Source organism: Streptomyces sp. NPDC005302, from assembly GCF_040607345.1.
In the GTDB taxonomy this organism is placed as follows: Bacteria; Actinomycetota; Actinomycetes; order Streptomycetales; family Streptomycetaceae; genus Streptomyces.
The window spans coordinates 115344-173014 of the sequence record NZ_JBEXGN010000007.1; the positions used below are offsets into that span (position 1 = coordinate 115344).

51 protein-coding genes (1 of these 51 only partly in view) are annotated in these 57671 nt (G+C 71.1%); 8 read left to right on the top strand and 43 right to left on the bottom strand.

Going from position 1 to position 57671, the window contains the following annotated elements; translation table 11 throughout:
• Window positions 1-313 precede the first annotated feature (313 nt).
• The 5 genes from ABZT74_RS12945 to rpe form a co-directional block, all read right to left on the bottom strand.
• Complete coding sequence (locus ABZT74_RS12945; protein ID WP_355866469.1) at window positions 314-1756, bottom strand: GuaB1 family IMP dehydrogenase-related protein; 1443 nt, start codon at window positions 1754-1756, stop codon at window positions 314-316.
• Window positions 1757-1863: 107 nt separating this feature from the next.
• The gene (locus tag ABZT74_RS12950; protein WP_356434617.1) at window positions 1864-2241 is read right to left on the bottom strand and encodes a barstar family protein; all 378 of its coding nucleotides are present in this window, start codon (window positions 2239-2241) and stop codon (window positions 1864-1866) included.
• The gene (locus ABZT74_RS12955; RefSeq protein WP_356434620.1) at window positions 2238-2684 is read right to left on the bottom strand and encodes a ribonuclease domain-containing protein; all 447 of its coding nucleotides are present in this window, start codon (window positions 2682-2684) and stop codon (window positions 2238-2240) included. The genes ABZT74_RS12950 and ABZT74_RS12955 overlap by 4 nt, the downstream gene beginning before the upstream one ends.
• A 49-nt stretch (window positions 2685-2733) precedes the next feature.
• Window positions 2734-3777, bottom strand: coding sequence for a sugar-binding domain-containing protein (locus tag ABZT74_RS12960; RefSeq protein WP_355866184.1), 1044 nt, complete (start codon window positions 3775-3777; stop codon window positions 2734-2736).
• A gap of 78 nt (window positions 3778-3855) precedes the next feature.
• Window positions 3856-4542: a ribulose-phosphate 3-epimerase gene (gene rpe / locus ABZT74_RS12965; RefSeq protein WP_356434623.1), complete on the bottom strand. Its 687-nt coding sequence runs from the start codon at window positions 4540-4542 to the stop codon at window positions 3856-3858.
• Window positions 4543-4676: 134 nt separating this feature from the next.
• Between rpe and ABZT74_RS12970 the strand changes: the two genes are divergently transcribed.
• Window positions 4677-6857 carry an MMPL family transporter gene (locus tag ABZT74_RS12970; protein WP_356434866.1) on the top strand — a complete coding sequence of 727 codons (2181 nt, stop codon included), beginning with the start codon at window positions 4677-4679 and terminating at the stop codon, window positions 6855-6857.
• 32 nt (window positions 6858-6889) lie between these two features.
• On the opposite strand, the gene ABZT74_RS12975 is transcribed toward ABZT74_RS12970, so the two are convergent.
• Together ABZT74_RS12975 and fmt are read right to left on the bottom strand one after the other, a co-directional pair.
• Window positions 6890-8323, bottom strand: coding sequence for a transcription antitermination factor NusB (locus tag ABZT74_RS12975; RefSeq protein WP_356173116.1), 1434 nt, complete (start codon window positions 8321-8323; stop codon window positions 6890-6892).
• Window positions 8324-8418: 95 nt separating this feature from the next.
• Window positions 8419-9351, bottom strand: coding sequence for a methionyl-tRNA formyltransferase (fmt, locus tag ABZT74_RS12980; protein WP_356434626.1), 933 nt, complete (start codon window positions 9349-9351; stop codon window positions 8419-8421).
• Between the two features lie 349 nt (window positions 9352-9700).
• Between fmt and ABZT74_RS12985 the strand changes: the two genes are divergently transcribed.
• Window positions 9701-10240 (top strand): hypothetical protein, encoded by a 540-nt coding sequence (locus ABZT74_RS12985; protein WP_081224030.1) that lies wholly within the window; start codon window positions 9701-9703, stop codon window positions 10238-10240.
• Window positions 10241-10376: 136 nt separating this feature from the next.
• On the opposite strand, the gene ABZT74_RS12990 is transcribed toward ABZT74_RS12985, so the two are convergent.
• From ABZT74_RS12990 to pyrR, 14 genes are all read right to left on the bottom strand, one after another.
• Complete coding sequence (locus tag ABZT74_RS12990; RefSeq protein WP_356173110.1) at window positions 10377-12569, bottom strand: primosomal protein N'; 2193 nt, start codon at window positions 12567-12569, stop codon at window positions 10377-10379.
• 272 nt (window positions 12570-12841) lie between these two features.
• Complete coding sequence (gene metK, locus ABZT74_RS12995) at window positions 12842-14065, bottom strand: methionine adenosyltransferase (protein ID WP_355866163.1); 1224 nt, start codon at window positions 14063-14065, stop codon at window positions 12842-12844.
• Window positions 14066-14304: 239 nt separating this feature from the next.
• On the bottom strand, window positions 14305-15507 hold the full coding sequence (gene coaBC, locus ABZT74_RS13000) for a bifunctional phosphopantothenoylcysteine decarboxylase/phosphopantothenate--cysteine ligase CoaBC (RefSeq protein WP_355866160.1): 1203 nt from the start codon (window positions 15505-15507) through the stop codon (window positions 14305-14307).
• Window positions 15508-15599: 92 nt separating this feature from the next.
• Complete coding sequence (rpoZ, locus tag ABZT74_RS13005) at window positions 15600-15872, bottom strand: DNA-directed RNA polymerase subunit omega (RefSeq protein WP_003982715.1); 273 nt, start codon at window positions 15870-15872, stop codon at window positions 15600-15602.
• A gap of 37 nt (window positions 15873-15909) precedes the next feature.
• Entirely contained in the window at window positions 15910-16467 is a 558-nt protein-coding gene (gene gmk / locus ABZT74_RS13010; RefSeq protein WP_355866156.1) for a guanylate kinase, read from the bottom strand.
• Between the two features lie 37 nt (window positions 16468-16504).
• Entirely contained in the window at window positions 16505-16828 is a 324-nt protein-coding gene (locus tag ABZT74_RS13015; protein WP_081223334.1) for an integration host factor, read from the bottom strand.
• Window positions 16829-17102: 274 nt separating this feature from the next.
• Window positions 17103-17945, bottom strand: coding sequence for an orotidine-5'-phosphate decarboxylase (gene pyrF / locus ABZT74_RS13020; protein ID WP_356173107.1), 843 nt, complete (start codon window positions 17943-17945; stop codon window positions 17103-17105).
• Window positions 17942-19048 (bottom strand): quinone-dependent dihydroorotate dehydrogenase, encoded by a 1107-nt coding sequence (locus ABZT74_RS13025; protein WP_356173104.1) that lies wholly within the window; start codon window positions 19046-19048, stop codon window positions 17942-17944. The genes pyrF and ABZT74_RS13025 overlap by 4 nt, the downstream gene beginning before the upstream one ends.
• Before the next feature lie 91 nt (window positions 19049-19139).
• Window positions 19140-22448, bottom strand: a complete 3309-nt coding sequence (gene carB, locus ABZT74_RS13030; RefSeq protein WP_356173101.1) for a carbamoyl-phosphate synthase large subunit — start codon at window positions 22446-22448, stop codon at window positions 19140-19142.
• Window positions 22441-23613: a glutamine-hydrolyzing carbamoyl-phosphate synthase small subunit gene (gene carA / locus ABZT74_RS13035; protein WP_356434629.1), complete on the bottom strand. Its 1173-nt coding sequence runs from the start codon at window positions 23611-23613 to the stop codon at window positions 22441-22443. Before carA ends, carB begins: the two co-directional genes overlap by 8 nt.
• Window positions 23610-24176: a hypothetical protein gene (locus ABZT74_RS13040; RefSeq protein ID WP_356173098.1), complete on the bottom strand. Its 567-nt coding sequence runs from the start codon at window positions 24174-24176 to the stop codon at window positions 23610-23612. The genes carA and ABZT74_RS13040 overlap by 4 nt, the downstream gene beginning before the upstream one ends.
• Window positions 24173-25459: a dihydroorotase gene (locus tag ABZT74_RS13045; RefSeq protein WP_356173095.1), complete on the bottom strand. Its 1287-nt coding sequence runs from the start codon at window positions 25457-25459 to the stop codon at window positions 24173-24175. The genes ABZT74_RS13040 and ABZT74_RS13045 overlap by 4 nt, the downstream gene beginning before the upstream one ends.
• 5 nt (window positions 25460-25464) lie before the next feature.
• The gene (locus tag ABZT74_RS13050) at window positions 25465-26442 is read right to left on the bottom strand and encodes an aspartate carbamoyltransferase catalytic subunit (protein WP_081223341.1); all 978 of its coding nucleotides are present in this window, start codon (window positions 26440-26442) and stop codon (window positions 25465-25467) included.
• An 82-nt stretch (window positions 26443-26524) separates the two neighbouring features.
• Entirely contained in the window at window positions 26525-27115 is a 591-nt protein-coding gene (gene pyrR / locus ABZT74_RS13055; protein ID WP_355866138.1) for a bifunctional pyr operon transcriptional regulator/uracil phosphoribosyltransferase PyrR, read from the bottom strand.
• 255 nt (window positions 27116-27370) lie between these two features.
• On the opposite strand from pyrR, the gene bldD reads away from it, so the two are divergent.
• The gene (gene bldD, locus ABZT74_RS13060) at window positions 27371-27871 is read left to right on the top strand and encodes a transcriptional regulator BldD (protein WP_037621142.1); all 501 of its coding nucleotides are present in this window, start codon (window positions 27371-27373) and stop codon (window positions 27869-27871) included.
• Window positions 27872-28117: 246 nt separating this feature from the next.
• Here the strand turns inward: bldD and nusB are convergent, their stop codons facing one another.
• From nusB to ABZT74_RS13125, 13 genes are all read right to left on the bottom strand, one after another.
• Window positions 28118-28552, bottom strand: coding sequence for a transcription antitermination factor NusB (nusB, locus tag ABZT74_RS13065; protein ID WP_355866134.1), 435 nt, complete (start codon window positions 28550-28552; stop codon window positions 28118-28120).
• Window positions 28553-28554: 2 nt separating this feature from the next.
• Window positions 28555-29121, bottom strand: a complete 567-nt coding sequence (gene efp / locus ABZT74_RS13070) for an elongation factor P (protein WP_010988257.1) — start codon at window positions 29119-29121, stop codon at window positions 28555-28557.
• Between the two features lie 60 nt (window positions 29122-29181).
• Window positions 29182-30291 (bottom strand): aminopeptidase P family protein, encoded by a 1110-nt coding sequence (locus tag ABZT74_RS13075; protein ID WP_356173092.1) that lies wholly within the window; start codon window positions 30289-30291, stop codon window positions 29182-29184.
• A 122-nt stretch (window positions 30292-30413) separates the two neighbouring features.
• The gene (locus ABZT74_RS13080) at window positions 30414-31316 is read right to left on the bottom strand and encodes a Pro-rich N-terminal domain-containing protein (protein ID WP_356173089.1); all 903 of its coding nucleotides are present in this window, start codon (window positions 31314-31316) and stop codon (window positions 30414-30416) included.
• Window positions 31317-31502: 186 nt separating this feature from the next.
• On the bottom strand, window positions 31503-32594 hold the full coding sequence (aroB, locus tag ABZT74_RS13085) for a 3-dehydroquinate synthase (RefSeq protein ID WP_355866123.1): 1092 nt from the start codon (window positions 32592-32594) through the stop codon (window positions 31503-31505).
• Window positions 32591-33073 carry a shikimate kinase gene (locus ABZT74_RS13090; RefSeq protein ID WP_356173305.1) on the bottom strand — a complete coding sequence of 161 codons (483 nt, stop codon included), beginning with the start codon at window positions 33071-33073 and terminating at the stop codon, window positions 32591-32593. Before ABZT74_RS13090 ends, aroB begins: the two co-directional genes overlap by 4 nt.
• Before the next feature lie 29 nt (window positions 33074-33102).
• Window positions 33103-34287: a chorismate synthase gene (aroC, locus tag ABZT74_RS13095; RefSeq protein WP_355866120.1), complete on the bottom strand. Its 1185-nt coding sequence runs from the start codon at window positions 34285-34287 to the stop codon at window positions 33103-33105.
• A gap of 233 nt (window positions 34288-34520) precedes the next feature.
• Complete coding sequence (locus tag ABZT74_RS13100) at window positions 34521-35360, bottom strand: shikimate dehydrogenase (protein ID WP_356173086.1); 840 nt, start codon at window positions 35358-35360, stop codon at window positions 34521-34523.
• On the bottom strand, window positions 35341-37185 hold the full coding sequence (gene mltG / locus ABZT74_RS13105; RefSeq protein ID WP_356434634.1) for an endolytic transglycosylase MltG: 1845 nt from the start codon (window positions 37183-37185) through the stop codon (window positions 35341-35343). The genes ABZT74_RS13100 and mltG overlap by 20 nt, the downstream gene beginning before the upstream one ends.
• A gap of 123 nt (window positions 37186-37308) precedes the next feature.
• Window positions 37309-37773, bottom strand: a complete 465-nt coding sequence (gene ruvX, locus ABZT74_RS13110; protein ID WP_356434636.1) for a Holliday junction resolvase RuvX — start codon at window positions 37771-37773, stop codon at window positions 37309-37311.
• Window positions 37774-37785: 12 nt separating this feature from the next.
• On the bottom strand, window positions 37786-40458 hold the full coding sequence (alaS, locus tag ABZT74_RS13115; protein WP_355866108.1) for an alanine--tRNA ligase: 2673 nt from the start codon (window positions 40456-40458) through the stop codon (window positions 37786-37788).
• Window positions 40458-40814, bottom strand: a complete 357-nt coding sequence (locus tag ABZT74_RS13120) for a DUF6167 family protein (protein ID WP_355866105.1) — start codon at window positions 40812-40814, stop codon at window positions 40458-40460. The genes alaS and ABZT74_RS13120 overlap by 1 nt, the downstream gene beginning before the upstream one ends.
• Window positions 40815-40821: 7 nt before the next feature.
• Window positions 40822-41256, bottom strand: coding sequence for a DUF948 domain-containing protein (locus ABZT74_RS13125; RefSeq protein WP_355866102.1), 435 nt, complete (start codon window positions 41254-41256; stop codon window positions 40822-40824).
• A gap of 161 nt (window positions 41257-41417) precedes the next feature.
• On the opposite strand from ABZT74_RS13125, the gene ABZT74_RS13130 reads away from it, so the two are divergent.
• Window positions 41418-43586, top strand: coding sequence for a regulator (locus tag ABZT74_RS13130; protein WP_356434639.1), 2169 nt, complete (start codon window positions 41418-41420; stop codon window positions 43584-43586).
• Between the two features lie 39 nt (window positions 43587-43625).
• Here ABZT74_RS13130 and rpsD read toward each other — a convergent pair whose 3' ends face one another.
• The 3 genes from rpsD to ABZT74_RS13145 form a co-directional block, all read right to left on the bottom strand.
• A complete protein-coding gene (gene rpsD / locus ABZT74_RS13135) occupies window positions 43626-44240 on the bottom strand; it encodes a 30S ribosomal protein S4 (RefSeq protein ID WP_164369968.1) in 615 nt (204 codons plus the stop codon).
• A gap of 339 nt (window positions 44241-44579) precedes the next feature.
• Window positions 44580-45935 carry a replication-associated recombination protein A gene (locus tag ABZT74_RS13140; protein WP_356434642.1) on the bottom strand — a complete coding sequence of 452 codons (1356 nt, stop codon included), beginning with the start codon at window positions 45933-45935 and terminating at the stop codon, window positions 44580-44582.
• A gap of 44 nt (window positions 45936-45979) precedes the next feature.
• The gene (locus ABZT74_RS13145) at window positions 45980-46615 is read right to left on the bottom strand and encodes a vitamin K epoxide reductase family protein (protein ID WP_356173078.1); all 636 of its coding nucleotides are present in this window, start codon (window positions 46613-46615) and stop codon (window positions 45980-45982) included.
• Window positions 46616-46755: 140 nt separating this feature from the next.
• Between ABZT74_RS13145 and ABZT74_RS13150 the strand changes: the two genes are divergently transcribed.
• A complete protein-coding gene (locus ABZT74_RS13150; RefSeq protein WP_356434645.1) occupies window positions 46756-47622 on the top strand; it encodes an ABC transporter ATP-binding protein in 867 nt (288 codons plus the stop codon).
• Window positions 47619-48464 (top strand): ABC transporter permease, encoded by an 846-nt coding sequence (locus ABZT74_RS13155; protein WP_356434647.1) that lies wholly within the window; start codon window positions 47619-47621, stop codon window positions 48462-48464. Before ABZT74_RS13150 ends, ABZT74_RS13155 begins: the two co-directional genes overlap by 4 nt.
• Window positions 48465-48557: 93 nt before the next feature.
• Here ABZT74_RS13155 and hisS read toward each other — a convergent pair whose 3' ends face one another.
• Both hisS and ABZT74_RS13165 read right to left on the bottom strand, forming a co-directional pair.
• Window positions 48558-49820: a histidine--tRNA ligase gene (hisS, locus tag ABZT74_RS13160; RefSeq protein ID WP_356434650.1), complete on the bottom strand. Its 1263-nt coding sequence runs from the start codon at window positions 49818-49820 to the stop codon at window positions 48558-48560.
• Window positions 49821-49832: 12 nt separating this feature from the next.
• On the bottom strand, window positions 49833-50555 hold the full coding sequence (locus ABZT74_RS13165; RefSeq protein ID WP_356434653.1) for an MBL fold metallo-hydrolase: 723 nt from the start codon (window positions 50553-50555) through the stop codon (window positions 49833-49835).
• Window positions 50556-50734: 179 nt separating this feature from the next.
• Here ABZT74_RS13165 and ABZT74_RS13170 point away from each other — a divergent pair, with 179 nt between their 5' ends.
• A complete protein-coding gene (locus ABZT74_RS13170; protein ID WP_355866078.1) occupies window positions 50735-51553 on the top strand; it encodes a peptidylprolyl isomerase in 819 nt (272 codons plus the stop codon).
• A 135-nt stretch (window positions 51554-51688) separates the two neighbouring features.
• Window positions 51689-52918 carry a DUF349 domain-containing protein gene (locus ABZT74_RS13175; RefSeq protein WP_355866075.1) on the top strand — a complete coding sequence of 410 codons (1230 nt, stop codon included), beginning with the start codon at window positions 51689-51691 and terminating at the stop codon, window positions 52916-52918.
• Between the two features lie 100 nt (window positions 52919-53018).
• Here the strand turns inward: ABZT74_RS13175 and ABZT74_RS13180 are convergent, their stop codons facing one another.
• From ABZT74_RS13180 to secD, 4 genes are all read right to left on the bottom strand, one after another.
• Window positions 53019-55541: a RelA/SpoT family protein gene (locus ABZT74_RS13180; RefSeq protein ID WP_356173302.1), complete on the bottom strand. Its 2523-nt coding sequence runs from the start codon at window positions 55539-55541 to the stop codon at window positions 53019-53021.
• Between the two features lie 271 nt (window positions 55542-55812).
• On the bottom strand, window positions 55813-56352 hold the full coding sequence (locus ABZT74_RS13185; protein WP_355866072.1) for an adenine phosphoribosyltransferase: 540 nt from the start codon (window positions 56350-56352) through the stop codon (window positions 55813-55815).
• A complete protein-coding gene (gene secF, locus ABZT74_RS13190) occupies window positions 56349-57467 on the bottom strand; it encodes a protein translocase subunit SecF (protein WP_355866069.1) in 1119 nt (372 codons plus the stop codon). The genes ABZT74_RS13185 and secF overlap by 4 nt, the downstream gene beginning before the upstream one ends.
• A 1-nt stretch (window position 57468) precedes the next feature.
• A protein-coding gene (gene secD, locus ABZT74_RS13195) for a protein translocase subunit SecD (protein ID WP_356434656.1) crosses the window boundary here: on the bottom strand, window positions 57469-57671 show its end. It continues 1576 nt past the right edge of the window; only the last 203 of its 1779 coding nucleotides appear in the window; its start codon lies off the right edge, out of view; the stop codon is at window positions 57469-57471.

The window sequence follows — 57671 nt, forward strand, 5'->3', positions numbered from 1 at the left end:
GGCTTCGCGGGCGTAATGCGGCAACCTTGCGCGTCTCCGCAAGATCGTTGCGTTCATCGCGGTGGGGCGGATGTTCGTTGCGCGAGAGCTTTCGATGGTTGCGCACAGCGTCTTTTCGCTGGTGAAAGGGGTTCGCGGGGCGCTGAACCGACGGTGCGTCAATCGCCTGCCCGAAGAGGCCGGTCCACCCGTCGCGAGGGTCCGTGGGTACGCGGACGGCCCCTGTTCCCCCGCGGGGGAACAGGGGCCGTGGAGGCTGCGGGCCGGGCCGCGGCGGTCGGCGTGCCGCGGGCTCCGGCCGTCGGTGCGGAGGTCAGCTCCAGCTGGCGTGCAGCGGCTTGCCCTCGGCGTAGCCCGCGGCGCTCTGGATGCCGACGATCGCGTTCTCGGCGAACTCCTCCAGGGAGTTGGCGCCCGCGTACGTGCAGGAGGACCGGACGCCCGCGATGATCGAGTCGATCAGGTCCTCGACGCCGGGACGGGACGGGTCGAGGAACATGCGCGAGGTGGAGATTCCCTCCTCGAACAGTGCCTTGCGGGCCCGGTCGTACGCCGACTCCTCGCTGGTGCGGTTCTTGACAGCACGCGCCGAGGCCATGCCGAACGACTCCTTGTAGAGGCGCCCGTTGGCGTCCTGCTGGAGGTCGCCGGGGGACTCGTACGTCCCGGCGAACCAGGAGCCGATCATGACGTTGGACGCACCGGCGGCCAGCGCCATCGCGACGTCGCGCGGGTGGCGGACGCCGCCGTCGGCCCACACGTGCTTGCCGTACTTCCTGGCCTCGGCGGCGCACTCCAGGACGGCGGAGAACTGCGGCCGGCCGACGCCGGTCATCATGCGGGTGGTGCACATGGCGCCGGGGCCGACGCCGACCTTGATGATGTCGGCGCCCGCGTCGATGAGGTCCTTGACGCCCTCGGCGGCGACGATGTTGCCCGCGACGATCGGCACCTGCGGGTCGAGCGCGCGCACGGTGCGCACGGCGCTGATCATCGACTCCTGGTGGCCGTGCGCGGTGTCGATGACGAGCGTGTCGACGCCCGCGTCGAGGAGCTGCTTGGCCTTGCCGGCCACGTCGCCGTTGATGCCCACGGCGGCGGCGATGCGCAGCCTGCCGTCGGCGTCGGTGGCCGGCGTGTACAGCGTGGCGCGCAGGGCGCCCTTGCGGGTGAGGATGCCGGCGAGGCGGCCGTCGGCGTCCACGGCGGGGGCGTAACGGCGGTTGGCGCCGTCGAGCCGGTTGAACGCCTCGCGGGGCTCGATGTCCGCGTCGAGGAGCAGCAGGTCCCGGGACATGACCTCGGACAGCTGCGTGAAGCGGTCCACGCCGGTGAGGTCGGCGTCGGTGACCACACCGACCGGGCGGCCGTCCTCGTCCACGACGACGCCCGCGTTGTGGGCGCGCTTGGGCAGCAGCGCCAGCGCGTCGGCGACGGTCTGGTGGGGCGCGAGGACGATCGGGGTGTCGAGCACCAGGTGGCGTCCCTTGACCCAGGTGACGACCTCGGTGATGACCTCGATCGGGATGTCCTGCGGGATGACGACGAGACCGCCGCGGCGGGCGATGGTCTCGGCCATCCGCCGGCCGGCGATCGCCGTCATGTTGGCGACGACGAGCGGGATGGTGGTGCCCGTGCCGTCCGGGGAGCTGAGGTCCACGCCCTGACGCGAGCCGACCGCGGAGCGGCTGGGCACCATGAACACGTCGTCGTACGTCAGGTCGTACGGGGGCTGGATGTCGTTGAGGAAACGCACGTGCTGCACATCCCAGTCGATCAGAGGTGGCCCCCGGACAGGTCAGCCAGGGGGAAGAGCACGTACTTCATTGTCCCACGACGACCGCCGTGCGATGCCCGGACGGATCATCCAGGCAGGTCAGGGGGCAATTGGTCGGATCCTCCAAGGACGAGGACGACCGACAGCGTGGCGCCGAACTGCTGGTAGTGGCCGGAGGCCGCCTCCAGGATCTCCTGCGCGGTCTCCCACTCCTCGGGCCGTGCCCGCGCGTACGGGCGCCAGCCGCTCACCACGAGAAGCCTGCCCGGGGTGGCCGGCCCCCAGTCGGGGTCGCCCAGGACGTCGGCGAGCGCGTCCCAGTTCCGGCCGAACCAGTCGGGCAGGTCAAGGGCGCGGACGCAGCGGGCCATGAAGCCGGCCTTGTCGAGGACGCCGGTGAGGTCGAGGTCGCTGACCTGCCACCCGGCCGAGCGGCACACCTCCGCGAGCGGCCCACGGGTCATCTCAGCACCGCCTTGAACGAGTCGTAGTGATCATCGGTGTAGTAGATCTCCCCGCTCTGCCCGGTCACGATGCGCCGGGCTCCCCGGTCGCCCTCGCCCGGCGTCGGCACCGTGTACTCGTGGTAGTACCCCCGCGGACGCTGCGGCAGCTCCCGCTCGAAGTTCCCGAAGACGGCACCGTCCTTCGCGTACGGGTACGGGCCGCCCCGGTCGATGAGGGCGAGGGTCGTACGGGCCTCGGCGGGCAGCTCGGCCGCGCTGACGGTCGCCAGGTCGCCCGCCCAGGACGGACGGGCCCCGGAGCGGCTCGCGGTGGCCGCCTCCCGGTCGCCGGGGGCGGCGGTGTCCGTCGAAGAGCAGCCCGTGAGCAGCACCGCCAGACAGACCAGCAGGGCGGCGGCCAGACGGCCCGCGAACGCGCGAGGGGACGGCCGTGGCAGCATGACTCGATGCTGCCACGGCCGTCCCCTCGGGGCGCGCGTTGAAGTGCCCTCAGGGGCCGTCCGGGTCCGCCCGGTTCAGCGCCGGACGCGGAGCCGTGCCCGCCGTCATCAGATAGTCCGCGGCCGAGGTGTCCGTCACCAGGCTGGTGACGAGCCCGGAGCGCAGCACCGCGTCGATGGCGGCCGCCTTGCGCTGGCCGCCCGCGATCGCCACGACCTCGGGGATACGGCGCAGCCGGTCGGCCTCGACCGTGATGCAGCGCTCTCCCAGGTCGCGTCCGACCCGCCGGCCCTCGCTGTCGAAGAGGTGGGCGGACATCTCGGCGGCGACACCGAGGGACGCGTAGTGGGCGCGCTCCTCGTCGCTGAGCATGTCGTGCACCGTCGAGATACCGGGCTCCCAGGAACCGATGGAGACGCAGGCGACCGTGACCTTGTCGAAGTACTCGAAGGCGCGGGCGATCCCCGTCTGGTTGCGCAGCGCCGCCGCGGTGGCCTCGTCGGGCAGCAGCATCGGCGCGTAGATGGGGTGGGCGTCGCCGCCCGACACCTGCGCGGCACGCCGTACGGCCTCGACGGAGCCGCGCTCGGCGGTCCCGGCGTCGTAGACACCCGTCAGCTGCACCACGGTGCACGGCGGGAGGCGGTCCAGGGCCGCCGCCATGTGGATCGTGGAGCGGCCCCAGGCGAGGCCGAGCACATCGCCCTCGTTGACCAGCTCGCCGAGCAGGTCCGCGGCCACCTCGCCGAGGTTCTCCGGGTCGGGCGACTCCTCGGCGTCCGCCGGGGATTCGACGACCACTGCGTGCCTCAGGCCGTAGCGGGCGCGCAGCGCGTCCGAGCGCTCCGCGTCCAGCTCGGCGGGGACGCGGATCTCGATCCTCACGAGATCCCGTTCGAGAGCGGTCTCCAGGACCCGGGCCACCTTGAAGCGGCTGACGCCGAACTCCTCGGCGATCTGGATCTTGGATTTGCCCTCGAGGTAGAAGCGGCGGGCCATGGCCGCCGCCTGCACCAGCTCAGCGGGTCCCATCCGCATGGCCGACCGGCCCGCCGACATACCCGACACGGCGATCTCCTCACTGCTGTTCACACTCTGGATTCGCCGTTCATCCTCGCAGATCCGGCGCACTTGATCCGCCCGGAAGGGCGGCGTTCACGTTCCCTTGGTTCAGTGGTCGCACGCCCACGAGGCGCGGGCCGTCGCGTCCTCGGCCTGGGTGCGCAGTGCACGTACCGCCTGGGCGGGGTCCGCGGCCCCGTAGACGGCCGATCCGGCGACGAAGACGTCGGCCCCCGCGTCGGCGCACCGCTCGATGGTCGACGCCGAGACACCGCCGTCGACCTGGAGCCACAGCTCGAGACCGTGCTTTTTGATCAACTCGCGGGTGCGGCGGATCTTCGGGAGCATGATGTCGAGAAAGGCCTGACCTCCGAACCCGGGCTCGACGGTCATGATCAGCAGCATGTCGAGCTCGGCAAGCAGATCCTCGTACGGCTCGATGGGCGTCGCCGGCTTGAGTGCCATCGAGGCACGGGCCCCCTTGGCCCGGATCTCGCGGGCGAGCCTGACCGGCGCCGCGGTCGCCTCCACATGGAAGGTGACCGAGCCGGCACCCGCTTCCACGTACTGGGGCGCCCACCGATCGGCGTCCTCGATCATCAGATGGCAGTCCAGCGGAGTGTCCGTCGCCCGGGCCAGCGACTCTACGACCGGCACACCGAGCGTGAGGTTCGGTACGAAATGGTTGTCCATCACGTCGACATGGAGCCAGTCCGCCCCCCGCACCGCTGTTGCCTCCTCGGCAAGACGGGCGAAGTCGGCGGACAGGATGCTGGGGTTGATCTGCGCGGCCATGCCCCAAGCCTGCCATGTCCCCGGCCGGTTGCTCGCCTCGGTCCGGACCTCGGTCACTCCGCCGATGTCCTGCGAGCGTGCCGCGTGCCATGCTGGGCGGCCCGGCGGCGCTGCATCCGGGCACGGGGGTGGGCATGAAGCGGCTCGACGCCTGGAAGCGGGCGGCCATCGGCGTCGTGTGCGGGCGCCGGTCCAAGTGGCTGGTGCTGGCCCTGTGGCTGCTGGTGCTGCTCTTCGTGGCACCGCTCGGCATGAACCTCAGCGACGCCCAGGACAACGACGCGCAGTCCTGGCTGCCCGGTTCGGCGGAGTCGACCCAAGTCCTCGACATCTCCCACGAGTTCCGCCCCGAGCAGATCCCCGCGGTCGTCGTCTACGCGCGCGGGGGCGGCCTGACGGCGCAGGACCGGCGGCAGATCAGCGAGGACGTGCGGCAGATCGAGAAGCTGCGGGACCACGGCATCCGCGGGGCGGAGACCCGGGGCCCGGTCTTCGACCGCCCGGCCGATCCGCGCGCCGCGCAGATCTACGTGCCGATCACCATGGACGCGGCCGGCTGGCAGCGGATCGCTCCCGCCGTCGACTCGATCCGCGACCAGGTGGGCAAGGGCGGCGACGGGCTCGCCGTGCACATCACCGGGCCCGGCGGCACCTCGGCGGACTCCTCGAAGGCCTTCGAGGGCATCGACTCCACGCTGCTCTACGCCGCGATGACCGTCGTCATCGTGATGCTGCTGATCACCTTCCGCAGCCCGACCCTGCTCTTCGTTCCACTGCTCGGGGTGATCGTCGCCCTGTTCACGGCCCAGGCGCTGATCTATCTGCTGGCGACCCATGCCGGGCTGACGGTCAACGGGCAGAGCGCCGGCATTCTCACGGTGCTCGTGTTCGGCGCGGGCACCGACTACGCCCTGCTGCTCGTCGCCCGCTACCGGGAGGAACTGCGCCGTCACGAGGACCGGCACGAGGCGATGGCGCGCGCCATGAACCGGGCGGGCCCGGCGGTCCTCGCCTCGGGCGCGACGGTCGTGCTGAGCATGCTGGTGCTGCTGGTCGCCGAGATGAACTCGACGCGGGGCCTCGGTCCGGTCGCGGCGATCGGCGTGGCCGTCGCCCTGCTGGCCATGCTCACCCTCTTCCCTGCCCTGCTCCTCGTGTTCGGCCGCTGGATCTTCTGGCCGGCCGTGCCGCACGTCGGCTCGCCCGACCCGACCCGCAGCGGCTTCTGGTCGCGCACCGGGCACCGCATCGCCCGGCGGCCCCGGACGACCTGGATCGGGACGGCGCTGGTGCTCGCGGCCCTCTCCATCGGGCTCGTCGAACTGCGGGCCGCGGGTATCCCCACCGCCGATCAGTTCACGGGCAAACCTGACTCGATCGTGGGACAGGAGATCTCCGAGCACTACTTCCCGGCCGGGGCCGGTGATCCCCTGGTGGTGGTGTCGGACGCCGGGGCGGCCGAGCAGGTCCGCCGGACCGTGGCGGCGGATCCGGGCGTGGTGCCAGCGAGCATCGGGGTGCCACCGGGCACGGCGCCGGAACACGACGGCAGGGTGCTGTTCGAGGCGACGCTGAGCGATCCGTCCGACAGCGACGCGGCGAAGGCCACCGTCGACCGGGTGCGGGACTCCGTGCACGCGTTGCCCGACGCGGACGCGAGGGTGGGCGGCGGTACCGCGGCCCTGCTGGACATGGAGGACGCCCAGACGCACGACAACTACCTGGTCATCCCGCTCGTCCTGATCGTGGTCCTGCTCGTCCTGAGCGTGCTGCTGCGGGCCCTGGTCGCACCGCTGCTGCTGATCGGGACCGTGGTGCTCTCGCTGGCCGCGGCCCTCGGGGTGAGCGCGCTGGTCTTCCGGCACGTCTTCGACTACGCGGGCGAGGACGTGTCCTTCCCGCTGTTCGTCTTCGTGTTCCTGGTGGCGCTGGGGATCGACTACAACATCTTCCTGACCACCCGTATCCGCGAGGAGGCGGCCCACCGGGGCACGCGGCGCGGAGTGGTCACCGGGCTGGCCACCACCGGGGCGGTGATCACCTCCGCGGGCCTCGTCCTCGCGGGCACGTTCGCGGCGCTCGGCACCCTGCCCGTGGTGGGCTTCGCCGAGATCGGCTTCGCGGTCGCCTTCGGCGTACTGCTGGACACCTTCATCGTGCGCTCGGTCCTCGTGACCTCGCTCTTCCTCGACGTGGGTCCGAAGGTGTGGTGGCCGAACCGGCTGGCGCACGAGGACGGCGGGACCCGGCCGCCACCGGATCCCGTGTCGCCGCAGGCGGGTGGGGCGCCGGGACCGGCCGCTCCCCCGGACTGAGACGGCCGCCCCACGGGAGAGCGCGCCGGCGGTCAGCCCGTCCGGCGGATCAGGGCCAGGTACATGGCGTCGGTGCCGTGCAGATGCGGCCACAGCTGTACGTCGGGGCCGTCGCCGAGGGCCGGGACGCCGGGCAGCAGCGGGCGGGCGTCGATGAGTTCGGCGGAGCCGCCGTCGTAGTGCTTGAGGACGTCGTCGACGACCGCGCGGGTCTCCGCGAGGTGCGGCGAACAGGTCGCGTATCCGACGACGCCGCCGACCCGCACCGAGTCGAGGGCGGTACGCAGCAGCCCGCGCTGGAGCGGGGCGAAGCCGACGAGGTCCTCGGGGCGGCGCCGCCAGCGGGCCTCGGGGCGACGGCGCAGAGCGCCCAGACCCGTGCAGGGAACGTCCATGAGCACCCGGTCGAAGGTGCCGGGACGCCACGGCGGACGCGTGCCGTCCGCCGTGATCACCTGGTAGGGGCCGGGGTTCCCGGCGAGCGCCTTGGCGACCAGTCCCGCGCGGTGGGGCTGCTTCTCGGAGGCGAGCAGCGTGGCGCCGCGCCGGGCGGCGAGGCCCGCCAGCATCGCGGCCTTGCCACCGGGTCCGGCACAGCCGTCCAGCCAGACCCGGTCGGGCCCTTCGAGCGGCGCGTTCGCGAGGGCGATGGCGACGAGCTGGCTGCCCTCGTCCTGGACGCCCGCGCGCCCCTCCCGGACGGCGTCGATCGCGCCCGGTTCGCCGCCCTCGGAGAGCCGCACGGCGTACGGCGACCAGCGGCCCGGCAGTGCCGAGTCCTCGTCGAGCGCGCCGAGGATCTCGTCGGCGGTGGAGCGTCCGGGCCGGGCGACGAGCGTCACCTCGGGCCGTTCGTTGTCGGCCTCCAGCAGGTCCTCGATGCCGGCCCGGCCGCCGCCGAGGGAGTCCCACAGCGCGGAGACGACCCAGCGGGGGTGCGAGTGCACGACGGCGAGGTGGTCCTCGGGGTCCTCGTCGTAGGGCGGCGCGACCTGCTCCACCCAGGCGTCCAGGTCCTGCCGCGACACCTTCCGCAGAACGGCGTTGACGAACTTCGCCCGCCCGTCACCGAGCACCACCCGGGCCAGCTCCACGGACGCGGAGACGGCTGCGTGGGTCGGGATGCGCGTGCCGAGCAGCTGGTGGACGCCGAGGCTGAGCACGTCGAGGACGGGCGGGTCGACCTCGCGCAGCGGCCGGTCGACACAGGCGCGGATGACGGCGTCGTACGTCCCCTGCCGGCGCAGCGTGCCGTAGACCAGCTCCGTGGCGAGCGCGGCGTCCCGGCCGTCGAAGTCGCCCTTCTCCCGCGCCTTGCGCAGCAGCGGCGGCAGGACGAGGTTCGCGTACGCGTCCCGCTCGTCCACGGCCCGCAGCGCCTCGAAGGCGAGCATGCGGACCGGGTCCTTCTGGGGGCGACGATAGGGCTTGCCGGGCTTGTTCGGCCGACGGGACTGCTCACTCACGAAAAAGGTGCTCCGGATCCAGGAAAAGGTGCGTTGTTCAGCCTACGCCGCGCGGCGCGGACCGGCCGTGGGGCGGACCGGCCGTGGGGCGGACGTCAGACCCCGAGCCGCTCACCGGAGGGGATCCGTACCCCGCGGGCCCAGTCGGCCGCGCGCATCGGCTTCTTGCCCTGGGCCTGCACCCAGAGCAGCTCGACGGCGTACGAGCCGGTGCCCACGTACACGTTGTTCTTGGCGACGGACAGCTCGCCCGGGGCGAGGTCCGTGCGGTCGGGCAGGGTGGCGACCTGGATGAGCTTGAGCCGCTCGTCCCGGAAGACGGTCCAGGCGCCGGGGGCCGGGGTGCAGCCGCGCACCACGCGGTCGACCCGCAGCGCCGGGGCGGCCCAGTCGACGTGGGCGTTCTCGACGGAGATCTTCGGCGCGGTGCTGACACCGTCGGCGGGCTGCGGTACGGCCTTGAGGGTGCCGTCCTCGATGCCGTCCATCGTGGCGGCGAGCAGTCCCGAACCGGCGAACGCGAGCCGCGTCAGCAGGTCGCCACTGGTGTCGGTGTGCCGGATCTCCTCGGTGACCGTGCCGTAGACGGGGCCCGAGTCGAGGCCCTCCTCGATCAGGAAGGTGGAGGCGCCGGTGATCTCGTCGCCGGCCATGATCGAGTGCTGTACGGGGGCGGCGCCGCGCCAGGCGGGCAGCAGGGAGAAGTGCAGGTTGACCCAGCCGTGCACGGGGATGTCGAGGGCGACGCGGGGCAGCAGCGCGCCGTAGGCGACGACGGGACAGCAGTCGGGGCCGATCTCCCGCAGCCGGGCCAGGAACTCCTCGTCGCGGGGCTTCGCGGGCTTGAGCACCTCGATCCCGGCCTCCTGTGCCCGTACGGCGACCGGGCTCGCGACGAGCCGCCGCCCTCGGCCGGCCGGCGCGTCCGGCCGGGTCACGACGGCGGCCACCTCGTGCCGCCCGGAGGCGATCAGGGCGTCCAGGGCGGGAACGGCGACCTCGGGGGTACCTGCGAAGACGAGCTTCATGGGTGGCGGTTGGCCTCTCGGGCGGGAGTTCTTCCATGCCCGCGCGCGAGCCGGGAGGGGCGCAGCGCGGGGCAGCGCACCAGTCTATGCCGCCTGCGGCGCCGGGGCTCGGGGGTTCGCCCGCCCCTGTCCGGCGGGCCCGGGCGGGTGACGCGTCCGAGATCAGGACCGGGGGGCGCGTCACTCTCACGACAGGGGGCGTACGTCCTGTGGCGCGCCCCGTGCATATGCCCTCACGCCCCCGCAGCGTGACCACTCACCCGTCCACGCGTTGGTCAAGGAAGAGTTGACCACAGCGGGCTGCACGAGCGGCCCGATCCTTTTAAACGCCGGTTCGAGAGGCTTGTTCATGGCCGACCACGCAACCCACGACGCCCAGGCTCGGGCCAGCCTGCATTTGCTGGTGCGGGACATCGAGCGGGTCCGCCGGCAGGTGGACGCACTGCGCACGCTCACCGCTCAGTTGGGCAACGTCTACCGCCCGCGCCGCTCCGGCCCCTCCACGGGCTTCGTCGTCTACGGGCGTGCCCCCGCCCCGACCGTCCGTCTCGCGCAGGAGCTGCGGGACAGTGTCGAGACCCTGGTCACGGCTGCCGTGGACTTCGACCGCTCACTCGGATTCTCGTGGGACGCGGTGGGATCGGCTCTCGGGGTCACCAAGCAGGCGGTGCACCGCCGTTACGGCGCCCGCCGCGCCGCCGCCCAGGCGGCCGCCGAGGCGGAGCGCGCCACGGAGACGGCGAGCACCCGCACGGTCTCCGTCGGCGCCGGACTCCCCGCGGTGCCCACGGTCCCCGCAGCCCGCTCCATGCCCACCCAGCCCACCGCGGGCAGCCCCTTCCGCGACGAGGTCAGGCCCACGGCCTTCCCGGGTCCGCGCAACGGCTGACCCCCCTCCCCCATCGGAGACCGAGAACTGCCTCCCGGCCAGGGCCCCGGGAGGCAGTCGTGCGTCTGCCCCGACCGGAGAACGGCCACCTGTCCCCCTCCCCTTCGGACGGGAGGAAGGCACCTCGCCGGTCGAGTCAGCCAATGTCGAGGGGATCGATCCGGATCCGTACGGGCTCTGTCCCGCCACGGGCCATGCGTGCCGCCTGTGCGTGCTTCAGGGCCGCCGCCAGCGCGGCGCCACTGCCCGGTGGCACCCGGACCAGCACGCGCTCCGCCGGCTCCCCGGTGGGCGGGCCGCTGGGCCGACGTCCGCGTGCCGCCTCGGCGGCCGGCACCGGAACGGGTCCCAACACCTCGGCGTCGCCCGGCAGTTGGGCTCCGGCGAGGAACCCGGCGAGCGCCTCCGGCGTGCCGGACACCGCCGCCATCCGGGAGACCGGCGGGAACCCCAGCTCGGCCCGCTCGGCGAGTTCACGCACCGCGTGGCCGACGGGATCCCACCGCACGAGCGCCTGCACGGGCCGCAGGGTCGGTTCGGCCACCACGACGACCGTGCCGCCCTCGCCCTGCGGACGGACCAGCGCCGCCGCGCCGATCCAGCGGCGCAGCGCGTCCTCCCCGGCCCGCAGGTCGGGCCGGCCGAGCATGGCCCAGCCGTCGAGCAGCAGGGCCGCCGCGTAGCCGCCCTCGGCGACGGGTTCCGCGCCCGGCGTGCTCACCACCAGGGCGGGGGTCCCGGAGACCGTGTCCAGCACCTGCTCCCGGCCGGACGTGCGCACGGGCACGGCCGGGAACGCGCGTCCCAGTTCCTCGGCGGTCCGGCGCGCGCCGACGATCTGGGCCCGCAGCCGGAAGCCTCCGCACTCCTCGCAGTGCCAGGCGATCTCGTCGCGGCCGCACCACGCGCACCGCAGGGCCTGCGCGTCCTGCGCCTCCAGCGGACCCGCGCAGTGCCGGCACCGCGCGGGCGCCCTGCACTGGGCGCACGCCATCCGCGGCACGTAACCCCGACGGGGCACCTGGACCAGCACGGGCCCTTGCCGCAGCCCCTCCCGCACGATCTGCCAGGCGATCGTGGGCAGCCGCGCGGCGCGGGCCGCCTCGTCGCGCGCGAGATCGCCGTCCCCGACGGTCCGCACCAGGGGCGCGGCGGCGCGCACCTGCTCCCGGTCGGCGGCCAGCGGCAGGGCCCAGCCGCTCTCGACCAGCTGCGCGGCCTCCACGGTGCAGGTCCAGCCGCCCAGCAGGAAGCCGCACTTGTCCCGCGACGCGCGCAGCTCCAGCACCTCGCGGACATGCGGGAAGGGGGCGTTGTCGTCACTGTGTCCCGCGTCGCCGTCGTCCCACACGACGACGAGCCCGAGGTTCCGCACCGGCGCGAACATCGCGGCGCGGGTGCCGACGGCCGCCCGCACCGCGCCGCGTCGTACGGCCAGCCACTCGCGGTAGCGCCTTTCCGGTCCCGCGTCGGCGGTCAGCACGGCGTGCTGCCCCTCCCCCAGCAGGGCTCGGAGCGCCGCGTCCACGCGGGAGGTGGGGCGCCCGGCCGGCACGACGACGAGAGCGCCCCGCCCGGAGGCGAGCGTCGCCTGTACGGCCCGGGCGATCTCCTCGGCCCACTCCGGTCCTGGCAGCGCGGTCCACACGGCGCGCGGGGCGCCGCCGGAGGCGAGCGAGGTGAGGAGGTCGGCCCCCCGCCCGTACCGCCGCCAGGTCCCGGGGTCGGGGGCCGCGGGCGGCGGTGGAGGCGGCGGCGATTCGCGGGCCTCGGCCCGGGCGTGCCGTGGCGGAACGGCCAGTTGCAGAACGTCGGCGAGCGATCCCGCGTACCGGTCGGCGACGGCGCGGGCGAGTCCCAGCAGTTCGGGCCCGAGGACGGGCTCGGGCGAGACGACCTGGGCGAGGGCGGCGAGCGGCCCCGCGTAGTCCGACTCGGCGACCCGTTCGACGAGGTAGCCGTCGATCAGACCGCCGCCCTCGCGCCGGCCGTCCCGGACATTGCGTCCGCCGGCACCGAACCGCACCCGCACCCGCACGCCCGGCCGAGCGGCCTCGTCGAGGTCCTCGGGCACGGCGTAGTCGAAGTAGCGGTCGAGGTGCAGGACCCCTTTGTCGACGAGGACGCGCGCGACGGGAAGCTCCTTCGCCACCGCTGCCCCGCGCCAGGTCCGCGGCTTGGCCTTCGGCGCCTTCGGCGTCCTCGACCGGCGGACCGTCTCCCGGATCAGCGCAAGCTGCTCGGGCGGCCCGCCGTCCGCGCCGCCCGTGCCGTCCGCGGCGGCGCCGTCGGGGCCGTCACCCTCGGGTCGACCGTTACTGCTGCTCACAGCAGTATTCCTACCAGACCGCACCGACACCGCCGTGGGCCCGAGATCGGGCCGGCCGCGGAGCGCCGACGCCACGACGACGCCTCTTGCCGTGCGCCGCTCGGTCGTACCGGTCCAGGACCGGCGGCGCGATGCGCACCCGCGAGTGAGCATCACCCCGAAGTACCCGTGGCCATCGCACCGGGCACGGCGGGCGGGGCCGCGTCCGCGCAGCCGTGAGGCCCGGCACCCTGGGGTGCCGGGCCTCACGGATCAGGCGGAGAAGGCGGGGGCTACAGGCCCGCGGCCTTGCGGAGCGCGTCCACCCGGTCCGTCCGCTCCCACGTGAAGTCGGGCAGCTCACGGCCGAAGTGGCCGTAGGCGGCGGTCTGGGAGTAGATCGGGCGGAGCAGGTCGAGGTCACGGATGATGGCCGCCGGGCGGAGGTCGAAGACCTCGGAGATGGCGGTCTCGATCTTCTCGGCGTCGACCTTGGCGGTGCCGAAGGTCTCGACGAACAGACCGACCGGCTCGGCCTTGCCGATGGCGTACGCGACCTGCACCTCGCAGCGGGAGGCGAGACCCGCGGCGACGACGTTCTTCGCGACCCAGCGCATCGCGTACGCGGCGGAGCGGTCGACCTTGGACGGGTCCTTGCCCGAGAAGGCGCCGCCGCCGTGACGGGCCATGCCGCCGTACGTGTCGATGATGATCTTGCGGCCGGTGAGGCCGGCGTCGCCCATCGGGCCACCGATCTCGAAGCGGCCGGTCGGGTTCACCAGCAGGCGGTAACCCTCGGTCTCCAGCTTGATGCCGTCGTCCAGGAGGGCCTTCAGCTCCGGCTCCACCACGAACTCGCGGATGTCGGGGGCGAGGAGGGACTCCAGGTCGATGTCCGACGCGTGCTGCGAGGAGACGACGACGGTGTCCAGGCGGACCGCCTTGTCGCCGTCGTACTCGATGGTGACCTGGGTCTTGCCGTCGGGACGCAGGTACGGGATGGTCCCGTTCTTGCGGACCTCGGACAGCCGGCGAGAGAGCTTGTGCGCGAGGTGGATCGGGAGCGGCATCAGGTTCGGGGTCTCATCCGTCGCGTACCCGAACATCAGGCCCTGGTCGCCGGCACCCTGCTTGTCCAGCTCGTCGCCCTCGTCGCCCTGGGAGGCGCCCCCGACCCGCGACTCGTACGCCGTGTCGACACCCTGCGCGATGTCCGGGGACTGGGAACCGATCGACACCGACACGCCACAGGACGCCCCGTCGAAGCCCTTCTTCGACGAGTCGTAGCCGATCTCGAGGATCTTGTCGCGGACCAGCTGCGCGATCGGCGCGTAGGCCTTGGTCGTGACCTCGCCGGCCACGTGCACCAGGCCGGTCGTGATGAGCGTCTCCACGGCGACCCGGGACGTCGGGTCCTCTCGCAGAAGCGCGTCGAGAATGGTGTCGCTGATCTGGTCAGCGATCTTGTCGGGGTGACCCTCGGTCACGGACTCCGAGGTGAACAGGCGACGGGACACAACGCTCCCTGTGGTTGCAGCGGCTGCTGGCTGATCATGGGTGGACGGGCCGGGGGCTGCGCCCGGCGTCGTCCGAGAACAGTTTATCGGTCGCGCTCATCCGCAGGACCCCTGTCTCGCCTCTCGGGAAGCCTGTGACCTGCGGCACGGGCATTCTGCGCCATCGCCATGGGGGTCCGCCAGGGTCGCCACGCCCGATTTCATGGGCTTCGGGGCATCCGGAGGGGTGGATGAGACATTCACCCCAGTCGGCGTGTCACGAGGTCCCAGACCGTGTCGGCCAGCGCTTCCTTCGGCCCGTGGGCCACCGGCGTCTCGCTTCCGTCGGCCCCGAGCACCACGGCCTCGTTCTCCTCGGAGCCGAACGTCCGGCTCTCGCCGACCTCGTTCACCACCAGCAGATCGCAGCCCTTGCGTGCAAGCTTGGTCCGTCCGTTGGCCAGGACGTCGTCCGTCTCGGCCGCGAAGCCGACGACCACCTGGCCGGGCCGCGCCCGTTCGGCGGAGATCTCCGCGAGGATGTCCGGATTGCGGACGAGCACGATCGGCTCCGGCTCCCGGCCGTCCTTCTTCTTGATCTTTCCGGCCGCGTACGTCTGGGGGCGGAAGTCCGCCACCGCGGCCGCCATCACCACGGCGTCGGCCTCCGGGGCCGCCTTCAGCACGGCTTCCCGCAGCTGTACGGCGGTCCCGACCTGGATCACGTCGACGCCGGCCGGGTCCGGGAGGCCGGTGTTCGCGGCGATCAGGGTGACGCGGGCGCCCCGCGCGGCGGCGGTGCGGGCCAGCGCGTACCCCTGCTTGCCCGAGGAGCGGTTGCCGAGGAACCGGACGGGGTCGAGGGGCTCCCGGGTGCCGCCGGCGCTGACGAGGACGTGCCGTCCGGCGAGATCCGGCTCGGTGACACCCCGGGCGAGGACGCGGCGGCAGACCTCGAAGATCTCCCCCGGGTCGGGCAGCCGCCCCTTGCCGGTGTCGACGCCGGTCAGGCGGCCGACGGCGGGCTCGATGACGACGGCGCCGCGGCGCCGCAGGGTTGCCACGTTCTCCTGGGTGGCCGGGTGCTCCCACATCTCGGTGTGCATGGCGGGCGCGAAGACGACCGGGCAGCGGGCGGTGAGCAGGGTGTTGGTGAGCAGGTCGTCGGCGAGCCCGTGGGCCGCCTTGGCCAGCATGTCCGCCGTCGCGGGGGCCACCACCACCAGGTCGGCGTGCTGCCCGATGCGTACGTGCGGGACCTCGTGGACGTCCGACCAGACCTCCGTGGAGACGGGGTGGCCGGAGAGCGCGGACCAGGTGGCGGCGCCGACGAAGTGCAGGGCGGACGCGGTGGGTACGACCCGTACGTCGTGGCCCGACTCGGTCAGTCGTCGCAGCAGCTCACAGGCCTTGTACGCGGCGATTCCACCGCTGACCCCCAGGACGACCCTCGGCTTGTCCACCGTCTCTCCCCGCACTAGGAAACGTACGACTCCATGACACACCACAGGCCCGGCGGTCGCGCCGCCGGGCCTGGGATGAGGATGTGGAACGACTACTGGGCGGGGCCCTCGACGGCCTCGGACGTCAGCAGTCCCGCGTTGATCTCGCGCAGGGCGATCGACAGCGGCTTCTCGTGGACGTGGGTGTCGACGAGCGGACCGACGTACTCGAGGAGGCCCTCGCCGAGCTGCGAGTAGTACGCGTTGATCTGGCGGGCACGCTTGGCCGCGTAGATCACCAGGCTGTACTTCGAGTCGGTGGCCTCGAGAAGCTCGTCGATCGGAGGGTTGATGATGCCCTCGGGAGCGGTGATGGAAGAGGACACGCTCTGCCTTCCGAAAGGTGGAAAAAGACCTGAAAGATCAAACAACTTCCACCAAGGCTAGCAGCTCACGCGCCACGTCCTCGACGGAGGTGTTGACCAGGGTGCCGTCGAACTCCGGCTCGGCCGCCAGTTCGATCTTCGCGGCCGCGAGGCGCCGCTCGATCACCTCGGGGGATTCGGTGCCGCGGCCGGTGAGCCTGCGGACCAGCTCCTCCCAGGAGGGCGGGGCCAGGAAGACGAGCAGCGCCTCCGGCATCGACCCGCGGACCTGGCGCGCACCCTGGAGGTCGATCTCCAGGAGGACGGGCACGCCCGACTCCAGGTGCTCCAGGACGGCGGCACGGGGGGTTCCGTAGCGGTTGCCCGCGAACTCGGCCCACTCCAGCAGCTCGCCGTTGGCGATCAGCTTGTCCATCTCCTCGTCGGAGACGAAGAAGTAGTGCACCCCGTGCTTCTCGCCGGGGCGGGGCTTGCGGGTCGTCGCCGACACCGAGAGCCAGACCTCGGGGTGTTCCTTGCGCATATGAGCGACGACCGTGCTCTTGCCGACCCCTGAGGGGCCGGAGAGCACGGTCAGCCGCGGACGTTCACTCATGCAGCGATTATTCCAGCAATCCCGGGGTGCCCAGGACTCAGGCGCCGGAACCGCCGAACTCACGCTCCAAAGAGGCGATCTGATTCGAGCCGAGACCGCGTACGCGGCGGCTCTCGGAGATCCCGAGTCGCTCCATGATCTGCTTGGCGCGGACCTTGCCCACGCCCGGCAGGGACTCCAGAAGGGCCGAGACCTTCATCTTGCCGACGACGTCGTTCTCCTGGCCCTGCTTGATGACCTCGTGGAGAGAGGCACCGGAGTGCTTGAGTCGATTCTTGACCTCGGCCCGCTCCCGGCGAGCCGCGGCGGCCTTTTCGAGCGCGGCTGCGCGCTGTTCAGGGGTAAGGGGCGGAAGAGCCACGCCTACGTCACCTCGGATGTCGAACTGTCGGATACGGACCGGTGAGAGACCTGTTCGCCCCACACCTGGGGAGGTACGAGCAACACGCTTGCCCGTTCTCTCGACGGAGACTAGCGGGCAAGTGCGCCAGAGTCAGCGAGAACAGCGGAAAAGTCCTGGTCAGCCTCCCTGGGGCCCGACATTTCCGACATAATGCCCCGGATTTGAGAATGTATTCAGACGCGGGGCGCCGGGAAGACGGTCGCCAGGGGTGTTCCGGAGCGGCGCGAAGGGCTCAGGCGGCGGTCACGGCGGCCCTGATCTCCTCCGCGAAGCGGTCCGCCGAGGAGCGCAGCGCGACCACGTCGGGACCGAACCGCAGGACGCCCCGGCTCACGTTCGGGACGACGTTGCGCACCGCGGGGCCGAAGACGCCCGCCAGATCGGCCGGCGTCGCCCCCTGGGCGCCGATGCCGGGCGCGAGGAGCGGACCGTTGATGTCGAGGTCGTACGAGGACAGATCGCCCAGCGTGGCGCCGACGACCGCGCCGAAGGAGCCGAGCGGTGTCTCGCCGGCGTTCTCGACGGCCAGGTGCGCCAGCATCGTCGCCCCGACGTTCCGGCCGTCCTCGCGCAGGGCGTGCTGGACCTCGCCGCCCTCCGGGTTGGAGGTGAGCGCGAGGACGAAGAGTCCGGCCCCGCTCTCGCGCGCCAGCTCGACCGCGGGCAGCAGCGAGCCGTAGCCGAGGAAGGGCGACACCGTCAGCGCGTCCGAGAAGAGCGGCGCGTCCTTGCGGAGGAAGGTCTCGGCGTACGCGGCCATGGTCGAGCCGATGTCGCCGCGCTTGGCGTCCATCACGACCAGCGCCCCGGCGGCGCGGGCCTCCTCGACCGACTTCTCCAGGACGGCGATCCCACGGGAGCCGAACCGCTCGAAGAAGGCGCTCTGCGGCTTCAGGACGGCGACCCGGTCGGCGAGCGCCTCGACGACCGTGCGGCTGAAGCGTTCCAGCCCGGCGATGTCGTCGGCCAGGCCCCAGTCGGCGAGCAGCGAGGCGTGCGGGTCGATGCCCACGCACAGCGGGCCCCGCTCGTCCATGGCGCGGCGCAGGCGGGCGCCGAAGGGTTCCAGGCTCATGCGGACGTCCTCACGTCGGCGCCGACCGCGTCGGCGAGGGTGGCGTACGGGCTCGTCCGCAGACGGGCGGCGAGCCCCTTGTGGATGGCGCGGCCCCAGAAGGGCCCTTCGTAGACGAAGGCGCTGTAGCCCTGGACCAGCGTGGCGCCGGCCAGGATGCGCTGCCAGGCGTCCTCGGCGTTCTCGATGCCGCCGACGCCCACCAGGGTGACGCGGTCGCCCACGCGCGCGTAGAGGCGGCGCAGCACCTCCAGCGAGCGGGCCTTGAGCGGTGCGCCCGAGAGTCCGCCGGACTCCCCGGCGAGCGCGGGGTCGGAGAGCAGGCCGAGGCTCTCGCGCGCGATGGTGGTGTTCGTCGCGATGATCCCGTCGAGGCCGAGTTCCACGGCGAGGTCGGCGACCGCGTCGACGTCCTCGTCGGCGAGGTCGGGCGCGATCTTGACGAGGAGCGGGACGCGCCGGCCGGTGACCGAGCGGTCGGCGGCCTCGCGGACCGCGCTCAGCAGCGGGCGGAGCACCTCGGTGGCCTGGAGGTTGCGCAGGCCGGGAGTGTTCGGGGAGGAGACGTTCACCACGAGGTAGTCGGCGTGCCGGGCGAGGCGCTCGGTCGATGTCACGTAGTCGCCGACGGCCTCCGCCTCGGGGACCACCTTGGTCTTGCCGATGTTGACGCCGACGACGGTCCTGAAGACGGGCGTGCGGGCCGCCAGGCGCTCGGAGACGGCCGCGGAGCCCTCGTTGTTGAAGCCCATGCGGTTGATCAGCGCGCGGTCCGGTACGAGGCGGAACAGCCGCTTCCTGGGGTTGCCGGGCTGGGGCTCCCCGGTGACCGTGCCGATCTCGATGTGGTCGAAGCCGAGCATCGCCATGCCGTCGATGGCCACGGCGTTCTTGTCGAACCCGGCGGCGAGTCCGAAGGGGCCGTGCATGCGCAGCCCGAACGCCTCGGTGCGCAGTTCCGCGTGGCGGGGCGCGAGCGCGGCGGCGACGAAGGTGCGCAGGACGGGGACGCGGACGGTGAGCCGGATCCAGCGGAAGGCGAGGTGGTGGGCCCGCTCGGGGTCCATCCGCTTGAAGACGAGGTTGAAGAAGAGCTTGTACATGATCGTGTCCTCGGAAGAGCCCGGTGAGGGCCTCGGCGGGATAGGGGCCTCATGAAGAGGGGGACACCGTCCGGTGTCCCCCTCTGGGCTGCTAGTCGCGCGCGGCGGTCAGATGCTCCGCGTGTTCCTGGAGTGAGCGGACGCCCACGTCTCCGTGGTTGAGCGCGTCGATGCCCTGGACGGCGGCGGCGAGCGCCTGCACCGTCGTGAGGCACGGGACCGCCCGGGCCACGGCCGCGGTCCGGATCTCGTAGCCGTCGAGGCGGCCGCCGGTGCCGTACGGCGTGTTGACGATGAGGTCGACCTCGCCGTCGTGGATGAGCTGGACGATGGTCTTCTCGCCGTTCGGACCGGTGCCCTCGCTCTGCTTGCGCACGACGGTGGCGTTGATGCCGTTGCGCTTGAGCACCTCGGCCGTGCCGGAGGTGGCCATCAGCTCGAAGCCGTGGGCGACGAGTTCACGCGCCGGGAAGATCATCGAGCGCTTGTCGCGGTTGGCGACCGAGATGAAGGCGCGGCCCTTGGTCGGCAGCGGGCCGTAGGCGCCCGCCTGCGACTTGGCGTACGCCGTGCCGAACACCGAGTCGATGCCCATGACTTCACCGGTGGAGCGCATCTCCGGACCGAGCACCGTGTCGACGCCGCGGCCGTGGATGTCGCGGAAGCGCGACCACGGCATGACGGCCTCCTTGACGGAGATCGGCGCGTCGAGCGGCAGGGTGCCGCCGTCGCCGTCGGCCGGGAGCAGCCCCTCGGCACGCAGTTCGGCGACGGTCGCGCCGAGCGAGATGCGGGCGGCGGCCTTCGCGAGCGGCACCGCGGTCGCCTTCGAGGTGAAGGGGACGGTGCGCGAGGCGCGCGGGTTGGCCTCCAGGACGTAGAGGATGTCGCCGGCCATGGCGAACTGGATGTTGATCAGGCCGCGGACGCCGACGCCCTTGGCGATGGCCTCCGTCGAGGCGCGCAGCCGCTTGATGTCGAACCCGCCGAGGGTGATCGGCGGGAGCGCGCACGCCGAGTCGCCGGAGTGGATGCCGGCCTCCTCGATGTGCTCCATGACGCCGCCGAGGTAGAGCTCCTCGCCGTCGTACAGCGCGTCGACGTCGATCTCGATCGCGTCGTCGAGGAACCGGTCGACGAGGACCGGCCGGGAGGGGCTGATCTCGGTCGACTCGGCGATGTACGAGGAGAGGCGCGTCTCGTCGTACACGATCTCCATGCCGCGGCCGCCGAGGACGTACGAGGGGCGGACGAGGACGGGGTAGCCGATCTCGTCGGCGATCGCCTTGGCCTGGGTGAAGGTGGTGGCGGTGCCGTGCTTGGGGGCGGGCAGGCCCGCCTCCGCGAGGACCCGGCCGAAGGCGCCGCGGTCCTCGGCGGCGTGGATCGCCTCGGGCGAGGTGCCCACGACCGGCACGCCGTTGTCCTTGAGTGCCTGCGCCAGACCGAGCGGGGTCTGGCCGCCGAGCTGCACGATCACACCGGCGACGGGTCCCGCCAGCGTCTCGGCGTGCACGATCTCCAGCACGTCCTCGAGCGTCAGCGGCTCGAAGTACAGGCGGTCGGAGGTGTCGTAGTCCGTGGAGACGGTCTCGGGGTTGCAGTTGACCATCACGGTCTCGTAGCCCGCGTCGCTGAGCGCGAAGGAGGCGTGGACGCAGGAGTAGTCGAACTCGATGCCCTGGCCGATGCGGTTGGGCCCGGAGCCCAGGATGATCACGGCGGGCTTCTCGCGCGGCGCGACCTCGCTCTCCTCGTCGTAGGAGGAGTAGAAGTACGGCGTCTTCGCGGCGAACTCGGCGGCGCAGGTGTCGACCGTCTTGAAGACCGGGCGCACACCGAGCGCGTGCCGCACCTCGCGTACGACGTCCTCGCGCAGGCCGCGGATCTCGGCGATCTGCGTGTCGGAGAAGCCGTGCCGCTTGGCCTCGGCGAGCAGCTCGGGGTCGAGCTTGTCAGCGGCGGCCAGCTCGTCCGCGATCTCCTTGATCAGGAACAGCTGGTCGACGAACCAGGGGTCGATCTTCGTGGACTCGAAGACCTCCTCGGGTGTGGCGCCCGCGCGGATGGCCTGCATGACGCAGTTGATGCGGCCGTCGGTGGGCCGGACGGCCTCGTCGAGCAGCTCGGCCTTGTCGCCGGGCTCGCCGACGAAGGTGAACTGGCTGCCCTTCTTCTCCAGCGAGCGCAGCGCCTTCTGCAGCGCCTCGGTGAAGTTGCGGCCGATCGCCATGGCCTCGCCGACCGACTTCATGGTGGTCGTGAGGGTGGAGTCGGCGGACGGGAACTTCTCGAAGGCGAAGCGCGGGGCCTTCACGACGACGTAGTCGAGGGTCGGCTCGAAGGACGCCGGGGTCTTCTCGGTGATGTCGTTCGGGATCTCGTCGAGCGTGTAGCCCACGGCCAGCTTGGCGGCGATCTTGGCGATCGGGAAGCCGGTGGCCTTGGAGGCGAGCGCCGAGGAGCGCGAGACGCGCGGGTTCATCTCGATGACGATGATGCGGCCGTCCTCGGGGTTGACCGCGAACTGGATGTTGCAGCCGCCGGTGTCGACGCCGACCTCGCGGATGATCGCGATGCCGATGTCGCGCAGTCGCTGGTACTCGCGGTCGGTGAGCGTCATCGCCGGGGCGACGGTGATCGAGTCACCGGTGTGGACGCCCATGGGGTCGAAGTTCTCGATGGAGCAGACGACCACGACGTTGTCGTTCTTGTCGCGCATCAGCTCCAGCTCGTACTCCTTCCAGCCGAGGATGGACTCCTCCAGGAGCACCTCGGTGGTCGGGGAGAGCGTCAGGCCCTGGCCGGCGATGCGGCGCAGCTCCTCCTCGTCGTGGGCGAAGCCGGAACCCGCGCCGCCCATGGTGAAAGAGGGGCGGACGACGACGGGGTAGCCGCCGAGCGTGTCCACGCCCGCGATCACGTCGTCCATGGTGTGGCAGATCACGGACCGGGCGGACTCGCCGTGGCCGATCTTCTCGCGGACGGCCTCGACGACCCCCTTGAAGAGTTCGCGGTCCTCGCCCTTGTTGATGGCCTCGACGTTGGCGCCGATCAGCTCGACGCCGTACTTCTCCAGCACACCCTGCTCGTGCATGGAGATCGCGGTGTTGAGGGCCGTCTGGCCGCCGAGGGTCGGCAGCAGGACGTCCGGGCGCTCCTTGGCGATGATCTTCTCGACGAACTCGGGGGTGATCGGCTCGACGTAGGTGGCGTCGGCGATCTCCGGGTCGGTCATGATCGTCGCCGGGTTGGAGTTGACGAGGATGACCCGCAGGCCCTCGGCCCGCAGGATGCGGCACGCCTGGGTGCCGGAGTAGTCGAACTCGGCGGCCTGGCCGATGACGATCGGGCCGGAGCCGATGACCAGGACGGACTGGATATCGGTGCGCTTAGGCACGCTGGCCCTCCATCGGAGCTGTGTTCATCAAAGACGTGAAGCGGTCGAACAGGTAGGCGGCGTCGTGCGGTCCTGCCGCCGCTTCGGGGTGGTACTGGACGCTGAAGGCCGGCTGGTCGAGCAGTTGGAGGCCCTCCACCACGTTGTCGTTGAGGCAGACGTGGGAGACCTCGGCGCGGCCGTAGGGCGTCTCGGAGATCTTGTCGAGCGGGGCGTCGACGGCGAAGCCGTGGTTGTGCGCGGTGACCTCGACCTTGCCGGTCGTACGGTCCTGCACCGGCTGGTTGATGCCGCGGTGGCCGTACTTCAGCTTGTACGTGCCGAAGCCGAGGGCCCGGCCGAGGATCTGGTTGCCGAAGCAGATGCCGAAGAGCGGGGTCCTGCGGGCGAGGACCTCGCGCATCAGGGCGACGGGACCGTCGGCGGTCGCCGGGTCGCCGGGACCGTTGGAGAAGAACACGCCGTCGGGGTTCACGGCGTAGACGTCCTCGGCGGTGGCCGTCGCGGGCAGCACGTGCACCTCGATGCCGCGCTCGGCCATCCGGTGCGGGGTCATGCCCTTGATGCCCAGGTCGACGGCGGCGACGGTGAACTTCTTCTCGCCGATCGCGGGGACGACGTACGTCTCCTTGGTGGCGACCTCGGCGGCGAGGTTCGCCCCCTTCATCTCGGGCGCCTGGCGGACCTCGGCGAGCATGGTGCCCTCGTCGGGCAGCGCGTTGCCGGAGAAGATGCCGACCCGCATGGCGCCGCGCTCGCGGAGGTGGCGGGTGAGGGCGCGGGTGTCGATGCCGCTGATGCCGACGACGCCCTGCGTGCGCAGTTCCTCGTCGAGGGAGCGGCGGGAGCGCCAGTTGGAGGGCGCGCGGGCGGGGTCGCGGACGACGTATCCGGCGACCCAGATCCGCTTCGACTCGGGGTCCTCGTCGTTGACGCCGGTGTTGCCGACGTGCGGGGCGGTCATCACGACGACCTGGCGGTGGTACGACGGGTCGGTGAGGGTCTCCTGGTAGCCGGTCATGCCGGTGGAGAACACCGCTTCGCCGAAGGTCTCCCCCACGGCCCCGTAGGCGCGGCCGTGGAAGACCCGGCCGTCCTCCAGGACGAGTACGGCGGGAAGCGCCTTTTTCCTCTGCGAGGCGTTCCCCTGGGTGGAGGTCGTCATCGTGCGCCTTCCGTTTCCGTCGTGTTGATCATGTTGTTCAGGGTCTCGACCCAGGTCGGGTGCTCGTCCGCGCGGTCCGAGCGGAAACCGGAGTCGAGCAGCCGGTCGCCGTGCTGCCAGGTGACGACGAGCAGACCGCCCTCGGTGAGGACCTTGCCCGCGATGCCCTTGTCGAGCCGGGCCTCCCGGAGCTGCGAGGCCGGGACGAAGAAGTCGCTCGCACCGGGGCGTACGACGTCGAGTCCCGCGTCCGTCAGCGTGAGCTCGGCCCGGCTGCGGGTGCCGAGGCCGTGCGCCACGATCCGGTCGAGCCACTGCCCGGCGGTGGTGGAGCCGTGGTAGCGGCCGCTCATGCTCAGTCTCACCGGGCCGGTGCCTTCCGGCGCGGTGGGGAGCTCGGGCAGGTCGCCCTGGAGGGTGCCGCGCCACTTCCAGCCCTCGCGCATCAGCCAGTAGACGAGCGCGATGAAGAGGACGATGCCGACGAGCCAGCCGATGCGGGCGGCCCAGTCGGTCACTTCCGCCGACTTCTGTTCGGCGGCCAGGGGGAGGAGAGGTGTCACGCGAGCTTCCCGTCGACGAGGGTGGCCTTGCCCCGCAGCCAGGTGTGGGTGACCCTGCCCGGCAGCTCACGGCCCTCGTAGGGGGTGTTGCGGCTGCGCGAGGCGAAGCCCGCGGGGTCCACGTCCCCACGGTATGCGGTGTCGACCAGGGTGAGGTTGGCGGGTTCACCCTCCGAGACGGGGCGTCCGTGGCCGGTAGCCCCGCCGATCAGCGCGGGCTTGGTGGACATGCGGTCGGCGACGCCGGCCCAGTCGAGCAGGCCGGTCTCGACCATCGTCTGCTGGACGACGGACAGCGCGGTCTCCAGGCCGACCATGCCCATGGCCGCGGCGGCCCACTCGCAGTCCTTGTCCTCGTGCGGGTGCGGCGCGTGGTCGGTGGCGACGATGTCGATCGTGCCGTCGGCGAGCGCCTCGCGCAGCGCCATGACGTCCCGCTCGGTGCGCAGCGGCGGGTTGACCTTGTAGACCGGGTTGTAGCTGCGCACCAGCTCGTCGGTGAGCAGGAGGTGGTGCGGGGTGACCTCGGCGGTGACGTCGATGCCGCGGGACTTGGCCCAGCGGATGATCTCGACGGAGCCGGCGGTCGACAGGTGGCAGATGTGGACGCGGGAGCCGACGTGCTCGGCGAGCAGCACGTCGCGGGCGATGATCGACTCCTCGGCCACCGCCGGCCAGCCGCCGAGACCCAGCTCTGCGGAGACGATGCCCTCGTTCATCTGGGCGCCCTCGGTGAGGCGCGGCTCCTGGGCGTGCTGGGCCACGACGCCGCCGAAGGCCTTCACGTACTCCAGGGCGCGGCGCATGATCACCGCGTCGTCGACGCACTTGCCGTCGTCGGAGAAGACCGTGACGCCGGCGGCGGACTCGTGCATGGCGCCCAGCTCGGCGAGCTTCTTGCCCTCCAGGCCGACGGTGACGGCGCCGATCGGCTGCACGTCGCAGTAGCCGTGCTGCTGGCCGAGCCGGTAGACCTGCTCGACGACGCCGGCGGTGTCGGCGACGGGGAAGGTGTTGGCCATGGCGAACACGGCCGTGAAGCCGCCGCTCGCCGCGGCGCGCGTGCCGGTCAGCACGGTCTCGGAGTCCTCGCGGCCGGGCTCGCGCAGGTGGGTGTGCAGGTCGACCAGGCCCGGCAGGAGGACCTTGCCGTCGGCCTCGACGATCTCGGCGCCCTCCGCCGGCAGTCCGGTGCCGACCGCGGCGATCGTGTCGCCGTCGATGAGGACGTCCTGCGGCTCGCCGCCGAGCACCTTCGCACCACGGATAAGGATCTTGCTCATGGTTCTTACTTCTCCTCGGTACGGGTGTGGGTGACGGCGGGCTCGTTGCCGCCCAGCAGCAGGTAGAGCACGGCCATGCGGATGGAGACGCCGTTGGCGACCTGCTCGACGACGGTGCAGCGGTCGGAGTCGGCGACCTCCGCGGTGATCTCCATGCCGCGGACCATCGGGCCGGGGTGCATCACGATGGCGTGCTCGGGCATCTTCGCCATGCGCTCGCCGTCGAGGCCGTAGCGCCGCGAGTACTCGCGCTCGGTCGGGAAGAACGCCGCGTTCATGCGCTCGCGCTGGACGCGGAGCATCATCACCGCGTCGGACTTGGAGAGCGTGCTGTCGAGGTCGTAGGAGATCTCGCAGGGCCAGGACTCGACGCCGACCGGCACCAGCGTGGGCGGTGCGACGAGGGTGACCTCGGCGCCGAGGGTGTGCAGCAGGTCGACGTTCGAGCGGGCGACCCGGCTGTGCAGGACGTCGCCGACGATCGTGATGCGCCTGCCGGCCAGGTCCTGGCCGATCCCGGCGTCCCGGCCGACCAGCCGGCGGCGCATGGTGAAGGCGTCGAGCAGGGCCTGCGTGGGGTGCTGGTGGGTGCCGTCGCCCGCGTTGATCACGGCGGCGTCGATCCACCCGGAGGTGGCGAGCCGGTACGGGGCTCCGGAGGCGCCGTGCCGGATGACGACGGCGTCGACCCCCATGGCCTCCAGGGTCTGGGCGGTGTCCTTGAGGGACTCGCCCTTGGAGACGCTCGACCCCTTGGCGGTGAAGTTGATGACGTCGGCGGAGAGGCGCTTCTCGGCGGCCTCGAAGGAGATCCGGGTCCGTGTCGAGTCCTCGAAGAAGAGGTTGACGACGGTGCGGCCGCGCAGGGTCGGCAGTTTCTTGATCGGCCGGTCGGCGACCCGGGCCATCTCCTCGGCGGTGTCGAGGATCAGGACGGCGTCGTCGCGGGTGAGGTCGGCGGCCGAGATGAGATGACGCTGCATCTGTCAGGCTCCGTAGGGAAGTTCAGGGAGGATTCGGGCATGCGGGCGCGCGGGAGCGCACTCGGCGGCGTGGGCCGGAGTGCTACTGCTGCTCGTCCGGGGCGGTCCGCTTGGCACCGAGCAGCACGGTGTCGCGACCGTCCTCCTCGGCGAGCTGGACCTTGACCGTCTCCCGCAACGACGTGGGGAGGTTCTTGCCGACGTAGTCGGCGCGGATGGGCAGTTCGCGGTGGCCCCGGTCGACCAGGACCGCGAGCTGCACGGCGCGCGGGCGGCCGATGTCGTTCAGCGCGTCGAGCGCGGCGCGGATGGTGCGGCCGGAGAAGAGCACGTCGTCGACGAGGACGACGAGGCGGCCGTCGATGCCGTCACCGGGGATCTCGGTGCGGGCCAGCGCACGCGGCGGATGCATGCGCAGGTCGTCGCGGTACATCGTGATGTCGAGGGAGCCGACAGGGATCTTGCGGTCGGTGATCTCTTCGAGCTTGTCGGCCAGCCGACGGGCGAGGAAGACGCCCCGGGTCGGGATGCCGAGGAGCACGACGTCGTCGGCGCCCTTGGCGCGCTCGACGATCTCGTGGGCGATGCGGGTCAGCACCCGCGCGATGTCGGGTGCCTCCAGAACGGGCCGCGCATCGGCTTCGTACTGCTGCTTGTCCTGCTCTGAGTCCATAGGAAACGGACCTCCTTCTCCGCCTCACGGGACGGATCATTAAAGGACGTCGGAATTGCGCCATCCACGGTACCAGCCCGGCAACGCGCCTGATCACCCCCCTTTGAGCCACCCCCGCGTGGAACCCGTGCGGGGACCGGGTCCGACCCCTTCCGCTTGACGGGGGAGAGTAACGCTGCGTAACCTCACAGTGAGTCACCAGAGTCACCAGCCGCGCGGCGGAGCCGCACGTTGATACAGCGTCCGGGGAGCTATATGTCCAGCGAATACGCCAAACAGCTCGGGGCCAAGCTCCGCGCCATCCGCACCCAGCAGGGCCTTTCCCTCCACGGCGTCGAGGAGAAGTCCCAGGGACGCTGGAAGGCGGTCGTGGTCGGTTCGTACGAGCGCGGCGACCGCGCCGTGACCGTCCAGCGCCTTGCCGAACTGGCCGATTTCTACGGGGTCCCGGTGCAGGAGCTGCTGCCCGGCACCACGCCCGGCGGTGCCGCCGAGCCGCCGCCGAAGCTGGTCCTCGACCTGGAGCGGCTGGCCCACGTGCCGGCCGAGAAGGCGGGCCCCCTCCAGCGCTACGCGGCGACGATCCAGTCGCAGCGCGGTGACTACAACGGCAAGGTGCTGTCGATCCGCCAGGACGACCTGCGCACCCTCGCCGTCATCTACGACCAGTCCCCCTCGGTCCTGACCGAGCAGCTGATCAGCTGGGGCGTCCTGGACGCCGACGCGCGTCGCGCGGTCGCCCACGACGAGGGCTGATCCCGCCCCACAGCTCAGCAGAAACGTGCCGCCGGGGTGGCCGGAACCTGATGGTTCCGGCCACCCCGGCGGCTTTCTGCGCTCTCATGGGCCTCAGAGACACCAGAGGCCCCAGAGGCCCCACGAGAGGGCGGGAGCGCGCTTGAGGCGCCGGGACCCCGGCAGGAACGCCGGAGGGCCCGCAGCGGTCGGCTGCGGGCCCTCCGGCGATGCCTACGTCCCCTGCGGGCCGTACGCGTCCGTCGTCTAGTCCTCGTCGCGGCGCAGCGACGGCTTCAGATCCTTGAAACGGCCGAGCAGGCCGTTCACGAACGAGGGCGACTCGTCCGTGGAGAACTCCTTGGCCAGCTGCACCGACTCGTCGAGCACCACGGCGTCGGGGGTCTCGTCGACCCAGATCAGCTCGTAGGCGCCAAGACGCAGGATGTTGCGGTCGACGACCGGCATCCGGTCCAGCGTCCAGCCGACGGCGTACTGCGCGATGAGGTCGTCGATCCGGCGCACCTTGGTGGCGTACCCCTCGACCAGCTGCATCGTGTACTCGCTGACCGGCGGCTGCCGGGTGTCGGACCGGGAGTGCCGGATCCAGTCCGCGAGGACCGTCAGGACGTCCACGCCGCGCTGGTCGCCCTCGAAGAGGATCTGGAAGGCGCGCTTGCGGGCCGTGTTGCGGGCAGCCACGGTTAGCTGTTCACCCGGCCGAGGTAGTCGCTCGTGCGGGTGTCGACCTTGATCTTCTCACCGGTGGTAATGAAGAGCGGGACCTGGATCTGGTGGCCGGTCTCCAGGGTGGCGGGCTTGGTGCCACCGGTGGAGCGGTCGCCCTGGACGCCCGGCTCGGTCTCCTGGATGACCAGCTCGACGGCGGCCGGCAGCTCGACGAAGAGCACCTCGCCCTCGTGCTGGGCGACGGTGGCGGTGAAGCCCTCGATCAGGAAGTTGGCGGCGTCGCCGACGGACTTGCGGTCGACCATGAGCTGGTCGTACGTGTCCATGTCCATGAAGACGAAGTACTCGCCGTCCATGTACGAGAACTGCATGTCGCGCTTGTCGATCGTGGCCGTCTCGACCTTGACGCCGGCGTTGAACGTCTTGTCGACGACCTTGCCGGAGAGCACGTTCTTCAGCTTGGTGCGCACGAAGGCCGGGCCCTTGCCGGGCTTGACGTGCTGGAACTCGACGACGGACCAGAGCTGGCCTCCGTCGAGCTTGAGCACCAGGCCGTTCTTGAGGTCGTTCGTGGAAGCCACGGTTGCGGAATCTCCTGGACTGACGTGGACGACCCCGGCGCAGGCGCACAGCTCTGAGAGCTAGAGCGCGAGCAGCTCCTTGGTCGTGATGGTGAGTAGCTCGGGTCCGCCGTCCGCCTCAGGGCGTACGACGAGCGTGTCATCGATCCGGACACCGCCCCGTCCCGGGAGGTGGACCCCCGGTTCGACGGTGACCGGCACGCAAGCGTCCAGTTTACCCATGGCCGCGGGGGCAAGCTGCGGGTCCTCGTCGATTTCGAGCCCGACACCGTGCCCGGTGAGGGACGAGACGCCTTCCGTGTGCCCCGCGGAGTCCAGCACGTGACGGGCCGCGCGGTCCACGTCGCGGTAGGCCGCACCAGGCAGGAGGGCCTCCCGTCCGGCGCGCTGAGCGGCGAAGACGAGGTCGTACAGCTCGATCTGCCAGTCGGCGGGGGAGGTGCCGATCACGAACGTACGACCGATCTCACAGCGGTAGCCCCGGTAGGTCGCGCCGAGACAGACGGAGAGGAAGTCGCCTTCCTCCACCCGCCGGTCGGTGGGCCGGTGACCCCGTTTGCCCGAGTTCGGACCGGTTCCGACCGAGGTGGCGAAGGCCGGGCCGTCCGCTCCGTGGTCGACGAGTCTGCGTTCGAGTTCCAGCGCGAGATGGCGTTCCGTCCGGCCGACGAGGATGGATTCGAGGAGTTCACCGAGCGCCTGGTCGGCGATCTCGGCGCCGACCCGCAGCGAGGAGATCTCCTCCTCGTCCTTGATGACGCGCAGCTGCTCGACCGCGCCTCCCAGGTCCGCGAGGCGCAGCCGGGGCGCCACCGAGCCGAGAGCGCGGTGACGGGTCACGGTCAGGTGGTGCTCCTCGACGGCGAGGGATTCGGCGCCCTGTCCGGCGGCCATGCCCGCGGCGGCGACGGCGGGGTCTCCGCCGGCCTGCGGCAGCACCCTGACGTCCACCGCCTCGTCCGGGCGTCCCTCGACGGCGTCACCGGTCGGCGGTCCGCCGCACAGCAGCACGTCCTCGCCGCGGCCGAGCAGCAGCAGGACGGAGCCGTGCGGGGCCGCTCCGGCGAGATACCTCACGTTGGCGGGACGAGTCACCAGCGCCGTCGCGCTGCCGCTCGCCGCACAGCGCTCCCGGAGTCGCTCTCTGCGGGTCGCGTACACCTCTGCCATGAACCCGAGCGTACGAGCGGTGGGCGGATGGCGCCGGTCCAGAGGGCCGGACGGGTCCGCCCAGGGGGCCGGACGGGTTCGTGGCGGGCGGGCCGGCCGGTGGCGCAGGCTTCAGCGGTGCGTCACCACTGGGGAGGGCTGGCGATCGAGCGGGCGAGGACGTCGTCCAGGACGCGGGCCGTGGTGGCCACGTCGAGCTGGGAGTTGTCGATGATGGGCAGGCCCGAGCCGTACCAGCCGGCCATCCGGCCGTGGATGCGCGCGACCTCCTCGTCACTGAGGCGGCGGTTCCCCGAGCGCTCCGCGTTGCGCTCCAGGACGATCTCCAGGCCCGGCAGCAGGACGACCGGCAGCAGACCGGGGCCCACGTGACGCTTCCAGCCGCCGAGGCCGACGACCGGGCGGTCCGGGAAGACCGCGTCGTCGAGGATGCAGGAGATGCCGTTGGCCAGGAAGTTCCGCGCGGCGAAGCCGCAGGTGCGGCGGGCCAGGCGGTACTGCGCCTCGGAGTGGTCGTTCCACCCCGTCTGCGGGTCGGCGAAGCCCGAGCGCACCCACTCCCGCACGTCGTCGAGGCTGATGTGGGCGGTGGGCACACGGCGGTGGTCGGCCCAGTACTTGGCGACGCTGGTCTTCCCGGCGCCAGCGGGACCGATGAGCAGGACCGCGAGCGTGGTGGCGGCCGGGTCGGGGGTGCCGGGGGCCGGCGGCGCGCTCGGCATCGCGACCGGTCCGCCCGGAGGCAGTTGCACATGCCCGGTGGTTTCCGGCGGCGGCACGGGGAGGTGCTGCGGGGGGTGCGCGGACGGGTGCTGCGGAGGCTGCCCGGGCGCGTGGTGCGGGGTCATGGGGTGCTGCGGGGGCTGGGCGGGCGGAGCGCCCGGAGGGACCGGGCCTCCGGCGAATCCCGGAGCGGGTGCCGGACCCGGCTGCCCCGGGTGCTGTCCGGCCGGTGCCCAGCCGGCGGCCGGTCCGTGCCCCGGCTGATGGGGCGGCGGCAGCGGAGCCCCCACTGCGTGCTGCATCCGGTGCCACTCCGTCTCGTACAGGCAATGGGCGCTGGCGAACGGGACACCGGTCCCGCCGCTACCGAACGGTACCTTCCCCGGCCGTTGTTGTGTGAACGGCCGGGGAAGGCGCGAAGTGCCCAGGGGGCGGAACGGGTTGAGCAGGGGTCTTCCCGGTGAATCCGTCCGCCGGGCCGCCGCGTGCTACTCCGCGACCTCGCCGTACGCCGCGAGGAGGACGGCCGGGTCGGGGCCCTCCAGGACGGTGGGCTTGGCCAGTCCGTCGAGGACGATGAAGCGCAGCAGGTCGCCGCGCGACTTCTTGTCGACCTTCATGTTCTCCAGGAGCTTGGGCCACTGGTCGTAGCGGTAGCTCAGCGGGAGACCCACGGACTCCAGGACCGTACGGTGGCGGTCGGCGGTCGCGTCGTCGAGCCGGCCCGCGAGACGGCCGAGTTCGGCGGCGAAGTGCATGCCGACGGAGACAGCCGCGCCGTGCCGCCACTTGTAGCGCTCGTTCTTCTCGATGGCGTGCGCGAGCGTGTGGCCGTAGTTGAGGATCTCGCGCAGTCCCGACTCCTTGAGGTCGCCGGAGACGACCTCCGCCTTGACCTTGATGGAACGCTCGATGAGCTCGGCGGTGTGCGGTCCCGCGGGCGTCCGGGCCGCCTCGGGGTCGGACTCGATGAGTTCGAGGATCGCCGGGTCGGCGATGAAGCCGGCCTTGATGACCTCGGCGAGTCCGGAGACGAAGTCGTTGACCGGCAGCGAGTCGAGCGCGGCCAGGTCGCAGAGCACACCGGCGGGCGGGTGGAAGGCCCCGACGAGGTTCTTGCCCTCCGCGGTGTTGATGCCGGTCTTGCCGCCGACGGCCGCGTCGACCATGCCGAGCACGGTGGTGGGGACGGCGATCCAGCGCACTCCGCGCAGCCAGCTGGCGGCGACGAAACCGGCCAGGTCGGTGGTGGCGCCGCCGCCCACGCCGACGATGACGTCGGTGCGGGTGAAGCCGGACTGGCCGAGCGCCTTCCAGCAGTAGGCCGCGACCTCGACGGTCTTGGCCTCCTCGGCGTTCGGCACCTGGATGGCGACGGCCTCGAAGCCCTGGTCCGCGAGGTCGGCGCGGAGCGCCTCACCGGTCTCGGCGAGCGCCTCGGGGTGGACCACGGCGACCCGCTTGGTCCGCTGGCCGATCAACCCGGCCAGTTCACCGAGGAGTTGACGGCCCACCAGGACCTCGTAGGGATCGGTGCCCGCGGTGCCACCGACCTGGATGCGGGTCACTGCCTCGCTCATGCTTCCTTCAACTCCAGTGCGTCGAGGACCGCTCGGGCGACCTCATCGGGGGTGCGGCCGTCGGTCGCCACGACCGCGCGGGCGACTTCGGTGTACAGCGGGCGGCGGGCCTCCATCAGCTCGCGCCACTGACGGCGCGGGTTGACTGCGAGCAGCGGCCGGGCCACGTTCAGCCCGGTGCGCTGGACCGCCTCCTCCACGTCCATGGAGAGGTAGACGACCTGGTGGCCGGCGAGCAGCGCGCGGGTGCCCTCGTCGAGGATCGAGCCGCCGCCGAGGGCGAGTACGCCGTCGTGTCCGGCGAGGGCCTCCTGCACGGCCCGCTTCTCGATCGCGCGGAAGGCGGCCTCGCCCTCGTCGACGAAGATGTCGGCGATGCTGCGGCCCTGCGCGGCGACGATGTCGTCGTCGGTGTCCCGGTAGACGCAGCCGAGCCGCTCGGCGACGAGCGCGCCCACCGTGGACTTGCCGACCCCCATCGGGCCGACGAGGACCAGACGTGGCGCGGTCACCGGATGACCAGGTTCTCGAGGTAGCCGGTCACGTTGCGGCGGGTCTCGGTGACGCTGTCGCCGCCGAACTTCTCCGCCACGGCGTCGGCCAGGACGAGGGCGACCATGGCCTCGGCGACGATGCCGGCGGCCGGGACCGCGCAGACGTCGGAACGCTGGTGGTGGGCCTTGGCCGCCTCGCCGGTGGCGACGTCGATGGTGGCCAGCGCGCGCGGCACGGTGGCGATCGGCTTCATCGCGGCGCGGACGCGCAGCAGTTCGCCGGTGGTGAGGCCGCCCTCGGTGCCGCCGGAGCGGCCGGTGGAGCGCCGGATGCCGTCCGCGGTGTGGACGATCTCGTCGTGCGCCTGGGAACCGGGCACGCGGGCCAGGTCGAAGCCGTCGCCGACCTCGACGCCCTTGATGGCCTGGATGCCCATGAGCGCGGCCGCGAGCCGGGCGTCGAGGCGCCGGTCCCAGTGCACGTGCGAGCCGAGGCCCACCGGCACGCCGTACGCGAGCACCTCGACGACGCCGCCGAGCGTGTCGCCGTCCTTGTGGGCCTGGTCGATCTCCGCGACCATCGCCTTCGACGCGTCGGCGTCGAGGCAGCGCACCGGGTCGGCGTCGAGCTTCTCGACGTCGGAGGGCTTGGGGAGGACGCCGTAGGGCGCCTTGGCGGCGGCCAGTTCGACGACGTGGGAGACGATCTCGATCCCGGCCGTCTCCTTGAGGTACGAGCGGGCGACCGCGCCGAGCGCCACGCGGGCCGCGGTCTCGCGGGCGGAGGCGCGCTCCAGGATCGGGCGGGCCTCGTCGAAGCCGTACTTCTGCATGCCGGCGAGGTCGGCGTGGCCGGGCCGGGGGCGGGTCAGCGGGGCGTTGCGGGCGAGATCGGCGAGGATCTCGGGGGCGACCGGGTCGGCCGCCATGACCTGGTCCCACTTGGGCCACTCGGTGTTGCCGACCATGACGGCGATCGGGGAGCCGAGGGTGAGTCCATGCCGGACTCCGCCGAGGAAGGTGACCTCGTCACGCTCGAACTTCATCCGAGCACCGCGTCCATAGCCGAGGCGCCGCCTGGCCAGGTGGTCCGCCACCATGTCCGTGGTGATCGGCACGCCGGCGGGAAGTCCCTCCAGCGTGGCCACAAGTGCGGGACCGTGGGATTCCCCCGCGGTCAGCCAGCGCAACCTGCTCAACGGTGCTCCTCATGCTCGCGCCCTGGTGCTGCTGCTGCGTACGCGTGTCCTCGCGTACGGCGACGGCGCGACCGGGTGCGCGGCCCTGGCCCGCCACCCCCGATCCTCCCACGTCCGACGGCGGGAACCGGCCGCAGGTCCATCAGGCGGACGCGGCCGACCGGGGCACGGTGGGCCATGGGCGCCGTGCCGGGGCGGGCCGGAAGGCGCCAGGAGTGTCGTGTCGCCGGGTGCTAACGGGCGGCGAGGGCGTGTTCGCCGGCCGTGCGCATCGCGTCGAGCGGGGCGGGGGCGCGCCCGGTCATCTGCTCGACCTGCAGCACCGCCTGGTGGACGAGCAGGTCCAGTCCGCCGACGACGGCACCGCCGTACGCCGACCAGCGTGCCGCGAGGTCCGTGGGCCAGGGGTCGTAGAGCACGTCGAAGAGGGTCGCCGGGCGTTCCGGTACGGCTGCGGCCAGGGCGTCCGTGGTGCCCGCCGGAGTCGTGGCGATCACCAGCGGTGCCCGCAGCGCCTCGGCGGCGTCCGCCCATCCGGCGGTCCGCACCTCGACGCCGAGCCGCTCGCCCCACTGCCGCATCTCGGCGGCCCGTTCCGCGCTGCGGACGTAGGCGACGACCTCGCCGGTGCAGATCCGCGCGAGGGCGGCGAGAGCGGAGGAGGCGGTGGCGCCGGCGCCGAGGATCGCGGCCGAGTCGAGCTGCTCGATCCCGCGCTCGCGCAGCGCGGCGACCATCCCCGGGATGTCGGTGTTGTCGCCGGTGCGCCGCCCGTCCTCGGTGAACACCACGGTGTTGACCGCTTCGACGGAGGCGGCCGTTTCGGTGACATCGTCGAGCAGCGGGATCACGGCCCGCTTGAGCGGCATGGTCAGCGACAGGCCCGCCCACTCGGGGCCGAGCCCGGCGAGGAACCCGGTCAGCGACTCCTCGTCGACCTCGAAGAGGTCGTACGACCAGTCGGCGAGACCCAGCTCCCGGTACGCGGCCCGGTGCAGCACCGGGGAGAGGGAGTGGGCGATCGGCGACCCGAGCACGGCGGCCCGGCGGGCATCAGTTGCCCGAATTGTCATTGAACTTTTCCTTGAGCTTCTCGAATTCCGCATTCGTCTTGGCGAATTCGGTCTTGCTGTGACCGTCGGTCGCCACGAAATACATCCAGCCCTCGCCCGTCGGATTGAGCGTCGCCTTCAGCGCCTCGACACCCGGATTGCCGATCGGGCCGGGCGGCAGCCCCCTCTGGGTGTACGTGTTGTACGGGTCCTTGTTGCTGTTGATCTCGGACTCGCTGATGTGGATATTGCTCTGGCCCTTCAGATAATTGAAGGTCGAGTCGAACTGGAGCAATTGATTCGTCTCGGTGTTGGTCGACTTGAGACGGTTGTAGACGACCTCGGCCATCTTCCGGTAGTCGTCGTGCGTCTTGCCCTCGGCCTCGACGAGACTGGCGACCGTGACGACCTGCAACGGGTCGGAGAGCTTGAGGGACTTCGCCTTCTCCGCGAGCCCCATGGCCGCGTAGTTGCTGGACGCCTGCTTCACCATGCCCTTGAGCACGGTCTCGGGCTTCATCCCCTTGGCCGCGGGGTAGGTGGCGGGCCAGAGGAACCCTTCGAGCGGATCCTTTATGTCGCGGTTGCTGTTCGCCCAGCTCGGCAGACCGAGGCTCTTGTAGTCCTTCTTCGCGACACCGCCGGTGGTGCCCTTGGAAAGGCCGAGCTGTTTGTCGATCGACGCGTAGACCGTGGCATTCCGGTTTCCGGGGGCCACGACCACGTTGTTCTGGCTCTTGGGATCGAGCATCAATTCGACGGCACTCGCCGCGGACATCCCCTTGCGCAGCAGATAGGCGCCCGCCTGGATCTTCTGGCCCTGAGGATTCTCCTGCTGGGCGGAGACGAAGGCGTCCACACTCTTGACGACCCCGAGCTCCTTGAGCTTCTGGCCGATCTCGTAGCCGCCGGCACCCTTGTTGATCTCGACGGTCACCTGGCCCGAGCCGTCACCCGCGTAGTCGGGCGCCGAGCCGAAACGGTTCTGGTAGTAGTGGTAGCCGAAGTAGCCGACGCCCGCGAGGCCACCGCCGAAGACCGCGACGACCACCAGGCACGCACAGCCGCTGCGCCGCTTCTTGCCCTTGCCGCCGCCCCGGCCCTTGCGGTCACCGCGGCCCCGGCGCCCCTTGGGGTCGTCATCGTCGTCGAGGTCGTCGTCATCGTCGCCGCCCGCGAAGAAGGCGTGCTCGCCCTGGTCGGGACCCGGGTCCCAGTCCGTCTTCGGCTCGGGCTCGGCACGACGCCGGGCGGGAGGCTCGGGCGGCGGATAGGCCTCGGGAGTGTTGTAGAAGTCGGGCTGCTCGCCGGCGTACTGGCCCGCGTAGGGGTCGGTCGGGTCGGCACCGTAGGACACCTGGGGGTGGCCCCCGGTCTGCCACTCACCGTTCTCGTACTGCTGCCCGCCCTGACCGCCGTACTGCTGCCGGCCCTGGTCGGCGTACTGGGGCTGTCCTTGGCCTTGGCCGTCGTACTGGGGCTGTCCCTGGCCTTGGCCGTCGTAGTGCTGCTGCGCCTGGTCCGCGTACTGGGGATGCCCCTGGCCGGGGTACTGCTGCCCGCCCTGGTACTGCTGCTGCCCCTGGAACTGCTGCTGGTTCTGGTACTGCCCGGGACCGCCCTGGGGCTGCTGGTACTGCTGCTGCCCCTGGTCGTAGGCCTGCCCGCCGGTGCCCCAGTCGCCCTGCTGAGCCTGGTGCGCCTGAGCCTGCGGATAGTGCTGCGGCTGGCCGCCGTCGTAGGCGGACCGGCCGTCGGCGGCCTGTCCGCCCCATCCGCTGTCCCCGTACAACGGGTCCTCCGGATGCCACGGTTCGGAGCCTGGGCCCCGGCCATACTCAGTCATCGATCCCCTACGAGCCGCGAGCCGGCAGCTGCCGGCTCCAGTGGCTCGGCTCCCGTCCGCCTCTTTGCTGTGCGGGGGCTGTTCGAACACCACCGCATCGCGCGGAACGTTACCGTATCGCGATCACATGACCACTTCGACGCCCTCGCCGGGAGATTTACCTGACACCCGTTCGGATTCCAGCGCCTGCTGCAGAATGATGACGGCCGCCGCCTGGTCGATGACCGACCGGCCCTTCTTCGACTTCACGCCCGAGGCACGCAGTCCCTGACTGGCCGTCACGGTGGTCATGCGCTCGTCCACGAGCCGCACCGGAACCGGAGCGATCCCGCGCGCGAGCTCCTGGGTGAAGGCACGGACCTTGACGGCGGCGGGCCCCTCGCCCCCCTTGAGGGAGCGAGGGAGGCCGACGACGACCTCGATCGGCTCGTACTCCTCGACGAGCAGCTTCAGCCGGCGGTGGGCGGCCGGGACGTCACGTCCCGGGACCGTCTCCACCGGCGTCGCGAGGATCCCGTCGGGGTCGCACGAGGCGACCCCGATCCGGGCGTCCCCGACGTCGATCGCGAGCCGGCGTCCTCTGCGCATGTCCGCGGGCCTCTACTTGGCCGTGTCGGCGACGAGGCGCCGGACCGCGTCGACGGCGTCACCGATGGCGGCCGGGTTCTGGCCGCCACCCTGCGCGACGTCCGGCTTGCCGCCACCGCCGCCGCCGAGGGTCTTGGCCGCGGCCCGGACCAGCTCGCCGGCCTTGAGCCCGCGCTCACGGGCGGCCTCGTTGGTGGCGATGACCGTCAGCGGCTTGCCGCCGGCCACGGTGAACAGGGCCACGACGGCGGCCCGTCCGCCCTGGATGCGGCCACGCACGTCGAGGACCAGCCGGCGCAGGTCGTCGGCGCCGGTGCCGTCCGGGACCTGGCCGGTGACCAGGGCCACGCCGTTGACGTCCTGGGCGGACTCGACGAGACCGCCGGCGGCCTGGAGGACCTTCTCCGCGCGGAACTTCTCGATCTCCTTCTCGGCGTCCTTCAGCTTGCCGAGCATGGCGGAGACCTTCTCCGGAAGCTCCTCGGCACGGCCCTTGACCAGCTCCTGGAGCTGGGCGACGACCGTGTGCTCGCGGGCGAGGAAGTTGTACGCGTCGACGCCGACGAGGGCCTCGATACGGCGCACCCCGGAACCGATGGACGACTCGCCGAGCAGCTTGACCAGGCCGAGCTGGGCGGTGTTGTGCACGTGCGTGCCGCCGCACAGCTCCTTGGAGAAGTCGCCGATGGTCACGACGCGGACGCGCTCGCCGTACTTCTCGCCGAACTCGGCGATGGCGCCCTGCTTCTTGGCCTCGTCGATGCTCATGACCTCGGCCTCGACGTCCAGGTCGCGGGAGAGCACCTCGTTGATCTGCTGCTCGACGTCGGTCATGACGGCCGTGGGGACGGCCGACGGGGAACCGAAGTCGAAGCGGAAACGGCCGGGCTGGTTCTCGGAACCGGCCTGGGCGGCCGTCGGGCCGAGGGCGTCGCGCAGCGCCTGGTGCGTGAGGTGGGTGGCCGAGTGGGCGCGGGCGATGGCCGTACGGCGGCGCACGTCGATGACGGCCTGGGCCTTGGCGCCGACGGTGGCCTCGCCGACCTGCACGACGCCCTTGTGGACGTACACGCCGGGAACGGGCTTCTGGCAGTCACGGATCTCGATGATCGCGCCGGACTCGACCCGGATGCGGCCGGTGTCGCCGATCTGGCCGCCGCCCTCCGCGTAGAAGGGGGTGCGGTCGAGGACGATCTCGACCTCGTCGCCCTCGGTGGCAGCCGGGGAGGAGACACCGTCGACGAGGATGCCGACGATCGTCGACTCGCCCTCGGTGCGGTCGTATCCGATGAAGTCCGTCTCGCCGGCGGCGTCCGCGATCTGACGGTAGGCGCCGAGGTCGGCGTGACCGGTCTTCTTGGCGCGGGCGTCGGCCTTGGCCTTGTCCCGCTGCTCCTTCATCAGGCGGCGGAACCCGTCCTCGTCCACCGAGAGGCCCTGCTCTGCGGCCATCTCGAGGGTGAGGTCGATCGGGAAGCCCCAGGTGTCGTGGAGCAGGAACGCCTTCTCGCCGGCGAGGACCGTGCCGCCGGACTCCTTGGTGTCGGTGATGGCGGTGTCGAGGATGTTCGTGCCGGCCTTCAGCGTCTTGACGAAGGCGGCCTCCTCGGCGAGGGCTACGGTTTCGATCCGCTGCCGGTCGCTGACGAGCTCGGGGTACTGCCGGCCCATCATCTCGATCACGACGTCGACGAGGTCCTTGACGACGAGTCCCGTGGCACCGAGCAGGCGCATGTTGCGGATGGCGCGGCGCATGATGCGGCGCAGCACGTAGCCACGGCCCTCGTTGCCGGGGCTCACGCCGTCGCCGATGAGCATGACGGAGGTGCGCATGTGGTCGGTGACCACGCGCAGCGCGACGTCGGATTCGGGGGCGGCGCCGTACGCGACACCGGTCAGTTCGGTGGCCTTGTCGATGACGGCCATCGAGGTGTCGATCTCGTACAGGTTCCGCACGCCCTGCAGGATCATGGCGAGGCGTTCCAGGCCGAGGCCCGTGTCGATGTTCTTGCTGGGCAGCTCGCCGAGGATCTCGAAGTCGTCCTTCGAGATGCCCTCGCCGCGCTCGTACTGCATGAAGACCAGGTTCCAGATCTCCACGTAGCGCTCGTCGTTGACGGCCGGGCCGCCCTCGACGCCGAACTCGGGGCCGCGGTCGTAGTTGATCTCGGAGCACGGGCCGCAGGGTCCGGGGACGCCCATGGACCAGTAGTTGTCCTTCTTGCCGAGGCGCTGGATGCGCTCGGCCGGGACGCCGATCTTGTCGCGCCAGATGGCCTCGGCCTCGTCGTCCTCCAGGTAGACCGTGATCCACAGACGCTCCGGGTCGAGCCCGTAGCCACCCTTGTCCTGGGGCAGCGTGAGCAGCTCCCAGGCGTAGGTGATGGCGCCTTCCTTGAAGTAGTCGCCGAAGGAGAAGTTGCCGCACATCTGGAAGAACGTGCCGTGCCGGGTGGTCTTGCCGACCTCTTCGATGTCCGGCGTGCGCACGCACTTCTGCACGCTGGTGGCGCGCGACCACGGCGGCTTGACCTCGCCGAGGAAGTACGGCTTGAAGGGGACCATGCCGGCGGGGACCAGGAGCAGAGTCGGGTCGTCCGCGATGAGCGACGCCGAAGGGACGACGGTGTGACCGCGCTCCTCGTAGAAGCTCAACCAGCGGCGGCGGATTTCAGCCGACTCCATCAGTGGTCCTCATTCCGGTTGTACGTGTACGTCGTGTTCTCGATGTACTTGATCTGCTTGTCGTTGCCGGGCTGTCCGGCGTCGCCGATCGCGGCGATCCGGCGCTGCGTGGGGAGTTCGGGGTCGGTGCGGCCGTTCAGACCGAGCACCTCGCCGAGTTCGGCCTCCCGCTGGGCCATCCCGTCACGGACGTCGAGGGCGAAGTCCTTGAGCCGGTGACCCGCGTCGATCGCCTTGTTGGCGGCCTGTGCCGCGAGGCTCTCGGGGGTCAGCGCCCGGATCTTGCGGTTGACCTTGGTGGTGGCCCATACACCCGCGGCTGCGCCTGCGGTGAACCAGAACGTACGGCGGAACATCGCTGCGTCAGTCCTTCTTCCGCTTTCCCCGTCGCGACGACGGGACGGTGCGGCCCACGATCACGGTTCGCCGGGACGCCTTGTCGGGCTCGTTCTCTCGACGGCCTCCGATGGCCCGGCGCACGCCGTAACCGAACGCCGCGACCTTGACCAGGGGGCCGCCGAAGGTGGAGGCGACGGTCGTCGACAGTGCCGACGCGTTCGACGTGACCTCCTGGACGTCCGACGCGATGGCGTCGACGCGGTCGATCTGGGTCTGCGCGGAACGCACGGCCGCCGACGCGTCCGCCAGGAGCGGGACGGCCTGTTCGGTCACGTCCGCCACGAGCTTGGTGGTCGCCCGGAGCGTCTGGGCCAGTCTCGCCAGCGCGACGGCGAGGAAGGACACCAGGATCGCCCAGAACACGGCCACCAGGATCCCGGCCACCTCACCACCGGTCACTGTTGCACCCGCTCCCTGACTGCGTGCCTGATCATCGAAAAGTCGTCACCCGAGCCTATCGCGCCGACACCGCGGCTCCGTACCGCATTACCGGCTGCCGCACCTGGAGTTGCGCGAAGCGATTGTACGGAGTGCTCACGGGTCAGTACGCTCCGTATCCCATGCAGCGTTCTCAGCCCGCCCGGCGCTCCTCTCCCCCGACATCCGGCAATCTGCCCCTGGAACTCGACGCGTTCGTGGGGCGCTCGGCCGAACTGGCGCGGCTGGCCGAGCTGCTGGAGAGCGTCAGGCTGGTCACGGTGACCGGGGTCGGCGGTGTCGGAAAGTCCCGTTTCGCGGTGCACGCGGCGGCGTGCGCGGACGGCCTCGACGCGGTGCACCGCGTGGATCTGTCCGCGGTGCACGATCCGGGACTCGTCGAGTACGCGGTGCTCGAGGCCCTCGGTCTGACGGACCACACGGCGAAGCCACCGCGTCAGGTGCTGCTCGGTCATCTCGCCGACCGGCGCCTCCTTCTCGTGCTGGACGGATTCGAGCACCTGGTGGAGGTGACCGCCTCGCTGGTGGCCGAGCTGCTGCGCAGGGCGCCGGACCTGCGGGTCCTGGCCGTGGGACGCAGACCGCTGGATCTCGGTGGTGAGCGGGTGTTCCCGCTGGCCCCGCTGGCCGAGGCGGAGGCGGCGGAGCTGTTCGCGGACCGGGCGGCGGCGCGGGTCCCGGGGTTCACGCTGGACGAGGGGAACCGGGCCGACGTACGGGAGCTGTGCCGTCGTCTGGACGGGATCCCGCTGGCGGTGGAGCTGGCCGCGGGACGCCTCAGCGCCCTCTCCCCCGGTCAGTTGCTGGCGCGCCTGGAGGACCGGTTCCGGCTGCTGACCGGGGGCGGCCGGGACGCGCTGCCCCGGCACCAGACACTGCGGACCGCGATCGGCTGGAGCCATGAGCTGTGCACGCCGGAGGAGCGGCTGCTGTGGTCGCGGCTGTCGGTGTTCGCCGGACGGTTCGACCTGGAGGCCGCCGAGTACGTGTGCAGCGGGGACGGACTGCACGCCGACGACGTCCTCGACGTGCTGGACGCGCTGCTCGCGCAGTCCGTGCTGTCCCGCGAGGAGACGGCGGCCGGGGTGCGCTACCGGATGCTGGACACGGTGCGGGCGTACGGCGCCGAGTGGCTGGAGGCGACGGGGGACGCGGAGCGGCTGCGCCGCCGGCACCGCGACTGGTACATGGGCCTCGCCACCTGGTGCGAGCTGGACTGGTTCTCGCCGCGCCAGGGCGAGGTCGCGGCGCGGGTCGAGACGGAGCTGCCGAACCTGCGCTGCGCGCTGGAGTTCTCGCTGACCGAGCCGGACGACGCGCATCTGGGGCAGTACCTGGCGGGTGCCCTCTGGTTCTACTGGGTGGGCTGCGGCAGGCTCTCCGAGGGCCGGCACTGGCTGGAGCGCAGTGTCGAACTGGACGGCGACCGTGACCAGTCGCGGCTGAAGGCCCTGTGGGTGCTCGGCTATGTGGCGGTTCTCCAGGGGGACTCGGTGCCCGCGCTGTCCGCACTCCACGAGTGCCGCGAGGAGGCGGAGCGCTCCCAGAACGCCGTGGCGATCGCGTACGCCGAGCATCGCACCGGCTGTCTGGCCCTGGTCACGGACGACATGACGCGTGCCGAGACCCTGCTGCGCTCGGCCCTCGACCGCTATCACGAGATCGGCGAGCTGAACAGCAACGTGCTGATGGGGCAGGTCGAGCTGGCGATGGCGCTCGCCTTCCAGGGTGATCTGCCGGGCGCGGTGAAACTGTGCGAGGACGTCCGCCGGGTCTGCGAGGACCACGGGGAACGCTGGGCGCTCGGGTACGCGCTGTACGTCCTGGCGTACGAGGCGCAGGCGGCCGGCGACCCCGCGCGCGCCAGGGAGCTCCTGCGACGGGGGCTCGGTATCGCGCACGTCTTCCACGATCTGCTCGGCGCCGTCCTCGCGGTCGAGCTGCTCGCCCTGATCACGGTGGTGGAGGGCGATCCGGCCGAGGCCGCGCTGCTCCAGGGGGCGGCGTCGCGGATGTGGCCGTCGGTGGGCCTGCCCCTGTTCGGCTCGGCGTACTACAACGCGCCGCACGAGCGCTGCGTGGCGCTGGCGCGACAGTCGCTGGGCGACGAGCGGTACGAGGAGTGCGTACGGGAGGGCGAGTCGCTCGGGCGGGAGGCGGCGGTCGCCCGGGCGCTCGGCGGGGCGGGGGCGCCTCCGCTCGGGGTGGTGCCGTCGCCGCGCAGACTGCCCCCGGACATGCGAAAGCCCGCCGTCTCCCCCACCGCGAAGGGCGGGGAGACGACGGGCTGACGCTGACGCGCAGGTGGTGCCACGTCCGCCGGAAGAAGATCAGCGGGCGTAGTACTCGACGACGAGCTGCTCGTCGCAGATCACCGGGATCTCCTTGCGGTTCGGCTCACGGTCCAGGCGGAACGCCAGGGCCGGGAGGTTCACCTGGAGGTAGCGCGGGGTCTCACCGTCGGGGGCGAACCCACCGGCACGGGAGACCTCGAACAGCGTCTTGCTGCGGCTGCGCTCGCGGACCATCACGACGTCGTCGGGACGGACACGGAACGACGGCTTGTCGACCTTGCCACCGTTGACCTCGATGTGGCCGTGGACGACCATCTGGCGGGCCTGGTAGATCGTGCGGGCGATGCCCGAACGCAGCACCAGCGCGTCGAGACGGCGCTCGAGCTCGATGACCAGGGCCTCACCGGTCTTGCCCTGCGTCTTGGCGGCACGCTCGTAGGCGCGGACGAGCTGACGCTCGGACACGTCGTACTGCGCGCGCAGACGCTGCTTCTCCAGCAGACGGACCTTGTAGTCCGAGTTCTGCTTGCGGCCACGGCCGTGCTCGCCCGGCGGGTAGGGGCGGGCCTCGAAGTACTTGACGGCCTTCGGGGTCAGCGCGATGCCGAGGGCACGCGACTTCTTGACCTTGGGGCGGGACTGGTTCGGCATGAACCAAACACCTCGTGTCTCTGATGCGAATACGGCTTCACCAGGGTTAGGGGAGGTCGCAATCCGCAGCCCGGGAAACCCTTCTCGCCGACGTGAGGATCCACGTGGCGGGGCGGGCAGCCGCTCCTGGGTCTGGGCACATACGTGCAGCACGCGAGTGACCCACCGACCGATCCCGGAGATCCGGGTGGTGGTGGGTTGCCCGCGACACCTTCGACGGTGCGCGACGCTCCTGGAATCCCTCCGTGACGGCAGGGGTTCCGGCTGAATGTCCCGTTCTGGTGGTGCCGACCGGAGCCGGACACGGGACGCAGCGCTTCGAGACATCGTACAGGGTGATCAGGAGCGCCCTCTACCGAGGTGCTTCCTGGTCCATTCCACGGCGTCCGCGTAACGCGCCTCGGCTCCGTGCCGGGTCGGGGTGTAGTACTCCCGGTTCTTGAGCTCCTCCGGGGCGTACTGCTGGGCGGCGATCCCCTCGGGCAGGTCGTGCGGATACACATAGCCCTGGGCGTGGCCGAGCTTGGCGGCGCCCTTGTAGTGCCCGTCGCGCAGATGAGCCGGCACCGGGCCCGCGTGGCCCTTGCGGACGTCCTCCATGGCGGCGCCGATGGCGGTCGTCGCCGCGTTGGACTTCGGGGCCAGGGCGAGGGCGATCGTCGCGTGGCTGAGGGTGAGCGCGGCCTCGGGGAACCCGATCATGGCGACCGCCTGGGCGGCGGCGACCGCTGTCGGCAGCGCGTTCGGGTCGGCGAGGCCGATGTCCTCGCTGGCGGAGATCATCAGGCGGCGGGCGATGAAGCGGGGGTCCTCGCCGGCATCGATCATCCGGGCGAGGTAGTGCAGGGCCGCGTCCACGTCGGAGCCGCGGATGGACTTGATGAGGGCGCTCGCCACGTCGTAGTGCTGGTCGCCGTCGCGGTCGTACGTGACGGCGGCGCGGTCGACGGTCTCCTCCAGGGTCTGGAGGGTGATCTCCGGCTCGCCCTTGTCGAGGGCCGCGCCGGCGGCGGCCTCCAGGGCGGTCAGGGCGCGGCGGGCGTCTCCGCCGGCGATCCGCAGCAGGTGCGCCTCGGTGTCCTCGGGCAGGCCGACGGCTTCCTTGAGTCCGCGCTCGTCGCCGAGCGCCCGGCGCAGCAGGGCGCGCAGGTCGTCGTCGGCGAGCGGTTCCAGGGTGAGGAGCAGGGAGCGGGAGAGCAGGGGGGAGATCACCGAGAAGTACGGGTTCTCGGTGGTCGCGGCGATCAGCGTGACCCAGCGGTTCTCGACGGCCGGCAGCAGGGAGTCCTGCTGGGCCTTGCTGAAGCGGTGGATCTCGTCGAGGAAGAGGACGGTCTCCTTGCCGAAGCCGCCGGTGGCACGGCGCGCGCCCTCGATGACGGCGCGCACCTCCTTGACGCCTGCGGTGATCGCGGAGAGCTCGACGAAACGCTTGTCGGTGGCCTTGGAGACGACGTACGCGAGGGTCGTCTTTCCGGTGCCGGGCGGGCCCCAGAGGATCACCGAGGACGGTCCGGCCGGGCCGCCACTGCCTTCGGCGACGAGTCTGCGCAGCGGTGAGCCCGGCTTCAGCAGATGCTGCTGACCCACGACGTCGTCGAGGGTGCGCGGGCGCATCCGAACCGCCAGGGGACTGCTGGACGGGTCCTTCTCCTGGCGTTCTTCTGCTGCGGCGGTGAACAGGTCGGGCTCCACGTCCAAAACCCTATGTCACGCCACTGACAATCCCCGCAGGGCCGTCAGCTGGTCCAGAAGTCCCACCAGCGGGTCAGGATCAGCATGCCGATGATGCCGACGTGCAGCACGGGCAGGACCCAGGTGAACTCGCCGAGGAAGCTCTTCGCCCAGCGCGGGGCGGGCAGGAAGCCGTTGCGGACGTTGAAGGACGTCACGTACCAGAACATGGTGATCGTGGCGACCCAGGCGAGGCTGCACCACAGGCACAGCGAGTTGATCCGGTACAGCGACTGGAACTGGAGCCAGGTGCAGAACGCGACACCGAAGAGCGTGCCGAAGTTGAAGGTCAGCCAGTACCAGCGGGGGAAGGTCGCGCGGGCGAGCAGGCTCATGCCGACGCAGATCACGATGCCGTAGGCGACGAGACCCAGCATCGGGTTCGGGAAGCCGAAGGCGGAGGCCTGGTCGCTCTTCATGATGTTGCCGCAGGAGACCACCGGGTTCAGGCTGCACCCGGGCACGAAGTTCGGGTTCTCCAGCAGCTTGAACTTGTCGATCGTGATGACCCACGCGGCAAGGAGACCGGCCGCGCCCGTGATCACCAGCAGCAGGGCGAGGGCGCGACTGCCACCGGCCGTCCGGGGAGCCGCGGGGCGTTCCTGCTCGGTCGGGACGTCCTTGACTGTCGTCTTGCTCATCACGCCGTTTCCGTTGCTTCGAAGGGGCCTGCGGGCAGGCTCATTGTGCCGCACCGGCCCCCCTGTCCACCGTTCGCTGGAGATAAGAAAGGCCGCACGGACGTCCCCGGAGCGTTCGGTTCGGGGGGATGCTCGTCGGCATGACGACACACGGGGAACAACTCGCGGTGGACGTACGGGGGCTGCGCAAGCAGTACGGGGACGTCACCGCGGTCGACGGCATCGACCTCGGCATCCGGCGGGGAGAGGTGTTCGGCCTGCTCGGACCGAACGGGGCGGGCAAGAGCACGACGGTGGAGATCCTCCAGGGCAACCGGCGGCGGGACGCGGGCGAGGTGTCGGTGCTGGGCTCGGACCCGGCGACGGGCACGCGCGCGTGGCGTGCCCGGGTCGGCATCGTCTGGCAGGACGAATCCGCGCCCGCCGAGTTGACGGTGGACGAGACGGTGCGGCATTTCGCCCGCTATTACCCGAATTCACGTGATCCCGAGGAGGTCATCGGCCTCGTCGGTCTCGAGCAGAAGGCGGGCAGCCGGATCAAGTCGCTGTCGGGCGGCCAGCGCAGGCGGCTCGATGTCGCCCTGGGCGTCATCGGCGGCCCCGAACTGCTGCTCCTGGACGAGCCGACCACGGGCTTCGACCCGGCCGCGCGACGGCAGTTCTGGGAACTGATCCGCAAGCTCGCCGACGAGGGCACCACGATCCTGCTGACCACGCACTACCTGGAGGAGGCGGAGGCGCTCGCCGACCGGCTGGCGGTGGTCGCGCGAGGCAGGGTCGTCGCCGAGGGCGAACCGGCCGCGCTGCGCGAGCGCTTCGGCACGGAGGCGACGGTCGCGTGGACCGAGGCCGACGGCACCGCGCGCAGCGAGCGCACGGACACACCCACCAGGACCGTCACGGAACTCGTCCACCGCTTCGACGGCGAGATCCCCGGGCTCCGGATCAGCCGCCCGACCCTGGAGGACGTCTATCTGCGACTGACCGGCCAGGAGGGCACGCGATGACCACGACCGACGTACGCGAACGCACCGGGACGGCGGCAGGAAGGCTGCCCGGCGCCTGGGGGCTCGGGCTGCGGCGCGGTGCCCTGGAGATCAGGCAGTTCTTCCGGCAGCGCGACCAGGTGGTGTTCACCTTCGCCTTCCCGGTCGTCTTCCTCTTCCTGTTCGCGTCGATCTTCAGCGACGACGTGAAGGGCGCGGGCATCACCGCCTCCCAGTTGTACGTCCCGGCGATGATGGCCGCGGGCATCATGTCCACCAGCTTCCAGTCCCTCGGCATATCGATCGCGATCGAACGGGACGAGAAGGTGCTGCGCCGGCTGCGCGGCACGCCGATGCCGCCGGCCGCGTACTTCCTCGGCAAGATCTGGCTGGTTCTCGTCACCGGCACGCTGGAGACGGCGATCCTGCTCCTCGCGGGCACCACCCTGTACGACGTCGACCTGCCCTCAGACGCGGGCAAGTGGGCCGACTTCGCCTGGATCTTCGTCCTCGGCCTGACAGCCTGCGCACTCCTCGGCATCGCGGTCAGCTCGGTCCCGAAGTCGGGCAAGAGCGCCACCTCGGTGGTCGTCCTGCCGTTCCTGGTCCTCCAGTTCATCTCCGGCGTCTACATCGCCATCGACACCATCCCGGACTGGATGCTGAACATCGGCGCGCTGTTCCCCCTCAAGTGGATGTGCCAGGGGCTGCGCGGGGTGTTCCTGCCCGAGTCGGCCCAGGTCCTGGAGCAGACCGGGGGCTGGGAGTTCGGGCGGATCGCCCTGGTGCTGGGGGCGTGGTGCGTCGGCGGGCTGCTGCTGTGCCTGCTGACCTTCCGCTGGAAGAACCGGCGCGACGGATGACCGTTCCGGCCTCCCGCCTGTTCCCGCGTTCCGGACTGCCGGACCGAGCCTCCCGCCCCCTCCGCTCGGCGGAGGGGGCGGGCACGAACCCGGTCAGCCCAGGCGCGACCGCAGTTCGGCCACGATCTCGCCCACGCCGACCGCCGTCTGCTCACCGGACTCCATGTCCTTGAGCTGCACGACGCCCTCGGCGAGGTCACGCTCACCGGCCACGACGGTGTACCGCGCGCCCGACCGGTTGGCGTTCTTCATCGCGCCCTTGAGGCCCTTGGCGCCGTACGAGAAGTCGGCGGGGACACCGAGTCTGCGCAGCTCGGTGACCACGCCGAACAGCACCCGGCGCGCCTCCTCCCCGAGCGGCACCGCGAACACACTGGTGGTGGCGGGGATTTCGAGCTCCACGCCCTCCGCCTCCAGCGCCAGCACCGTGCGGTCGACGCCGAGGGCCCAGCCGACGGACGGCAGCGCGGGGCCGCCGATCATCTCGGACAGCCCGTCGTAGCGTCCGCCGCCGCCCACCGCGGACTGCGAGCCCAGACCGTCGTGCACGAACTCGAACGTGGTGCGCGTGTAGTAGTCCAGGCCGCGCACCAGCTTCGGGTCGTCCTCGAAGGAGACGCCCGCGGCCGTGATCAGGTCGCGCACCTCCTCGTGGTACGCCTTGCACGCGTCGCACAGGTAGTCCCGCAGCAACGGCGCGCCGGTCAGCTGCTTCTGGACGTCGTCCCGCTTGTCGTCGAGCACGCGCAGCGGGTTGATCTCCGCGCGGCGCAACGTCTCCTCGTCCAGTTCCAGGCCGCGCAGGAACTCCTGGAGGGCGGCCCGGTAGACGGGACGGCACTCCTTGTCGCCCAGGCTGTTCAGCAGGATGCGGAAGTTCCGCAGGCCCAGCGAGCGGTACGCCTGGTCCGCCAGGATGATCAGCTCGGCGTCGAGCGCCGGGTCCTCGGCACCGATCGCCTCGGCGCCCACCTGGGAGAAGTGGCGGTAACGGCCCTTCTGGGGACGCTCGTAGCGGTAGTAGGAGCCGGAGTACCAGAGCTTGACGGGAAGGTTGCCCGCCTTGTGCAGGTTGGCCTCGAGGGCAGCGCGCAGTACGGAGGCGGTTCCCTCGGGGCGCAGCGCCAGCCTGTCGCCGCCCTTGGTCTCGAAGGCGTACATCTCCTTGGTCACGATGTCGGTGGACTCACCGACACCGCGGGCGAACAGCTCGACGTTCTCGAAACCGGGCGTCTCGATGTAGCCGTAGCCGGAGTTGCGCAGCGGGGCGGCGATCGCCTCGCGCACCGCGAGGTACGTGGCGCTCACCGGCGGGATCAGGTCGTACGTGCCCTTGGGGGCCTTGAAGGTGCTCACGGAAGTCTCTCGTCACATTCCTCGTCGAGGAGCGGCGGTCGGGTCCGCTCCGCGTTCCTGGCGGCCGGCCGCCACCTGCCGCAGATACGGATTGGTGGCGCGCTCCTGGCCGATGGTCGTCTGGGCGCCGTGGCCGGACAGCACCACGGTCGAGTCGTCGAGCGGCAGGCACACACGGCCCAGCGAGGCGAGCATCTCGTCCATGTCGCCGCCGGGCAGGTCGGTGCGTCCGACGGAGCCGGCGAAGAGCAGATCCCCGGAGAAGAACACGGACGGAATGTCCGCGCTCTCGGGCATCCGGAACGTCACCGACCCCTTCGTATGGCCCGGCGCGTGCGCGACGGACAGGTCGAGGCCCGCCAGCCTCAGCTCCGCGCCGTCGGTCAGCGTCCGCACGTCGTCCGGCTCTCCCACGGTCAGTTCGCCCATCAGCGGCATCCCGATGGAACGGCCGAGGGCCCGCTCGGGGTCGCTCATCATGTACCGGTCCTCGGGGTGGATCCAGGCGGGCACGTCGTGCGCCCCGCACACGGGAACGACCGAGGCGACGTGGTCGATGTGGCCATGGGTGAGGATGACCGCGACGGGCTTGAGCCGATGTTTGGCGAGTGCTTCCTCGACTCCCTGGGCGGCCTGATGGCCCGGGTCGATGATCACGCACTCCTCACCCGCGGCGGGGGCGACCAGGTAACAGTTGGTCCCCCAGGCCCCGGCGGGGAACCCGGCAATGAGCACGATCGTCCTTCGTGGTGGCGTACGCGCTGGTGTCGTACGGGGCGGGTGGCTGTGGATCAGAGCCTACCGGCGCTGCCGATTCCTCAGCGAACCCATATACGGTACGGGGCACACGCAGGCGGTCGGCTCACAAGACGCACGCGTCCCATCGACGTACGAGACGCACGAGGAGAAACCCGGTGGTCAGCCAGGAACAGCGGCGGCGTCAGCTCGCCCGGGAGAAGTTCTTGCGACAGCAGCAGCGCCGCACGGCCGCGCGACGCAAGACCCATACACGCAACGCGGTGATCGCGGCGGTCGTCGGCGTACTCGTCGCGGGCGGTGCGCTGTCGTTCGCGACCGGGGTCTTCAAGAACGACGACAAGAAGACCAGCGCCGGTTCCGAGGTGTCGCCGAGCCCCACCCCGAGCAAGGCGTCCGACCCGTGCGAGAAGCCGGCGGCGGGCAAGGTGAAGTCGCTCAGCTGGAAGAAGGAGCCGGCGGTCACCATCGACAAGTCGGCGGCCTACACGATGAAGATGGCGACGACCTGCGGCGACATAGACGTCGCCCTCAAGGCGTCCGCTGCCCCGCACACGGTGAACTCGTTCTCGTACCTCGCCGGCAAGGGCTTCTTCGACCACACCAAGTGCCACCGGCTCACCACCAACGGCATCTACGTCCTGCAGTGCGGTGACCCGACCGCCCAGGGCTCCGGCGGGCCCGGCTACACGATCCCGGACGAGAACCTGAAGGACAAGACGCTGAAGGGCGGGGTGTACCCGGCGGGCACGATCGCGATGGCCAACACCGGCCAGAAGCACACCGGCGGCAGCCAGTACTTCCTGGTCTACCAGGACAGTCAGTTGCCGCCCAGCTACACACCGTTCGGAACTATTTCCCAGTCCGGCATGACGGTCCTGAAGAAGATCGCGGGGGCCGGCGAGAGCACGGGCCAGGGCGACGGCGCCCCCAACGCGACCGTCGTGATCAACAAGATGACCGTGACGAAATCCTGACCGCTGGCTGCTTAATTTCGGTCGCGCGGGATGCGGACAGCCGCCCCGCCGGTCGCCTATGTTGGCCGTGACGAAACTGTGGACGATGCCAGGGGGCGCTGACGCCCCTCGCAGGCATCATGTGGAGGAGGCGCTGTGAGCAGCGACCCGTGGGGACGCGTCGACGAGACGGGGACCGTGTACGTGCGTACGGCCGACGGCGAGCAGGTCGTCGGTTCCTGGCAGGCCGGCTCCCCCGATGAGGCGCTGGCCTACTTCGAGCGCAAGTACGAAGGCCTGGTTGTCGAGATCGGCCTCCTCGAGAAGCGAGTGAAGACCACCGACCTGTCGGCGAAGGACGCCCAGGCCGCCATCGATCACATCCGTGAGCAGGTGGTGGCCCACCACGCGGTGGGTGACCTGGACGCCCTGAAGGTCCGTCTCGACAAGCTCGTCGAGACGGTCGACGCGCGTCGTGAGGAGCGCAAGGTCCAGCGGGCCAAGCAGTCCGACGAGGCGCGGCACTCCAAGGAGGCGCTGGTCGTCGAGGCGGAGGAGCTGGCGCAGAGCGACCAGTGGCGCGCGGCGGGCGAGCGGCTGCGTGCCCTGGTGGACACGTGGAAGGGGCTGCCCCGGCTCGACCGCAAGTCGGACGACGAGTTGTGGCACCGCTTCTCGCACGCCCGCTCGGCGTTCTCCAAGCGGCGCAAGGCGCACTTCGCCTCGCTGGACGCGCAGCGCGAGGAGGCCCGCAAGACCAAGGAGAAGCTGGTCGCGGAGGCCGAATCGCTGTCCGGTTCGACGGACTGGGGTCCGACGGCTGCCCGTTACCGCGAGCTGATGGCGGACTGGAAGGCCGCGGGCCGCGCGCAGCGCGAGCACGAGGACGACCTGTGGAACCGCTTCCGCGGCGCCCAGGACGTGTTCTTCGCGGCACGCGGTTCGGTCTTCGCCGAGCGGGACGCGGAGCAGACGGAGAACCTCAAGCTCAAGGAGGAGCTGGCCGAGGAGGCCGAGAAGCTCCTTCCGGTGCAGGACCTGAAGGCGGCTCGTGCGGCCTTCCGCTCGATCAACGAGCGGTGGGAGGCCATCGGCCACGTGCCACGTGACGCCCGCCCGAAGGTCGAGGGCCGGATGCACACGGTGGAGCGGGCGCTCCAGGAGTCCGAGGAGACCGAGTGGCGCCGGACGAACCCGGAGGCACGCGCGCGTGCCGAGGGTCTGACCGGTCAGCTGCAGTCCGCCGTGGACAAGCTCCAGGGCCAGATCGAGGCTGCGCGCACCGCGGGCAACACCTCGAGGGCCGACAAGCTCCAGAAGGAGCTCGACGGCCGTCAGGCGCTGCTGGACCAGGCGCTGAAGGGTCTTCAGGAGTTCGGCGGCTGAGGCTTCGGCCGCGACGGCTTCACGCGAAGGGGCTCCCGTACGGTGCGTACGGGAGCCCCTTCGCGTGCTGCCCGCGCCGCCCGGCCGGGCGGCGCGGAGGTCAGGCGTCCGAGGGCCTGCGGGCCGAGGTCACGCGGTAGACGTCGTACACGCCCTCCACGCCCCGGACCGCCTTCAGGACGTGCCCCAGGTGCTTGGGGTCGCCCATCTCGAAGGTGAAGCGGGAGGTGGCCACCCGGTCACGGGAGGTCTGGACGGCCGCCGACAGGATGTTGACGTGCTGGTCGGACAGGACGCGCGTGACGTCCGACAGGAGACGTGAACGGTCCAGCGCCTCCACCTGTATGGCGACGAGGAAGACCGAGGACTGGGTGGGTGCCCACTCGACCTCGAGAATGCGCTCGGGCTCACGGGACAGCGAGTCGACGTTGACGCAGTCGCTGCGGTGCACCGATACGCCGCTGCCGCGGGTGACGAAGCCGATGATCGGGTCGCCGGGCACCGGGGTGCAGCACCGGGCGAGCTTGACCCAGACGTCGTCGACGCCCTTGACGACGACACCGGGGTCGTTGTTGCTGCGCCGCTTGCGGCCGCGGCCCCGGGCGGGCGGTACGGACTCGTCGATCTCCTCGGTGGCGGCCTCGTCGCCGCCGAGTGCCTGGACGAGCTTCTGGACGACGCTCTGCGCGGTGACGTGCCCCTCGCCGATCGCCGCGTACAGCGACGAGATGTCGGGGTAGCGCATCTCGTGCGCGAGAGTGACGAGCGAGTCGCCGGTGAAGATGCGCTGGATCGGCAGGTTCTGCTTGCGCATCGCGCGCGCGATGGCGTCCTTGCCGTGCTCGATCGCCTCGTCGCGGCGCTCCTTGGAGAACCACGCGCGGATCTTGTTGCGGGCACGGGGCGACTTCACGAAGCCGAGCCAGTCGCGGGAGGGGCCCGCGCCGGCCGCCTTGGAGGTGAAGACCTCGACGAGGTCGCCGTTGTCCAGGGTGGATTCGAGCGGCACCAGGCGGCCGTTGACCCGTGCCCCTATGGTCCGGTGGCCGACCTCCGTGTGGACCGCGTACGCGAAGTCCACCGATGTCGATCCGGCCGGAAGCGCTATGACGTCGCCCTTGGGCGTGAAGACGAAGACCTCGTTGCGCGACAGGTCGAAGCGCAGCGACTCCAGGAACTCGCTGGGGTCCTCGGTCTCCTTCTGCCAGTCGAGCAACTGCCGCAGCCAGGCCATGTCGTTGACGGTGTCCTGGCCCGCGCTGCCCTTCGCGGCTCGCGGCACGTCGGTGCGGACCTTGGAGGAACCGGCGACGGTCTCCTGCTTGTACTTCCAGTGCGCGGCGATGCCGTACTCGGCGCGGCGGTGCATGTCGAACGTGCGGATCTGCAGCTCCACGGGCTTGCCGTTGGGGCCGATCACCGTCGTGTGCAGCGACTGGTACATGTTGAACTTGGGCATCGCGATGTAGTCCTTGAACCGGCCGGGGACCGGGTTCCATCGCGCGTGCACGGTGCCGAGTGCCGCGTAGCAGTCGCGGACCGTGTCCACGAGGACGCGGATGCCCACCAGGTCGTAGATCTCCGCGAAGTCACGGCCGCGGACGATCATCTTCTGGTAGACGCTGTAGTAGTGCTTCGGGCGGCCGGTGACCGTCGCCTTGATGCGCGCCGCGCGCAGGTCGGACTGGACCTCGTCGGTCACTATGGCGAGGTACTCGTCGCGCTTGGGGGCGCGCTCGGCGACCAGACGCACGATCTCGTCGTACATCTTGGGGTAGAGGATCGCGAAGGCGAGGTCCTCCAGCTCCCACTTGATGGTGTTCATGCCCAGGCGGTGGGCGAGCGGCGCGTAGATCTCCAGGGTCTCGCGCGCCTTCTTCTCCTGCTTCTCCCGCTTGAGATAGCGCATGGTGCGCATGTTGTGCAGGCGGTCGGCGAGCTTGATGACCAGGACGCGGGGGTCCTTGGCCATGGCGACGACCATCTTGCGCACGGTCTCGGCCTGCGCGGCCTCACCGAACTTGACCTTGTCGAGCTTGGTGACGCCGTCGACGAGCAGGGCGACCTGGTCGCCGAAGTCCCGCTTGAGGGTGTCCAGGCCGTACTCGGTGTCCTCGACGGTGTCGTGCAGGAGGCCGGCCATCAGGGTCGCCGGGTCCATGCCCAGCTCGGCGAGGATGGTGGTGACGGCGAGCGGGTGCGTGATGTACGGGTCGCCGCTCTTGCGCTTCTGCCCGCGGTGCCAGCGCTCGGCGACCTGGTAGGCGTTCTCGATCTGCCGCAGCGTGGCCGTCTCGATCTTGGGATCGTGGCTGCGCACGGTCCGCAGCAGCGGTTCCAGAACCGGGTTGTACGGGTTCGAACGCTGGACGCCGAGCCGGGCCAGGCGGGCACGGACGCGGTTGGAGGAGCCGCCGGTGCGGGCGGCCTGGCCTGCCGCGGGGCGGACCGCCGGGGTGTTCTCGGTGCGCTCGGGGGGAGCCGGCTTGGGACGTGGCTGCTCGGCCGCCGTGTCGTCCGGTGCGGACTGGGCGTGCTCGACCGGCCCGCTCGCGGCGTTCTCGGCGGGCTTCTCCGCGGGGCCCGAGGCGGGCTCGGGCTTCGTGGAGGCGGTTCCTCCCAGGCGTTCCGCACTGGGGGCGAGTGGCTGGGCCTCGTCTGGCAAGAGGGCTCCTCGTGCGCGTTCCGGGTCCCCCGGTCAGGCTCCGGAAACCCCATGGTAGCGATCCCGGGCGCAGGACTCTCTGCCGGCCGCCGGGACCGCCTTGTACTGCGGGAACGCCGAAGGCGGGCTCCGGATTCCTCCGGGGCCCGCCTCCATGGTGTCCTGCGGGTGTCTCAGGCCTTTCGGCGGGCTTGCCCGGGACTTTCCTCCCGGGGCCCGCGAAGGGCGCTCAGATCGTGAGCAGCGCCTCCAGCGGAGCTCCGGCCAGCGCCGGCTCCAGGCGGCCGCGGCCGCCCAGGAAGCCCAGCTCCATCAGCACGGCGACGCCCGCGACCTCGGCGCCCGCGCGGCGGATGAGCTGCAGCGAGGCCTCGGCGGTGCCGCCGGTGGCGAGGACGTCGTCGACGACCAGCACGCGGTCGCCCGCGCTGAGGTCCTCGGCGTGCACCTCGATCTCGGCGGAGCCGTACTCCAGGTCGTACGCCTGCGAGAGGGTCGCTCCGGGGAGCTTGCCCGCCTTGCGCACGGGGATGAAGCCGAGCCCGGCACGCACGGCGACCGGGGCGCCGAGGATGAACCCCCGCGCCTCCAGACCGACGATCTTGGTGGCTCCGGTGCGGGTCGCGACGTCCGCCAGGGCGTCGGTCAGCGCGCCGAACGCGGCCGGGTCGGCCAGGAGCGGGGTGATGTCCTTGAACATCACGCCCGGCTCCGGGTAGTCCGCCACGTCACGGATACGGCTGGACAGCAGCTCCTCGATACCGGTCATCGGCGCTTCCCCGAGGGACGGCCACGGCCGCGGGCGCGCGACGAGGGCTGGTTGCGGGGACCGACGACCGCGGGTGCGACGTCCTCGGGCTCCTCGTCGTCGTACGACGCCTCGGTGGCCTGCGGCTCCAGGGACTCGCCCTTGGCCGCTGCCTGCGCCCGCTTGGCGAGGACGCGCTTGCGCAGCGCCTTCATCTGCGGCTCGCGCTCCTTGAGGTCGGCGACGAGCGGCGTGGCGATGAAGATCGAGGAGTACGCACCGGCCGCGAGGCCGACGAACAGCGACAGCGAGATGTCGTTCAGCATGCCCGCGCCGAGCACGCCGCCGCCGATGAACAGCAGGCCGGCGACCGGCAGCAGCGCGACCACCGTGGTGTTGATGGAACGCACCAGCGTGCCGTTGATCGAGCGGTCGGCGACGTCGCTGTAGGTCCAGCGGGTCTGCTTGGTGATGTCCTTCGTCTGCTCCTTGAGGCTGTCGAAGACGACGACCGTGTCGTAGAGCGAGTAACCGAGGATCGTGAGCAGACCGATCACCGTGCCCGGTGTGACCTCGAAGCCCACCAGGGCGTAGATGCCGACCGTGATGGTGATGTCGTGGATCAGGGCGACCAGGGCGGCGATGGCCATGCGCCACTCGAAGGCGATGGCCAGGTAGATCACGACCAGGACCATGAAGATCGCCAGGCCTTCCCAGGCCTTGTTGGCGATCTGGTCACCCCAGCTGGGGCCCACCAGGTCGGCGTTGATCTTCTCCGAGTCGACGCCGAGGTCCTTGGCGAGCTGTTCCTTGATCGTGTCCGACTTGTCGGTGTCGATGCCGGCGATCTGGACACGCAGTCCGCCGTTGCCGAGCTTCTGGACGACCGCGTCGTGGCCCGAGGCGTCTTCCGCGAAGGTCTCCGCCTGGCTCACCGAGATGCTGCTCTTCTCGGTGGTGAAGACGGCGCCGCCCTGGAACTCGATGCCCATGTTCAGGCCCCGCACCGTCAGGCCGAGGATGGCCGTGATGGTGATCAGGATCGAGACGGCGTACCAGATCTTGCGCTTGCCGACGAAGTCGTAGCCGATCTCGCCGCGGTGCAGTCGGGCGCCGAGGGTGCCGAGTTTCGACATCTCACGCCTCCTTCGTGTCGACGGGGGCGGAGGGGCGACGGGTACGGCGCAGCGGCGGCTTGGCGCCCAGTCGCTTCGGGTCGAGGCCGGACCAGGGGTGGCCGCTCGCGAAGAAGTGCTTGCGGGCGAGGAGCGTCATCAGCGGCTTCGTGAAGAAGAACACGACGACGACGTCCAGCACGGTGGTCAGACCGAGGGTGAACG

Coding starts and splice junctions, on each gene's coding strand:
- gmk (WP_355866156.1), bottom strand. CDS start 16,467: ATGAGTGAACGTCCGCGGCTGACCGTGCTCTCCGGCCCCTCAGGGGTC.
- ABZT74_RS12950 (WP_356434617.1), bottom strand. CDS start 2,241: ATGACCCGTGGGCCGCTCGCGGAGGTGTGCCGCTCGGCCGGGTGGCAG.
- ABZT74_RS12970 (WP_356434866.1), top strand. CDS start 4,677: ATGAAGCGGCTCGACGCCTGGAAGCGGGCGGCCATCGGCGTCGTGTGC.
- aroB (WP_355866123.1), bottom strand. CDS start 32,594: ATGAGCGAGGCAGTGACCCGCATCCAGGTCGGTGGCACCGCGGGCACC.
- ABZT74_RS13120 (WP_355866105.1), bottom strand. CDS start 40,814: ATGTTCCGCCGTACGTTCTGGTTCACCGCAGGCGCAGCCGCGGGTGTA.
- ABZT74_RS13075 (WP_356173092.1), bottom strand. CDS start 30,291: ATGGCAGAGGTGTACGCGACCCGCAGAGAGCGACTCCGGGAGCGCTGT.
- carA (WP_356434629.1), bottom strand. CDS start 23,613: ATGACGACCTCCACCCAGGGGAACGCCTCGCAGAGGAAAAAGGCGCTT.
- ABZT74_RS13025 (WP_356173104.1), bottom strand. CDS start 19,048: ATGTACAAGCTCTTCTTCAACCTCGTCTTCAAGCGGATGGACCCCGAG.
- ABZT74_RS13150 (WP_356434645.1), top strand. CDS start 46,756: ATGACGACACACGGGGAACAACTCGCGGTGGACGTACGGGGGCTGCGC.
- ABZT74_RS13045 (WP_356173095.1), bottom strand. CDS start 25,459: ATGAGCAAGATCCTTATCCGTGGTGCGAAGGTGCTCGGCGGCGAGCCG.
- rpe (WP_356434623.1), bottom strand. CDS start 4,542: ATGGCCGCGCAGATCAACCCCAGCATCCTGTCCGCCGACTTCGCCCGT.
- ruvX (WP_356434636.1), bottom strand. CDS start 37,773: ATGCGCAGAGGACGCCGGCTCGCGATCGACGTCGGGGACGCCCGGATC.
- ABZT74_RS13145 (WP_356173078.1), bottom strand. CDS start 46,615: ATGAGCAAGACGACAGTCAAGGACGTCCCGACCGAGCAGGAACGCCCC.
- ABZT74_RS13155 (WP_356434647.1), top strand. CDS start 47,619: ATGACCACGACCGACGTACGCGAACGCACCGGGACGGCGGCAGGAAGG.
- pyrF (WP_356173107.1), bottom strand. CDS start 17,945: ATGAGCCTGGAACCCTTCGGCGCCCGCCTGCGCCGCGCCATGGACGAG.
- fmt (WP_356434626.1), bottom strand. CDS start 9,351: ATGAAGCTCGTCTTCGCAGGTACCCCCGAGGTCGCCGTTCCCGCCCTG.
- ABZT74_RS13080 (WP_356173089.1), bottom strand. CDS start 31,316: ATGCAGCACGCAGTGGGGGCTCCGCTGCCGCCGCCCCATCAGCCGGGG.
- mltG (WP_356434634.1), bottom strand. CDS start 37,185: ATGACTGAGTATGGCCGGGGCCCAGGCTCCGAACCGTGGCATCCGGAG.
- alaS (WP_355866108.1), bottom strand. CDS start 40,458: ATGGAGTCGGCTGAAATCCGCCGCCGCTGGTTGAGCTTCTACGAGGAG.
- ABZT74_RS13185 (WP_355866072.1), bottom strand. CDS start 56,352: ATGACCGGTATCGAGGAGCTGCTGTCCAGCCGTATCCGTGACGTGGCG.
- ABZT74_RS13100 (WP_356173086.1), bottom strand. CDS start 35,360: ATGACAATTCGGGCAACTGATGCCCGCCGGGCCGCCGTGCTCGGGTCG.
- ABZT74_RS12985 (WP_081224030.1), top strand. CDS start 9,701: ATGGCCGACCACGCAACCCACGACGCCCAGGCTCGGGCCAGCCTGCAT.
- ABZT74_RS13090 (WP_356173305.1), bottom strand. CDS start 33,073: ATGGGGGTCGGCAAGTCCACGGTGGGCGCGCTCGTCGCCGAGCGGCTC.
- rpsD (WP_164369968.1), bottom strand. CDS start 44,240: ATGCCGAACCAGTCCCGCCCCAAGGTCAAGAAGTCGCGTGCCCTCGGC.
- ABZT74_RS13050 (WP_081223341.1), bottom strand. CDS start 26,442: ATGCAGCGTCATCTCATCTCGGCCGCCGACCTCACCCGCGACGACGCC.
- pyrR (WP_355866138.1), bottom strand. CDS start 27,115: ATGGACTCAGAGCAGGACAAGCAGCAGTACGAAGCCGATGCGCGGCCC.
- ABZT74_RS12955 (WP_356434620.1), bottom strand. CDS start 2,684: ATGCTGCCACGGCCGTCCCCTCGCGCGTTCGCGGGCCGTCTGGCCGCC.
- secF (WP_355866069.1), bottom strand. CDS start 57,467: ATGTCGAAACTCGGCACCCTCGGCGCCCGACTGCACCGCGGCGAGATC.
- bldD (WP_037621142.1), top strand. CDS start 27,371: ATGTCCAGCGAATACGCCAAACAGCTCGGGGCCAAGCTCCGCGCCATC.
- ABZT74_RS13130 (WP_356434639.1), top strand. CDS start 41,418: ATGCAGCGTTCTCAGCCCGCCCGGCGCTCCTCTCCCCCGACATCCGGC.